Origin of the sequence: Streptomyces sp. NRRL F-5755 (assembly GCF_001279365.1) — a bacterium.
Classification (GTDB): Bacteria; Actinomycetota; Actinomycetes; order Streptomycetales; family Streptomycetaceae; genus Streptomyces; species Streptomyces rimosus.
Genome location: NZ_LGCW01000256.1, coordinates 1 through 55709 on the forward strand (window position 1 = coordinate 1; position 55709 = coordinate 55709).

The following is a 55709-nucleotide window of genomic DNA, read 5'->3' on the forward strand; positions in this document are numbered from 1 at the left end:
TGACCACAGCCATCTGGCACAACCGCACCGCCACAGCCCCCGTCACCAGGTCACTGATCGCCTACGACCACTGACCGGAAATCGGAACTACTCATCTAGCCGTCGAGAGCGGCGAGGGCCCGTGTGACCAGGGCCCGCGCGGCAGCGCCGAAAACCGCGTTGCCGGAAAGCTGCTGGAAGGCGCGGACGTACAGGCCGACCTGGCTCGGTTGCGTGAGCGTCGCGGCGGCGTCGAGGGAATCGGCGTGCACCCGGGCGTCGTCGAAGACGGTGAAGGTCGCCATCGGCCAGATGGTCCGCTCGACGGCGAAGGGAATCACGCCCAGGGAGACCGACGGCAGCGCCATCGCGGAGAGCAGGTGCCCGAGCTGGGCCGCCATGGTGTCGGCGTCGCCCATCCGGTGGCGCAGGACGGATTCCTCCAGCACCATCGCGAATCGGTGATCGCCCTCGCGGAGCACGGAGTTACGGCACATCCGCGCGTCCACGGCGTCGCTGACGTCATCCGGCGTCTCCCGGAAGGCCGCGATCGTCCCCAGCAGGGCCGCCGCGTATCCCGGCGTCTGGAGAAAACCGGGGACGACGTCCGAACAGTAGACACGGAACCGCCGGGTGCGCCGGTACAGGGGCGCACCGGACGCCTGAAGGCGGCGCAGACCGGTCCGCTGGAGACGCCGCCACTCGACGTACATCTCCGACGACGCCCGGTTGGCGGCGATCAGATCCGGTGCCCGTCCGGCCGCGCCGCACGCCTCGCACCAGGCGCGGACATCGGCGTCGGACGGCGGTGTCCGCGCATTCTCGATGCGACTGCTCTTCGATTCGTGCCAGCCACAGCGCACGGCCAGCTCACGCTTGCTCAGCCCGGCATCCTTCCGCACGTCCGCCAGCCGCGCGGCGAGCGCCTCGCGAGCCTGCTGGACGCCGGACGACGGGTGGGTGGACATGAGCGCCCGCGCCGGTCAGACGGCGAAGCGGCTGTGCGGGACGGCCCGCTCCCAGACCGATTCGAACGCGGCCGAGAGGTGTTTGAGCAGGTCCGGGTCGTCGATGAACTCGTCCTCGATCACGGCGCCGTCGCCGTCGAAGTGATGCACACGGGCCAGTCGGGCGTCGAAGAGCCAGTAGTCGTTGCCGGGCAGGGAGAGTTCTGTCGTCCGGCGGCGAGGCAGCCAGCGGACATTCTCCCCTGCCTCTATCAGTTCTCGCGTGACGTAGTGCTCCCAGCGGATGTACTCGGAGACAGGTTCCGAGACAATGCGCGCCCGGCGGACGACGACGCCCCGGCCGACCGCGTCCGCGATCGTCTGGAGATAGGGGTCCCACCAGGAGCCCCGGTCGTCCCAGTCGATCCGCTCACCGCGCCGCCACGCTGCGAAGCGTTCTGTCGGAGCGTAGGTGTCGCGCAGCTCCAGGTGAACGGCCGAGTGGACACAGCCGGCGAGAAGGTCAGCAAACGCGGGCGCGCTCGATGACATCACACGCCTCCCTGATCATCGGAATCAACCGGGCCGGAACCCGGACGATGGCTTCGGTGCCCGGCACCGGCCCGTGCGCCGGGGAGGTCGATTCGCAGGCGGTCTGCGTCGCGGCGTCCGGCTTCCAGCCTTGCAGGAGGAGCTCCTGCGCGTCGGCGTCAGCCCACACCGTAGGGCAGTGATCCCGGTCGGTGTGTGGGTCGATCCCGATGAACTCTACGGCCATCGCGGTCTCTCCTGATCTTCTGTGGTCAGGTGCTTGCGCATGCTTGCATCAGCGTGACGACCTGGTCCGACGGCGTCAACGGCGCCTGCAACATGGCGAATTGGCATGCAAGCACATGCAAGTTCGTAGCCGAACGATCCGCGCCCCTCCTAGCGTCGCGGCATGAACGCCAGGACGACCATGACGGAGCCCGTTCACGTGGGTCTGCCCGCCGCCGAACCGGCGCCCGTCGCGGAATGCGACGTGTGCGGGGCGCTGGCCCGGGAGCGGGAGGCGGCGCGCCGGAGCGGGAATCTGAGCAGGATCTCGGACATCAACGTGGAAATGCGCAGCCATCGGGCGGCGGGACGATGAGTGAGCCCACCGTGGGCACGGAGACGCTGTCAGCCGAATGCACGCTGGCGAAGCAGCGCGGATACGAAGACCTGCACGGCGAGTGCAGGCAGACCGGGGGCGACGTGCCGCTTCCGCACTCGTACGGTCTGTTGTTGGCCCGCCGTTGCGGATGTGCGTGCCACCGCGAAGGTGGCGTCACACAGCCCCAGAAACGGTTCGCTCCGCCCCACGCGCACCCCCTACCGTCCGAACCGTGACGCCCCCACCCGACCCTGAAACCCCCGCCCCCGAGCCACCCATCCCCGAGCCCCCAGCCCCCAAAGCCCTGGTTCGTCGTGGCTATGACGTCGTTTCCTATGCCTATCGTGCCGATGACGCCGAGGACGGCGCTTACGCGCCCTGGATTGCTGGTCTGTTGGGGCGGTTGCCCGGTGGGGCCGATGTGCTTGATCTCGGGTGTGGGTGTGGTGTGCCTGTTGCGCGGGCGTTGAGTGGTGCCGGGCATGCCGTTACGGGGGTGGACCTGAGTGAGGTGCAGGTCGGGCGGGCTCGTGGGCTTGTGCCGCGTGGCACCTTTCTGCGCGCCGATGCTCTGGACATCGGGTTTCCCGCCGCTTCCTTCGATGCCGTCGTCTGCCTCTACATGCTGATCCACCTGCCCCTCGCCGAGCAGCCGGTTCTGCTGTCCCGCATCGCCGGATGGCTGCGGCCCGGAGGCACCCTGCTCGTGGTCGCCGGGCACGGGGCCTGGACCGGGACCGAGGATGACTGGCTCGGGGCGGGGGCCGCGATGTGGTGGAGCCATCCCGGTATGGAGACCTACCGGGAGTGGATCACTGCGGCCGGGCTCTGCGTGGAGGGGGAGGAGTTTGTGCCGGAGGGGGATGGTGGGCATGTGTTGTTCTGGGCGCGGAAGTTCGGGGAGGGTGATGGGCTGGGGTGAGGCATGTCATCGGCCCGTGCCCCAGTCCTCCGGGTCCAGGACGGCTGCCATGCGGTCCAGGGTTCGGTCGGACATGGTGGGGCGCAGGGGGAGGCAGACGGCGTGTCGTATGAGGTGGGCTGCGGTTCGGGCGCCTTGTGGGCGGTCGGGTGGGGCGGGGACGGCGCCGAGGGAAGTGGGGCGTGCCGCGTCGAAGCCCGCGGAGCGTAGCCGGGCGGTGGTCGCGTCGGGGTCGGGGGTGGGGACGGCGCAGAGCCAGTACGTGTGTACGGGGGCGGCCGCGCCGTAGACCAGGGACGGGTCGGGCAGGCGGGTCACCAGGCGTCGTGCCACCTCAGCCCGCTCGGCCACCGCCCGTGCGGTGTCCTGGGCGCTGAGCCGCCGGTCCAGGAGGTCCAGCAGTGCGGGGCCGGGGCGTTGCCGGATCGCCGGCATGAGATCCGTACCGGCGAAGGCGCCGACCGTGTTCTGGAGGCCGCTTGCGGTGTCGTGTCCGAGTAAGCCGGCGGCGCTGACCAGGCCGGTGTAGACCGGCCGTGTGGTGAGCAGCGCGAGCAGGGCGTACTTGGCGACCCGGCGGGCCTGCGCGTCCCGCCCCTGCACCGGCCACTCGCGGTGCAGCGCGCGCATCGCCGCCAGCAGGTCCGGCTTCCGTACGACGGCCACCGCGCCGCCCAGCGCCGTGGCGGTCTTGAGCGGGCCGAAGCTGAACAGTGACACGTCGGCGTCCGGGCTGCCCCGGAAGCCCGGGCCGCTGTACGCCTGGGCGCAGTCCTCGATCAGCAGCCAGCCGCGCTGGGCGGCCAGCTCCGCCAGCGGGCCCAGCGGGGCCTGCGTACCGAAGAGGTGGGCGACGACGACGGCGCGCGTGCGCTCGGTGGCGGCTGCCGCCCACTGCTCGGCGGTGGGCAGGAGGGTGCCCGCGTCGAGGTCCACCGGTACCGGCACCAGACCGTGTTCCGTGACGATGCGCCACATGTCGGGGATCGTCACGGCGGACATCAGCACCTCACTGCCACGTGGCAGCGAGGCGGCGGTCAGGGCCAGATCCAGCGCGCTGCGTACGGAGAGGGTGGTCAGGCAGGGGTGGGGACAACCGGGGAAGGGGCTGCCTTCGTCAGCTGGGTGGGCGGCGTCCTCTGGCGCCCGTACGTCTCCCTCTGTCGCACCTGCCCCTCCCTCCGCGAACCGCCGTTCCACAGTCGCCGCCCACCGGTCCGCGTCGCCCTCGCGCCCGCAGGCCGCCATCCCGTACGCGAGATCCGGCCACCCGATGTCGAAGTTCTTCGGTGGATACACCGCACACCTCCTCAGGGGGAGAGACGCACGGCGACGCCCTGTACCTGACCCACAGCGCCCCGTATTGGGCATCTGTTCGGGCGCGGACGGGTAGGGAGGCCGCTGTGACTACTCAGGACAGTGCTCTTCCCGGGAACGGCGCGCCGGCGGCCGGCCCCGCGGCCGGGGATTCTCCGGCGACCGATGCCATGATCCGCGCCAATCAGGCGAACTGGGACGCCCGTACTCCGGTGCACGTGGCCAGCGCTTTCTACGGTCTGGACGGTACGCGTACCGCCGACGACTGGTTCGCCCCGTTCGAGTGGGACGACCTCGGGCCCCTGGCGGGCCGGGACGTCCTGCACCTCCAGTGCCATCTGGGCACCGAGACGCAGGCGTTCGCCGAGCGGGGCGCCGCGCGCACCGTCGGCCTGGACTTCTCCGGCGCGGCCCTGGAGCAGGCGCGGCGGCTGGCGGCGGACAGCGGGCAGGACATCGAGTTCGTCCAGGCCGATGTGCACCGGGCCGCCGAGGCCCTGGAGGGCCGCCGCTTCGACGTGGTGTACACGGGTAAGGGCGCGCTCTGCTATCTGCCCGATCTCTCGCGGTGGGCTCAGGTGATCGCCGGGCTGCTGCGGCCGGGCGGCATGCTGTACGTGGTGGAGTTCCATCCGCTGCTCAACTCCCTGGGGCCCGCTCCGGACCCGGGGCGCGCGCCCGGCGACGAGCAACTGGTGCTCGCCCACGACTACCTGGAGGGCCGGGGCGCCATCCGCAGCGACACGCCGTACACGTACACCGACGGGCCGCCCGTCGAGGGCGCGACGACCAGTTACGAGTGGCGGCACGGCCTCGGGGAGACGGTCGGCGCGCTGGTCGGCGCGGGGCTGACGGTGGATCTGCTGCGCGAGACGGACCTGCTGCCCTGGAAGCGCTTCGAGGCGATGGAGCAGGCGGAGAACGGCTGGTGGCGGCTGCCGCCGGAGAAGCCGCGCATCCCGCTGCTGTTCGCGTTGCGTGCGATGAAGGGCTGAGGGGCTGAGGCGTACGGCTCGGGGCGGCGTACGGTTCGGGGGCGTACGGCCCGGGGCGTCGTAAGGGGCGGTGCCGTACGCGGGTGTGAACGCCCGGCGGAAGCGGAATACATGGGGGCGGGCGCCGTGGGTCCGCATTCCGCGCGTTCAGCAGCGGGGATACGGTTCCGGCCAGCCCCCGCGCGCTTCAAGCCGGAATGCCCGGGGCCGCATTGCGCCGACAAACATCCCATGATCCGGTGGATTGGGTTCGCCGAGTGTCGCCCACCACCCGGCGGTCGGCCGCAAAGCCAGTACAAACCAGCAGAAAGGTGACCCAGCATGCGCGACGTGGACGCCGTACTCGGCACGCCCTGGCACGAACTGCCCTCCGCCGAAGCCGTCGTGGCGGCGGCCATGGAGTGGCACTTCGACCCCGCCACCGGCTCCCGGTTCTGGGTGGAGCGCGCCGCCTCGCTGCCCTTCGACCCGCGCAAGGACATCACCACCGTCGCCGACCTGAACCGCTTCCCCGACGTCAGCGACGAGTGGCGGGACGTACCGGTCGAGGATCTGCTGCCCGCCGGCCTGCGCGGCCTCGGCCGGCCGCCCGTCGTCTGGGAGAGCGGCGGCACCACCGGCGCTCCCAAGCGCACCGTCGACCTCGGCCAGTGGGCCCGTAACACCCGCTGGTGGTCGGAGGTCCTGGACCAGCGCGGTTTCCCCTCGCACGACGGCAATCTGCTCTTCCTCGGCCCCACCGGGCCGCATGTCGTCGCCGAGGTGCTGCGCGACATCGCCCGGCTGCGCGGCGCGGTGTTCTTCCCGGTCGACTTCGACCCGCGCTGGGTGCGCCGGTGCCTGCGGGACGGCCACACCGACCTCGCCCGGCACTACGTCGACCACCTCCTCGACCAGGCCGAGCGGGTGCTCGCCTCGCAGCACGTCTCCCTGCTGTACGCGACACCGCCCCTCCTGGAGGCGATCGCCGAACGCCCGCGCCTGGCGGGGCTCGTCCGCGACCAGGTGCGCGGGATCATGTGGGGCGGCACCTCGATGGACCCCGAGACGCTCCGGCTGCTGTCCGAGGAGGTCTTCCCCGACGCGGCCTTCGGCGGCCTGTACGGCAACACGATGATGGGCGGGGCACCGCAGCGGCCCGCCGTCCCGGGCGACACCCATGCGTGCGTCTTCCAGCCCTTCCACCCGTATGTGCACCTGTCCCTGCTCGACCCGGACGACCTGTCGCGCGAGGTGGCGTACGGCGAGCACGGCCGGGTGTGCATGCGCCAGCTGAGCCCGGAGGTGCTGCTGCCGTACGTCCTCGAACGGGACATCGCGGTCCGGGTCGCGCCGGTGGCGGGCTACGCGGGCGACGGCGTGGCCGATGTGCGGCCCTTCACCGACGGCGGCGCGAAGGTCATCGAGGGGGTATACTGAGATGGCGGACGAGGCGGCGGCCACTGCGGACGGCACCGGCTGCGACATCGGCGTCGAGCGGCCCTCGGGACCGTACCGCTCCGCCAACCGCACCACCCTCACCGACGTCACCGGCCGCCCGGTCGGCGAACTCTCCCTCGCGCCGCCCCTGCTGATCCGCCAGGTGATCAAAGAGATGCGCGCCGCGCCGGGCCAGGCCGCGGACGAGCGCCTCGCTGCTCTCGCGCGGGCGGGGGAGCTGTTCGCGACGGCGACCCTGGACGGCGAGACCCCCGACACGTACTGCCGCCGCCAGGCACTGGTCTCCGGGCTGCCCGCCTCCGTCGTCCGCCGCACCCTGGACCGCGTGGCGCGGGCCGGGCGGGCCGCGGCGGACACCCTCAACGCGCAGCGCCCCTCCGGGGCCGTACCGTTCGAGGACCTGTCCTTCGGCGATCTGGCCGCCGCGGGGCGGACGAGCGCCGGCGCGGCGGCAGTGTGGGTGCGCAAGGGCGATGTCCTCGGCGTCCTGGCGCCCGGCAACCACCCGGCCACCCATGTGGAGTGGCTGGGCGCCCTCGCCCTGGGATACCGGGTGGCCGTACGCCCCTCCCAACGCGACCCGTTCACCCCGCGGCGACTCGTCCGGGCCCTGCGGGAGGCCGGTCTCGCGCCCGGGTACGTGGCGCTGCTGCCGACCACCCACGAGCACGCGGAGGCCCTCGTGGCCGGGGCCGACCTCGGTCTGGTCTACGGCGGTGACTCCGTCGTCGCCCGGTACGCCGGCAGCCGGCGGGTGCTGGCGCAGGGCCCCGGCCGTTCGAAGATCCTGATCACCCGGGACGTGCCCTGGCGGTCCCACCTGGACACCGTCGCCGACTCGGTCGCCGCCGACGCCGGGGTGCAGTGCCTCAACGCGAGCGCCGTCCTGAGCGAGGACGACGCGCCGGGCCTCGCGCACGCCCTGGCCGAACGGCTCGCCCGCCTGCCGCTGCTGCCGCCGGACCACCCCGACGCGGCCCTGCCCGTACGGCCGCTGGACGAGGCACGGCGCCTCGCGGAGCAGTTGCACGAGACGGTCGGCCCACGCCCGGCGGGACCGGACGCGGACCCCGCCGAACGGTTCCTCGCCGACCTGGGCGACGGCAGCGCCGTCCTGCGGCCGGTCGTGGTCCCGCTCGACAGCGCGCAGGACCCGCGGTTCGGCGTCGAACTGCCCTTCCCGTACGCGGCCGTGGCGCCCTGGGAACCGGAGCTGCGCCCCGCCGCGTTCGGCCGGACCCTGGCCCTCACGGTGCTGAGCGAGGACGCCGACCTCGTACGCGAGTGCGTGGCGAGCCCGCTGATCCGCAACACCCACTGGGGCTCCGTGCCCACCCACTGGTCCCGCCCGGGACTGCCGCACGACGGGGCCCTGGCCGAATTCCTGATGGAGTCCAAGACCTTCGCCGGGGAGGCGGCGCTTCGCGGGCCGGTGAGGTGACGGGCCGTTACGGGTATGCGGAACACCGCGCCGGAAAGCGGGCGGCCGGGCGGCCTCTTCGTCTTTGTCCGGAGACCAACCCGCTTTCGTCGAGGTCACCTTCGGCGTTCCACGCGGAAGTTCCGGTGGGTAGGGTTCCGGTATGGTCCTTTCCGGGTTTCCGCGGCTTCCGCTTCGTTCCGTGCTCTTCGCCGACGGAGTTTTCGGCCTTCTCGAAGGCAAGACGGCACAGGGCGTGCTGCGGCACAGCACCGTTCTCGAAGCGGTGGCGGTCGTCGACCGCCTGCACACCTCCGGCAGCACCGCTTCCGTGGTGCCCGGCACCGACGTCCCGGTCGTCTCCTCCCTGGAGGAGGCCCTGCGTTTCCAGCCGGAAGCGCTGGTCATCGCGATGACCGAGTCCGACCACGTCGAGGTGGTGGACGGCGAGGTGAAGCACGCGCCGCGGCAGCCCGGGGACCTCCCGGAATTCTGGTGGGAGCAGATCGCCACCGCCGTGCGCAACGGCCTGCACGTCATTTCCTGCCTCCACCTCCAGCTGCGCCACACGGAATTCGCCGATAAGACGGCGGAGGGCCAGCAGCTGGTCGATGTCCGCCGCCCGTACGACGAGTTGCCAAAGTATTCCGGCCGTCTCCAGCGGTCCCGCGCCAAACTGGTGCACGTGGCGGGCAGCGACTGTGTCGTGGGAAAGCGGACCGTCGCCCTCCAATTGCACCGGGAGGCACAGGCGCGCGGTATCGACTCCGGATACGTCGGCACCGGACAGACCTGCCTGCTGGCCGGCTGCACGGAAGGCGCGATCATCGACCGTACGCCCGTCTTCCAGGCGGCCGGACTCGTCGAGCACCTGGTGCAGCGCGCCGACCCCCGGCACGACCTGCTGATCATCAAGGGCCAGGCGTCCGTGCTGCACCCGGCCTTCGGCGGCCTGGCCACCGCGATCCTCCAGGGCTCGCAGCCCGACGCCGTGGTCTTCGTGCACGACCCGCGCCGCTCCCGGCGCTACCACTGGGAGCACCTGCCCGTGCACGACCCGCGCAGCGAGATCCGCATCGTGGAGGAGCTGGGCGGCGCCCCGGTCGTCGCCGTCGCCACCCGCGGCCGGGAGAATGTCGACAGCCTGCGCTCCCTGGGCCTGCCGGTCGTCGACGTGCTCGACGGGGACGGCACGGCGGTGCTGATGGACGCGCTCGGCCCCGTACTGTCCGGATGAACCGGGCCGCTCCCGGGCCGGTCCCGGGAGCGGCACCCGGCCCGTGATCCCCGTTCCCGAGGAGAATGTGCACCGTGAGTGTTGAAGTCGCCCTGGCCGTACGGGCGCACTTTGCCGAATGCCCGGCCTGGGACGCCGCCGACGGCACGCTGCTGTGGGTGGACATGAACAACGGCGGGATCCACCGCTACCGCCCCGCCGACGGCGCCGACACCGTCACCGAGGTCGACCAGCCGGTGGCGGCGGCGCTGCCCCGGGCGGACGGCGGCCTCGTCCTGAGCCTGCGCGACGGCGTCGCGGTCATCGGGCAGGACGGCACCCGCCGCTGGCTGACCGAGTGGCCGGAGCAGGGCGTACGCGGCAACGACGCGAGCATCGACGGCCGCGGCCGTCTGTGGGTGGGCACCATCGCGGGGGAGACCGCGCCCGGCTGGCTGGCGCGCGTCGACGCCGACGGCACGACGCACACCGCGGCCACCGGCGTACGGCTCAGCAACGGCATCACCTGGAGCCCGGACGCGACCCGTATGTACTACGTCGACACCCCGACCCGCCGCATCGACGTCTTCGACTACGACCTCGACACCGGCAAGGCCGCCAACCGCCGGGTGTTCGCCGAGGTCACCGGCACCGACGGCGTGCCGGACGGCATGTGCGCCGATACCGACGGCGGCGTGTGGGTGGCGCTCTTCCGCGGGGGAGCGGTCCGCCGCTACGCCCCGGACGGCCGGCTGGACCGCGAGATCACCTTCCCCGCCTCGCTGACCACCGCCTGCGGCTTCGGCGGCCCCGACCTGACCGACCTCTACGTCACCTCGGCCCGCCGCGACCTGGGCGACGCCGAGCCGGAGGCGGGCAATCTGTTCGTGGTGCCCGGGGTGGGCCAGGGGCTCCCGGGGGTGGCGTTCGCGGGATAGCGGGCGGATGGGGCCGGGGACGGCCGTACGGCGATCACCCGGCCCGTACGCGTACGGTCACTGCCCGGCCCGTGCCACCGCGGGCCGGACCCGGGCGAACGCGCGGGACACCTCGACCAGCCACGCCACGTCGGCGGAGAAGTCCGGACCGCCCGCCGCGGTGGGCGGCGGCACCCCGTCCGGGCCCGACGGCCCCTCCGCGCCGCCCGGATCGTCCTCGGGCCCCGGCGGCCGCGGCCCGGCCGCCAGCGCCGCCGCGATGTGCGCCGCCTCTACCTCCGCGTGCCGCTCCGCCGCGGCCCCCAGCCCCGGCATCAGCACCGCGCCCGGATCACCGTGGTGCCCGCGCAGCGCCAGACAGCCGTCCCGGATCTCGATCACCCGGCGGTGGAGGTGGAAACGCAGGTCGTACAGGGCCGACAGATCGCTGCCGGTGCTGGACGGCAGGGAGATCTCCGGATGCGCCTGGTGCAGCGCCTGCCACAGCGGGCGCAGCAGCCGGTAACTGCGGTAGTCGGCCAGCCAGCTGCGGGCGGCGGAGACCCGCGGCCCCCACAGCGGGGCGGTCCAGCCGACGATGTTCAGGACCATGCCGATGGTCAGCGTCGTACGGGACACATCGGACCAGCGCATCGGGTTCCAGCCGTACTGCGCGAGGAAGACGTCGGCGTACCGCCCGGCCGGGTAGACCAGCTCGACGACGGCGCCGACCGCCGCGATGCGCAGCCCGCGGCGCACCCAGCGGTGGTCGGTGAGCTTGGCGAAGTGCCAGCAGGCGCGGGCCACCAGGACCTTGCCGACCACGAACGCGGTGAGGTACGCGGCCTGGTAGGCGACGAAGAACGGCTGGTCGCCGGGGTGGGTGAAGACGTTGCGGGGCGGCCCCTGGAGGGTCGCCAGGAAGAACAGCACCACCATCGTCACCGGCACCGCCGAGAGGAGCAGCAGCCGCCGCCGGGCCCGCACGCGTGCCTCGGCCCGCGGGTGTATCCAGTGGATGAGGAGGATCTGCTGACAGGCCAGCACGGCGATGATCCACAGCTGGACCGAGACGTTGTACCAGGTGATGGTGCCGAACAGGGTGCCCGTCCAGCGGACCGGCGTGGACATGGACAGGTACATGCCCTGGCACCCGAACGAGGCGCACAGCGCGATCAGACCGGCGTTGCGGCGCTGCCCGCGCAGCAGGGGTACGAGGGTGTAGGCGAACGCGATCCAGCAGGCGAGCGCGGCGATCGGGTAACGGATGTGGGTGATGCCGGTCATGAACCGTCCTCGCGGCGCCAGTTCAGCGACCCGTGGATACGGCCCAGCACGCTGTTGGGGTCCGGCGCGTCCGCGCCCCCGCGGCGGGTTCCGGCCCGCAGCCGCTCCCCGAGGAGAAAGGCCATGACCTCGGCTTCCTGTTCCTGGGCGTCCGAGTAGTTCTCGCGGTACAGCAGGTCCTGTACGAGGGAGGGGTCGAGGTCCGGAAAGAGCTGGGTCCCGTGGTCCTCGCCGGGCACGCCCACGCCGTGGTGGCCGCAGATCATATGGGCCAGTTCGTGGGCGATGATGTGCTCCTGGTGGTGCCGGCTGGTGTGCGCCTCGTAGACGACGTAGTCCGTGCCCGGGAAGGACAGCCACAGTCCGCACGGTCCCGAGGTGCCCATCGGCATGGCCACGAGCTGGATCTCCCGGTCCCGCACCCGGGCCAGGTGGTCGCACAGCAGCGGAAGGTCGTAGGCGGGCGGGAGCCCGTACGAAGCCAGCTTTTCCCGGCACTGCCGGCGCAGGGCCTTCATCCCGGAAGAAGACCCTCTGCCGTGGCGGCCACGCCAGGGGAAAGGCATCCGGAGCACTACTCCTCGCTGTCGGCCGGCTCGTTCGGCTGCCGGCCGCGCGCCGCGGCCGTGGTGGCGTGCATCTTGCTGACCTCGCGGATGATGCGGGCCAGGGACTTGCGGCCGGAGTCGTCCATGCTCATGGCGCGCAGCGCGATGTCACGGACCTCGGCGTTGCCCATCGCCGAGGCGAGGGCGAGCTGGGAGTCGACCCGGTCGGCGGTGTCGTCGTCGAAGAAGTACGCCACCGGCACCCGGAAGAACGCCGCGAGGGCCTCCAGGTGGCGCTTGGTGGGGTTGGTGCGCTGGCCGGTGCGCAGCTGCCAGACGTACGTCTTGGAGAACGTACCGCCGCTCAACTCACTGCATCCGCGCGCGACTTCCTCGTAGGTGTACTCGCGGCCGTTCGCGCGGATCGTGGTGAACAGTTTGTCGACCTTCCCGGCCAGTGACGACATCGGGGCTCCTTCTCATGCGCCGGGGTGAGCTGCCTCGGAGTGCCAACTCATCCTAGTTGACAGGGCCCTGGCTTGCACTTAACGTCGGGATCGCGTTAGCAGAGATGAACAGAGTGGTTTCCATGTCCACTCACGCGGACGACGGGGGTGTCCGCATGAGGGAGAGCTCGTCGCGGCGGCGGCCGGTCGCCACGGTCGCACGGCGCCGGCGCGATGAGCCGCAGAACGTACGATTCCGGCGTGCGGTCCTTGCGTGTGTACGCAGTTGTCCGCCCAGCCACTCTTTCTCCCCCCTTCTCCGTCTTTCTTACGGAACATGGCCGGCTCATGCGCGGGCCAGGCGCGCCCGCCACCAGTCCACCGTCGCCGCGAGCTGATGGTCGAGCGGTGTCGCGTCCGCGCCGAACGCCTCGCGGTACGCGGACGAGTCCACCACGAACGGCCGGTCGAACTGGTAGCGGACCTCCTGGAGCTCCCGCAGCAGCGGCGATACGAGCGATGCCACGCGCAGCACCGCCGACGGCAGCCGCCGTACCGGAACCGGCCGCACCCGCGCCTGTCCCGCGAGCCTGCCGGTCATCTCCCGCACGGACAGCGGCGGCACGGTCGGCACGTGCCAGGCCCGGCCCCAGGCGCTCTCCCGTTCCGCGACCTCGATCAGCGTCCTCGCCACGTCGGGGAGGTAGGTCCAGCTGTGCGGCGCGTCCGGATCGCCGAGGACGGAAACCGGCTTGCCCTCCAGAAGGCGCGGGACGACCCGGGAGGCCAGATGACCGCCATCGGTCACACCCGGACCGAAGAAGTCCGACGCGCGCACCTCGGCGACCCGGATACGGCCCTTTTCGTGCAGGCTCAGCGCCTGCTCCCAGATGTCGGCCCGGATCCGGCCCTTGGTCCCCGTCGCGGCCAGCGGCAGGTCCTCGGTCAGCTCACCCCGGACCGGTCCGTACCCGTACAGATTGCTCAGCAGGACGAGGACCGCGCCGGTCTGCTCGGCCGCGTGGTTCACCGACGCGGCGAGCGGCGGCCAGTCACGCGCCCAGTGGTGGTACGGCGGCGAGGCGCAGTTGTAGAGCGCGGTCGCATCCCGCGCGGCCTCCGCCAGCCGCTCCGGAACCGCCGCGTCCAGCGCTACCTGCTCGATCCCCGGCTCGTCGGGCCTGCCCGACCGCGTGACGACCCTTACAGAACGCCCCTTTTCGACCAGCAGCCGAGCCGTGGCCGCCCCGGCGGGGCCGAAACCTATGACGACGTGAACACCCATGCGCGAAGGCTAGCGAGCGGACCGGGCGCCCAACGGCGATCTCGGTCACGTTCGGGGAACAAGCCGGGGCCGGGCCGGAAAACGCGGAAGACCCCAGGTGAACTGGGGTCTTCTGGCTGGTGTCCGAGGGGGGACTTGAACCCCCACGCCCGATAAAGGGCACTAGCACCTCAAGCTAGCGCGTCTGCCATTCCGCCACCCGGACCAGGTGTCTGCCGGTCCGGCCCTCGGCCGTTCCGACATGGAAAACAATAGCAAACGTTCAGGGGTGGTCGATCACGGGCGGGCGGCGCCAGGGGCGCGCCCGTGACCAGCGGATGTCGGGAGTATTGCGGCCTTGGGCGCAGCGCCGCCGAGGGGGAGGATGGCGGAGGACCCCCGCCGCGGTCCGGGCCCCCTTCGGGAGGACGGCGCGGCCGTGAACCATGAGGAGGCAGTGTGAGCGAGTCGCAGCCGGCCCGTACGGTCACCGGCGAGGACGAGGTCGTCGACCTGTGCCGGGACCTGATCAGGATCGATACGAGCAACTACGGCGACCACTCCGGGCCGGGTGAGCGGGCCGCCGCCGAGTACGTGGCGGAGAAGCTCGCCGAGGTCGGGCTGGAGCCGCAGATCATCGAGTCGCACAAGGGCCGCGCCTCCACCGTGGCCCGCATCGAGGGCGCGGACCCGTCGCGGCCCGCGCTGCTCATCCACGGCCACACCGACGTGGTGCCCGCCAACGCGGCGGACTGGACCCACCACCCCTTCTCCGGGGAGATCGCGGACGGGTGTGTGTGGGGCCGCGGCGCGGTCGACATGAAGGACATGGACGCGATGACGCTCGCGGTCGTCCGCGACCGGCTGCGCTCCGGCCGCAAGCCGCCGCGCGACATCGTGCTGGCCTTCCTCGCCGACGAGGAGGCCGGCGGCGTCTACGGCGCCCGCCACCTCGTCGACAAGCACCCCGGGATCTTCGAGGGGGTGACGGAGGCCATCGGCGAGGTCGGCGGCTTCTCCTTCACCGTCAACGAGAACCTGCGGCTGTACCTGATCGAGACGGCCCAGAAGGGCATGCACTGGATGCGGCTCACCGTGGACGGCACCGCCGGTCACGGCTCGATGACCAACAGCGACAACGCGATCACCGAGCTGTGCGAGGCGGTCGGCCGGCTCGGGCGGCACAAGTTCCCGGTGCGGGTGACCAAGACCGTACGGTCCTTCCTGGACGAGCTGTCGGACGCCCTGGGCACCGAGCTGGACCCGGAGGACATGGAGGAGACCCTCGCCAAGCTGGGCGGCATCGCCAAGATCATCGGTGCCACGCTGCAGAACACCGCGGCGCCGACCCAACTGGGCGCCGGTTACAAGGTCAATGTCATCCCGGGCCAGGCGACCGCGGCCGTCGACGGCCGGTTCCTGCCCGGCCACGAGGAGGAATTCCTCGCCGATCTGGACCGAATTCTCGGCCCGCGGGTCAAGCGCGAGGACATTCATGCCGACAAGGCACTGGAAACCGGTTTCGACGGCCCCCTGGTGGCCGCCATGCAGTCGGCACTGAAGGCCGAGGACCCGATCGCGCGGGCCGTTCCGTACATGCTCTCCGGCGGTACGGACGCGAAGTCGTTCGACGACCTCGGAATCCGGTGCTTCGGTTTCGCGCCGCTGCGGCTGCCGCCGGAGCTGGACTTCGCCGGAATGTTCCACGGCGTGGACGAGCGGGTACCGGTGGACGGACTGAAGTTCGGGACGCGCGTGCTCGACCGGTTCATCGAGCAGAGCTGAGGTGAATTCCCGTGCCGGCGCACGGGACTTCCCCCGCCCGGCCTCGCACGCAGTCCGGGCAATCGCCCAGGCGTGCGTATTTAGCCGGAACGAGTGAATGCCGTCATAGGCTCGTAGCTTCATCACCTTCTCCTCGTTGCAGAGGGTGCGGTCCGCGGCTGGGACCGCATTGCCAACAAGGAGGAATAATGATCAAGAAGGTCGTCGCCGCCGCGGCTGCCACCGGTGGTCTGGTGCTCGCCGGCGCGGGCATCGCCGTCGCCGACGCGGGGACGCAGGGCGCCGCCCTGAACTCCCCGGGCGTCATTTCGGGCAACGCCGTCCAGATCCCGATCCACGTGCCGATCAACCTGTGCGGCAACACGATTGACATCATCGGGCTGCTGAACCCTGCCTTTGGCAACACCTGCGTCAACGACTGACGCGGTGCCTGAACCCGTAAGGCTGTAATCCCGGTCGGCTCCGGAGTGCGCGCCATGCACTCCGGAGCCGACGGTTGTTCCGGCGCGCGGACGCCCGGCGTTCCGCGGGTCATTCGGCAGGTCAATGGCAGGGGAGAGCGAACCTATGCGACAGGTCGGGAAAAAGGGCCTGATCACGATGGCGGCAGCGAGCGGCGTACTGGCCGTCGCGAGCGGCTACGCGCACGCGGATGCCGGTGCGCAGGGGAATGCGGCGCATTCCCCGGGGGTGTTGGCAGGAAATGCCGGCCAACTCCCCGTGGACATTCCGGTGCAAGCCTGCGGCAATTCCGCGAACGTCGTCGGACTGCTGAATCCCGCCATGGGAAACGGGTGCGGCAGCGTCGGCGGTTCCCATGGCGGCGCGCACGGCGACCGGCGTCACGGCGGCAGCGGCCAGGGCGGTGCCGGCGCGCAGGGCTCGGCGCAGGGCTCGCCGGGCGTCGCCTCGGGCAACCACGTACAGGCGCCGGTCCACGCGCCGGTCAACGCCTGCGGGAATTCCGTCAACGTCGTCGGACTCGGCAACCCCGTCAACGCCAACGGCTGCGCCGCCGACGGCAGCAGCACCGGCGACGGCACCGGAACCGGCACCGACCACCAGGCGCCGCATCGCCCGGGCCCGCGGGACCCGCGGCCGTCCGGCGACGGCCCGCGTCAGCCGGGCGGCCCCGCCGCCCCGGCCGATGACCGCGCGGGCGAACCGGCGACCCCGGCGGAACGGCAGGCGCCGCACACGACGGACACGGCGGGCGCCGTACAGGAACGGGGGCCGCGCGCCCAGCTGGAGGAGTCCGCTCCGCATACGCAGATCGTCACCCCGCCCAAGCGGGACAAGGCGGCGGGCGAGGAGGAGGGGAACCTCGCCCAGACCGGCGCGGGTGCGCTCGGCCTCGCGCTGCCCGCGAGCGCGGGCCTGCTGATCGGCGGTGCGGTGCTCTACCGCCGCGCGCGTTCCGCACGCGGCTGAAGGGGCCGGCGGGCGGGCCCTACGGACCCGCTCGCGTACGGCACTTGCAGGACCGGCCACCGGCGCGCTGTGTGGCGGTCGGTCCTCCACCGGCCCGGCCCCGGCGTCGGACCGGTACGGCGGAGCGGGCCCCGCGTCGGCGGGGCCCGCTCCGCCGTGTCCGGGTGGGGGCCGCGGAGGCGGCGGTCACCTCGAACGGCGTGTGCCGCGGCGGCCGTGGCCGCTCACCAGGTCGCGCGGATCTGGCGGATGATCCGGCGGCGCAGCCGCACCCGGCGGCTGCCGTCGGGATTGAGGCGCAGGCGGTCCAACTCCCAGTGTCCGTACTCGGCATGGTCGGTCAGCAGGCGTGTGGCGGCCTTGCGGGAGACCCCTCGCGGCACATACACATCGCAGAATTCGTATTCCGGCATCGCATCTATTGTGCGGGACCGGCCCCGGTACGGATAGCGTCTGCACTATGTCTGATGCTGCGCAGCCTTCCGCTGCCGAGGTACGTGCCGCCGCCGAGGCGGTCAAAGCCGCGCTGGACCGTCACCTCGACGCGGTCGAACACCGCTCGGGCCAGGACGACCCCGCCGTCTACGCCGCGTTCGACGAACTCGCCGCGGCGGCTGAGGCGTACGACGAGCTGCTGTACGACACCTATGACGAGGTCACTCCCTTCGAGATCCCCGGCAACGACACGCTGCCCGCCTACGCGGGGCCGGAGGAACCCAGCGCGCTGAGCGTGCTGATCCGGCGGGACTACGCGGTGGCCGAACCGCAGCGGCTGCTGTCGCAGGCCCAGCGGATCGCCGACCTCGACCCCGAATCGGCCGCCGACGCCGCGGCCGAGGCCAGGGCGGTCAACGGCGGTACGGGATCGGTGGCCGGCGTGGTCGGCAGCAGTGTGCACGCGGCGCTGGGTGTGCTCTTCGGGGAGTTCGAACCGGACGAGATCGCCACCCGGCACAAGGAGTTCGGTCTGGAGGAGGGCGACTCCACGCTGTGGGTGGTCGCCGCCGACGAGATGCCCGAGCCCGGGGAATGGCTCTCCGCACCGTTCGACCAGACCGACCCGCAGCGGGTGGTGTGCCGCTTCGACGTCAGCTCCGTCTTCGACGAGGACCTGGAAACCGACGCGGACGACGACGATGTGCTGGAGCGGCTCGACGGGGAAAGGTGAGGGGCGGGCCTCCCCAGGGACCGGCCGCGCGCTCGCCGAGTGCCGGGAGGCCGGGGGCGGTCTTCGGCCGATTCCCGGGTGGTCTTTGGTCGGATCCGGTGCGGCCGGGGCGGACGGTGACGTAGCTCGGGCTGTGACGGCGGGGCCGGGCGGCGCGTCTCCGTGGGGAGGCGCCGCCCGGCTTCGTACGGAAGCGCCGCCCGGCCCCGTACGGGGGCGGGTGTCGACCGGTCCCGTACGGGCGCGCCGCCCGGCCCCTGCCGGGTGATCAGCCGGCCAGGGCGTCCGCCGTGGCCTGGACGGTGTGCAGCTGGAGCAGCGTCCGCAGGCGGGTGGTGCGCTCCTTCGCCGGGATCTCGGCGACCGCGCGCGGCAGCGCCTGGTCCACGCCCTGCACGACCGACAGGTGGCGCTCGGCGCGGCCGAAAGCCGTGTAGACCCAGGCGCGGGTGAGGCCCTGGGCGGCGTCGCCCGGCAGGACCACCACGGCGGCCGGCCAGCGGGTCCCGACCGCCTGGTGGGCGGTGATCGCCCAGCCGTGCCGGACCGTGTCGGCGCCGACCCGCTCGCGCGGGACGACCACGGGGGCACCGGCGCACTCCAGGTGCAGACCGGCCGCGTCGGCGCCGGTGACCGTCCCGGGGACGGTGCGGCCGGGGACGGGGGAGTAGGCCACGCGGTCGCCCGGGTCGAAGCCGCCGAACCGGCCGGGGCCGGGGTTCAGCCGCTCCTTGAGGGCCGCGTTCAGCGCGCGGGTGCCCGCGGCGCCGCCGTGGCCGACGGTGATGACCTGGGTCTGCTCGGCGGGGACGCCGATCGCGCGGGGCACCGAGTCGGCGACGAGCTGCACCGTACGGTGCACCGCCTCGCCCGGGTCGCGGGCCGGGACGATCACCACCTCCTTGCCGGGCGCCTCGACCTGGTTCAGCTCGCCGATGCCGATGCCGGAGACCAGCTCGCCGACCGGGCCGAAGTCGGGGGTGCGGGAGGCGACCTGGGGGCAGCAGCGGGCGGCGAGCACATCGGCGAACAGCCGTCCGGGACCCGCCGACCACAGCACGCCGGGGTCGCCGCTGAGGACCAGCCGGGTGCCGTCGGTCAGCGACTCGACGAGCATCGCGGCGGTTTCCAGGTCGAGCTGGGGCGCGTCCAGCACGACCAGGACGTCGAGCGCGAGGGCGCCGTCCGCGTCCCGGCCGGGCCCTTCGCGGCCGGCCAGCAGCCCGGAGAGCGTGACGGCGGCCTTGGCGGCGTCCTCGGGGGCGCCCGGCGCCGCGGCCAGGTCCGCGAACGCCTCGGTGGCCTCGGCGATCTGCCGGGACAGCCGGGCGCGGCCGTCGGCCGTGTGGGTGGCGCCGCAGGCGCGCAGACCGAGGGCGCGGGCCGCGGCGATCAGCGCGGCGGGCTCGGCGCGGGCGGCCTCGGCACCGGTGTGCGCGACCAGGCCGCTGCGGGCCGCGGCGCGGATCAGTTCGGCGGCGGAGGGGGAAGGGGCGGCCGTCGCGGCGGCCTCCCACCGGGCCGGGCCCGGCTGCCGTACGGGCCGTACGGGGGAGTCGGTGTCCGGCTGCGGCGCGCCGGTGTCGGGCTCCGGTGCGTCGGCGTCGGGCCGGTCACCGCCGTCTTCGTCGGCTCCGGCGTCGCCCTCGTCGTCTGCGGTCCCTTCATCGCCTTCGGAGGCGGCACCGTCCGCGTCGGAAGGCTCCTCGAAGGTGTTGAGCAGCCGGGCCAGGCCGTCCGCGACGCTCTCCTCGGCCATGGCGAACCGGTCGAGCCCGAGCAGGATGCGGACCGGCTGCTCCTCGTCCTCGTCGTCCGCCGCCGGACGCGCCCCGGGGGTCTCGATGGCGTCCTGGAAGACCAGCACGGCGCCCTCGGCGATGGCCGTTTGCAGCGCCTCGTCCGGGTCCGGTACGGAGCGCTGGGCGAGCGCTGCGCGCAGCGCGGACGCCTCCAGCGCGGAGTGCCCGGCCAGGGCCGCCTGCTCCAGCAGCCAGCCGACCAGGGCCTGCGCGCGCCGCTCGTCGTCCGGTCCGCAGGCCGGGCCGAGCAGCGCCCGCGCGAAGCCGTCGGCCTGCTCGGGGCGGACGCCCGGCACGGAGAGCAGCTGCCAGGGGTCCTCGCGCAGCGCCTCCGCCGCGCGCTCGCCGAGCGTTTCGGCGATCTTCCCGGCCAGCGCCTCGGGGGCGCCGCCCGCCGTCAGCACCTGCCGTACGCCGTCGAGCCCGGGGGCCAGGTCGGCCGTCGTGGCCGGGTGCGGGGCGGCGTGCTCGGCGGGGGCGGGGCGGTTCGGGCCGTCGCCGTTCGGGGCCGGGTGGGTGTGGGCTTGGGGACCGTTCTGGGGGCTGCTGGGAGCGCTGGTTCGGGCATCGCTCTGGGCGGGCCGGGCCGCGCTTTCCGGCGCGGAGCCCGCCGGCCCGCCCGCCGGCCCACCCTGACCGGCACGTTCCTGGGAACCGGCCGCCGGAGCCGGAACGCCGCCGTTCTTACGGGCCCCCGCTGCCGCGCCCGTACCGCCCGCCCGAGGAGAGCGCGCGGTGAAGAACGAGTCCGCCGACCGCTCACCGCTCTCCACGGCCCGCACCGCCGCCGCCAGCGCCGCGGCGGTCGGCACACCACCCTGCCCGGCGGCACTGGCCCCACCGGCAGCACCCGCGCCGCCCGAACCGGCCCCAGCCCCGGCCGCACCCGGGTCCGCACCGCCCGCACCCGTCTCCGGACCGCCCGCACCGGCTGCCCCAGGGACATCCGCCCCGGGAGCATCCACCCCAGGAGCCCCCTGACCCCCCGCCCCGGAAGCGCCCGCCGTGGCGGTCTCCCCCTCGGTGGTCTCCGGGCCGGGCGCGGTGGGCTCGGGCGCGGCCTCGTCGGAGAGGCGGTCGGTACTCACAGCGTGCTCCAGTCGTGGTCGGGGTAGTGGTGCACCGGGGCCGAGATGTCGTCCAGGGCCCGGCAGATCTCGTCAGGAAGACTAAGGGTCTCCACTGACAATGCCGCTCTGAGCTGCTGCGCCGTGCGTGCGCCGACGACCGGGGCGGCGACTCCGGGGCGGTCGCGCACCCATGCGAGAGCCACTTGCAGCGCGGTGACGGCGAGGCCGTCGGCGGCCGTGGTGACCGCTTCGACGATCCGGCTCGCGGTGTCGTCCAGATACGGGGCGACGAACGGCGCGAGCTGTTCCGAGGCGCCGCGGGAGTCGGCCGGGGTGGCGTGGCGGTACTTGCCGGTGAGCACCCCGCGCCCCAGCGGCGACGAGGGCAGCAGGCCGACGCCCAGGTCGCGCGCCGCGGGCAGCAGCTCCCGCTCGATGCCGCGCTGGAGGAGGGAGTACTCCATCTGGGTGCCGGCCAGGCGCGTCCGTATGGTCGGCGCGGACAGCTGCCAGGTCGCCGCCTTGGCCAGCTGCCAGCCGGAGAAGTTCGAGACGCCCACATAGCGCGCGCGGCCGGTGGCCACCGCGATGTCGAGCGCCTGAAGGGTCTCCTCCAGCGGGGTGTGCGGGTCGAAGGCGTGCAGCTGCCACAGGTCGACGTAGTCCGTGCCGAGACGTTCCAGCGAGGCGTCGAGCGCGTCCAGCAGGTGGCGGCGGGAGCCGTCGACGCGGCGGTCCGCGGCCAGGACGCTGCCCGCCTTCGTCGCGATCACCAGGTCCCGGCGCGGCACCAGCTGCTCGCAGAGGCGGCCGAGGAGGTACTCGGCGCCGCCGTCCGCGTACACGTCCGCCGTGTCCACGAGGGTGCCGCCGGCCTCCCAGAACGCCTTGAGCTGTTCGGCGGCGTCGTGCTCGTCGGTGTCCCGGGCCCAGGTCAGTGTGCCGAGGCCGAGACGGGACACGCGCAGGCCCGTACGGCCGAGGTGCCTTTGCTCCATGAACCTTGAGATTACTGGCCCGTCGGCCTGGCCAGGGGACCCTGTGGACAACCGCCGGCCGGTGCGCCGCCGGCCTGTGGACAACCCGGCGGCCCGCCCCGGCACCGCGCCGTCCGGGGCCGGCCGGTGACGCCCGGCACCACCCCGCGCTAGAGTCCCCGGAACACCGACGTTACTGATCAGTAAGGGGAGCGCGATGAAGCTCGGGATCAACCTCGGCTACTGGGGCGCCGGGATGGACGCGGACAATCTGGCCGTGGCGCAGGAGGCGGACCGGCTCGGCTACGCGGTCTGCTGGGCCGCCGAGGCGTACGGCTCCGACGCGCCCACCGTGCTCTCCTGGGTCGCCGCCCAGACCGAGCGCATCGACGTCGGCTCGGCGATCTTCCAGATCCCGGCGCGTACGCCCGCGATGACCGCGATGACCGCCGCCACCCTCGACTCCCTGTCCGGCGGCCGCTTCCGGCTGGGCCTGGGCGTCTCCGGGCCGCAGGTCTCCGAGGGCTGGTACGGCGTGAAGTTCGACAAGCCGCTGGCCCGGACCCGCGAGTACGTGGAGATCGTCCGCAAGGCGATGACGCGCGAGCGGCTGTCCTACGAGGGGCAGCACTGGACGCTGCCGCTGCCCGGCGGCCCCGGCAAGCCGCTGAAGCTGACCGTGCACCCGCAGCGCACCCACATCCCGCTCTACATCGCCGCGATCGGCCCCAAGAACCTCACCCAGACCGGCGAGATCGCCGACGGCGCGCTGTTGATCTTCCCCTCCGCCGACCACCTGGAGGAGACGGCCGTCGCGCACATCCGGGCGGGCCGCGAGAAGGCCGGCAAGACGCTGGAGGGCTTCGACATCTGCCCGACGCTGCCGCTGGCCGTCGGCGCCGACAAGGACGTCAGCGCGCTCGCCGACACCTTCCGCCCGTACACCGCGCTCTACGTGGGCGGCATGGGCAGCCGCAAGCAGAACTTCTACAACCAGCTCGCGCGGCGCATGGGCTACGAGAAGGAGGCGACCGAGATCCAGGACAAGTACCTGGCCGGCGACAAGGAGGGCGCGGCGGCGGCGATTCCGCACCAGCTGATCGACCAGACCACGCTGCTGGGCTCCGTCGAGCGCATCGCGGACCGGATGCAGGCGTACGCGGCGGCCGGGGTGACCACGCTGACGCTCGCGCCCGCGGGCTTCACGCTGGAGGAGCGGATCGCCTCGCTGCGGGCGGGCTCCGAGGCCCTGGAGCGCGCGGGGCTGGCGTAGCGCCGTCGGCTGCGGCCGTGGTGGGGGCTCGGGGGTCTTCCCCGCCACGGCCGTCACCCGGCACAACGCCGGTACGGCCCGCGTGGTTACGCGGCGGCGCCCCGCACCGCCGCCGCTCCGCCTTCCGGCCGCCCCGCCGGTCATCCGAATGCACGAGATGGCCGACGCATCGGTTGCCACTCCCTACGTACCGCTCTTTACTTTTCTTTTGCGGATGTGGCGTAGGGGAGGTGCCCGATGCTCTCGGCGCGAAGCGTGTTCCAGGAGATTGTCGACCACGACGAGTCCTACCGGCTCTTCTGCTCCATCGCGGCCAGCGGCGAGGCGCAGGGCGGCTGGGAGAACGGCCGGATCGCCGCGCTGGTCCCCGCATCCCAGCGTGCCCTGGCCCCCAAGGTCGCCCGGCACGGCGCCGACGAGGACAAGCACGGCCGCCTGTTCAACGCGCTGCTGCGCAAGCGCGGCCTGGACCCGGTGCCGGTCCCCGAGGCCACCGACTACACCGCCCTCCTGGAGCGCCGGGGGATCGGTCTGGCCCACGACAAGCTGCGCCGTGACGAGCCGCTCACCGAGCGGGACATCATCGTCTACCTCGCGCACAGCCGGGTCACCGAGCAGCGCGCCGCCGAGCAGATGGACCTGCTGAAGAAGTACTTCGGCGAGCACCCGGAGCTCGGCCGGGCGATCCGGATGATCGCGCAGGACGAGGAGAACCACCTCGCCTACTGCCACGAGGAACTGCTGCGCCTGGCGGAGCAGGGCCACGGCCCGGTGATCCGGCGCACGCTGAGGGACTGTGCGCGTGTCGAGATCGAGGTCCACCGGGACGTGAGCCTGGCGGTGATGGCCCACATGGGCCGCATTCTGGGCTGGTCGCGGGCCAGGTCCGCGGTCCTCGCCGCCGGCATCCGCGCGGTGTACGCCTACGAACGGTTCGGCGGCCGGCGCCGGATGGTCACGCTGCGGTTCCCCGAGCGGCGCGACGCGCTGGGCGGTCCGGCCGCCTCGGCGCCGGAGTTCGTCTGAAGGCGTACGGGGGCGCGTGACCCGGGCGGCAGCGGTCCGTACGCCCGCGTGCGCGCCGTCGCTCACAGCCAGCCGCGGCGCTTGAAGGTCCGGTACAGCAGCAGCTCGATGATCACCATCAGCAGCAGGATGCCGTAGTAGCCCCAGGACCACTTCAGCTCCGGCATGTGCTCGAAGTTCATGCCGTACACACCGGCGATCAGCGTCGGTACGGCCGCCAGCGCCGCCCACGCGGAGATCTTGCGCATGTCGTCGTTCTGGCGCACGCCCATCTGTGCCAGATGGGCGCTGAGGATGTCCGACAGCAGCCGGTCCAGGCCCTCGACGGACTCGTTGGCGCGGGTGAGGTGGTCGCCGACGTCCCGGAAGAACGGGCGGGCCTCGTCGTGCACGAAGGGCACCCCCGGATTCTGCAGGCGCAGCATCGGCTCCACCAGCGGGTTGGCGGCCCGCCGGAACCCCAGCACCTCGCGCTTGAACGCGTAGATCGCCGCCGCCGTGTTGTTGCTGTCCCCGCCGCGGGACGGGGCGAACACCTCCGCCTCCAACTCCTCCAGGTCCACCTGGAGTTCCGCGGCCACCTCGATGTAGTGGTCGACCACGGCGTCGCCGACCGCGTACAGCACCGCGGTGGGGCCGTGCCGCAGGACGTCCGGCTCGTGCTCCAGGCGGCGGCGCACCGCGGCGAGCGGGCTCGCCTCGCCGTGCCGGACGGTGACCACGAAGGAGTCCCCGAGGAAGATCATCAGCTCGCTGGCGGAGACGGAACCCGCCGCGTCGTCGTACGCGATTGGCTTGAGCACCATGAACAGCGAGTCGTCGTACACCTCCAGCTTCGGCCGCTGGTGCGCCTTGAGCGCGTCCTCCACGGCGAGCGGGTGCAGCCCGAACTCGCTGCTGACCCGGTCGAACTCCTCCTCGGTGGGCTCGTGCAGCCCGAGCCACAGGAAGGAGTGCCCTTCGGCGCGCGCCGCTTCGAGGGCGTCGGAGAAGTCCTCCGGCCCTTCGGTGCGGCGGCCGTCCTGGTAGATGGCGCAGTCGACGATCACACTGGGCATTGTCACTCGCGCTCCCGGACCATGCCAGGAACGCAGGGCAGGGCGGGGGGCGCGGGGTGTACGGGTACGGACCCGAACCGCCTTCGAGGACTTGCTGTACGGACTCTACGGACCTCCGTCCGGTGCCGCGCCGCCAAGAACGTAGGCTGGCTGCCATGCCCACGCTGATCCTGGTACGGCACGGCCGCTCCACCGCCAACACGTCCGGCCTGCTCGCCGGACGGACGCCCGGAGTGGCCCTCGACGAGCGCGGCGCCGCCCAGGCCGCGGCCCTGCCCGGCCGCCTGGCGGACCTGCCGCTCGCCGCCGCCGTGAGCAGCCCGCTGCAACGCTGCCTGGAAACCTTGCAGCCCCTGCTCGACGCCCGCCCCGGCCTGCCGCTGCACACCGAGGACCGCATCACCGAATGCGACTACGGCGACTGGTCGGGCCGCAAGCTGGCCGAGCTGAACGACGAGCCGCTGATGGAGGTCGTCCAGCAGCACCCGTCCGCCGCCGCCTTCCCCGGCGGCGAGTCGATGCGCGGCATGCAGGCGCGCGCCGTGGACGCGGTCCGCGACTGGAACGCCCGGATCGAGGCCGCGCACGGCCCCGAGGCCGTCTATGCGATGTGCTCGCACGGCGACATCATCAAGTCGCTGGTCGCCGACGCCCTCGGGCTGCACTTCGACCTGTTCCAGCGGATCTCGGTCGAACCCTGTTCGCTGACCGCGATCCGCTACACGCGGCTGCGCCCGTATGTCGTACGCCTCGGCGACACCGGTGACTTCGGCACACTGGCACCGAGGGAGGACGGCAGCTCGGCGGCGGACGACCGGGACGCGGCCGTCGGCGGCGGCGCGGGCGGACCGTGATCAGCGGGCGCAGTAGGGTGGTGCGACGACGCTGCCGGCCACACCTTCCGCGCACCATAGCCGCACGCATCACCCACAGGAACCGCAGCGACCACCACCCCGCAGTCGAGCAAACGGAGCAGGACGTTGTCCCGTCAGGTGTTCTTCTACGACGCGCCGGACCGCTTCGTGGCCGGTACGGTCGGGCTGCCTGGCCGCCGTAGCTTCTTCCTCCAGGCGTCGGCCGCCGGCCGCACCACCAGTGTCGCCCTGGAGAAGACCCAGGTCGCCGCGCTCGCCGAGCGCATCGACGAGCTGCTGGACGAGGTGGTGCGCCGCAGCGGCGGCAACGCCCCCGTCCCCGCGGTCGCTCCCGCCGAACCGGCCGACACCGCGCCGCTGGAGTCGCCGGTGGAGGAGGAGTTCCGGGTCGGCACCATGGCGCTGGCCTGGGACGGCGACGAGCAGCGCATGATCATCGAGGCCCAGGCGCTGGTCGAGCTGGACGCCGACACGGACGAGGACCTGGCCGAGGCCGAGGAGCGGCTGCTCCAGGACGACGAGAACGGTCCGCCGATGCTGCGGGTCCGCCTCACCGGCTCGATGGCCCGCTCGTTCGCCAAGCGGGCCCTGGAGGTCGTCAACGCGGGCCGCCCGCCGTGCCCGCTGTGCAGCCTGCCGCTCGACCCGGAAGGACATGTGTGCCCGCGCCAGAACGGGTACCGGCGGGACGCGTGATGCCGGGGGAGGAGACGGTGGCGGCCGACGGCGCCGGTGCGGCCGACCGGGTGGCGGACCGCCGGACGGGTGGGAGCCGGGACGGCGGGACGCGCGGCGGAGCCGACGGCGGCATATCCGCCCGGGCCGCCGCCGAGCGCCCCGTACGGCTGTCCGCCGACGCGCTGGCCCGCGGCGAGCTGACCGTACGCGGACAGGTCCGGGAGGCGTCCAACGCCGTCCTGTACTGCACGATCACCTATGAGGGCGCCACCGGCTCTTGCGTCTACAAGCCCGTCGCCGGTGAGCGCCCGCTGTGGGACTTCCCCGACGGCACGCTCGCCCAGCGCGAGGTCGCCGCCTACGAGCTGTCCCGGGCCACCGGCTGGGACCTGATCCCCACCACGGTGCTGCGCGACGGCCCGTACGGCCAGGGCATGGTCCAGGAGTGGATCGAGGCCGCGCCGGAGGACGCCGAGCTGCTGGCCCTGGTCGAGCGGGACGAACCGGGGCCCGGCTGGAAACCGGTGGGTTTCGCCGAGGTCGGCGAAGGACGCACCGCGCTTCTGGTACACGCCGACGACGAGCGGCTGCGCCGCCTCGCCGTCCTGGACGCCGTGATCAACAACGGCGACCGCAAGGGCGGCCACCTGCTGCCCGCCGCCGACGGCCGGCTCTACGCCATCGACCACGGCGTGACCTTCAACGCCGACGACAAGCTGCGCACGCTGCTGTGGGGCTGGGCGGGCGAGCCGCTGACCGCGGAGGCCCGTACGGTGCTGGAGCGGCTCGCCACGGCGCTGGCCGAGGGCGCCCCGCTCGCCACCCGACTGGCCGCGCTGATCACCGGCGCCGAGCTGGCGGCGCTGCGCGCACGCGTCGCGGACCTGCTGCGCACCGGGGTGCACCCGCGGCCCGGCGGCGACTGGCCACCGATTCCCTGGCCACCGGTCTGACCGGCGGCCGGGGGCCGGCGAGGGCCCTTCTGGGCGCACTGCACACTTGGCCGCCCGGCACAAGAGTCCGCATTCGGCCAAGATCCGTGGTCCGGTTCGTATGCGGAACATGCGTCCGGTTACGCTCAAGGCATGCATGCATGGCCCGCTTCTGAGGTCCCCGCCCTGCCCGGTCAGGGCCGCGACCTGAGGATCCACGACACCGCGACCGGCGGACGGGTGACCCTCGACCCCGGTCCCGTCGCCCGTATCTATGTCTGCGGCATCACGCCGTACGACGCCACCCACATGGGGCACGCGGCGACCTACAACGCGTTCGACCTGGTCCAGCGCGTGTGGCTCGACACGAAGCGCCAGGTGCACTACGTGCAGAACGTCACCGACGTCGACGACCCCCTCTTGGAGCGGGCGCTGGCCACCGGCGACGACTGGACCGCGCTGGCGGAGCGCGAGACCGCCCTCTTCCGTGAGGACATGACCGCCCTGCGGATGCTCCCGCCGCGCGAGTACGTCGGCGCCGTCGAGGCCATACCGTGGATCGTGCCGATGGTCGAGCGGCTGCGCGACAACGGCGCCGCCTATGAGCTCGAAGGCGACATCTACTTCTCCGTCGAGGCCGACCGGCACTTCGGCGAGGTCTCCCGGCTCGACGCCGAGGCGATGCGGGTGCTGTCCGCCGAGCGCGGCGGCGACCCGGAGCGCCCCGGCAAGAAGAACCCGCTCGACCCGATGCTGTGGATGGCCGCCCGCGAGGGCGAGCCCAGCTGGGACGGCGGCTCGCTGGGCCGCGGCCGGCCGGGCTGGCACATCGAGTGTGTCGCCATCGCCCTGCAGTACCTCGGCATGGGCTTCGACGTGCAGGGCGGCGGCTCCGACCTCGCCTTCCCGCACCACGAGATGGGCGCCTCGCACGCCCAGGCGCTGACCGGCGAGCACCCCTTCGCCCAGGCGTATGTGCACGCCGGCATGGTCGCCCTGAACGGCGAGAAGATGTCCAAGTCCAAGGGCAATCTCGTCTTCGTCTCCAAGGTGCGCCGCGACGGCACCGACCCGGCGGCCATCCGCCTGGCCCTGCTCGCGCACCACTACCGGGCCGACTGGGAGTGGACCGACGCGGTCCTGGAAGAGGCCGTGGAGCGGCTGGCGCGCTGGCGTGCCGCGGTCTCCCGCCCGGACGGCCCGCCCGCCGAGGCGCTGCTGGAGGAGATCCGTACGGCGCTCGCCGACGACCTGGACTCGCCGGCCGCGCTCGCCGCGGTCGACCGCTGGGCCGCCGCGCAGCAGGCGGACGGCGGCAGCGACGAGGGCGCGCCCGGCCTGGTCTCGCGCGCTGTGGACGCGCTGCTCGGCGTCGCGCTGTAGCCGTACGGCGGGCTTGGCTTCCCACCCACCCACCGGGGCGTTCCCTCTCGTGAGGGAGCGCCCCGATTCGCTTGTGAAGACCGGCCGTTGTGGCGGGCGGTGGGCGGCGGAGTGTGCTGGGCTGGCGTCACAGGACCCTCGCAGGAAGGACGTGCACCATGCACCGCTCCCTGTCCCGCCGAAGACTCCTCGCCACCGGTACGGCCCTGGGCGCCGGAGCCGCCCTGGCACCGCTCGGCCCCCTCGCCCCGCCCGCGCACGCGGCCGGCGACTGGCCCATCACCTTCTCCCTGCCCGACGGATTCCGGCCGGAAGGCATCGCCATCGGCCGCGGCCCGTACGCGTATTTCGGCTCCATCGGCGACGGTTCGGTCTACCGCGCCGACCTGGCCACCGGCCGGGGACGGCTGATCACCGGCAGCCTCGGTACGGACCGGCAGTCCGTCGGCCTCAAGCTCGACGCCAGGGGGCGGCTGTTCATCGCGGGCGGCCTGGGCAGGGTGCGCGTCGTGGACGCGCGCAGCGGCGCCGTCCTGGCCTCGTACGAGGTCGGCGGCGGCGTGCCGGCGCTCGTCAACGACGTCGTCCTCACCCCGGACGCCGCCTACTTCACCGACTCCTACCAGGCCCGGCTGTTCGTGCTGCCCCTCGGCCGGCACGGCGAGCTGCCCGGCCCCGACGGGATCCGCACCCTGCCGCTGACCGGGGAGTGGGTCCAGAGCTCCTTCACGGCGAACGGCATCGAACGTACCCCGGACGGTGCCGCGCTGCTCGTGGTCAACGTCGTGGCCGGGGCGCTCTTCCGCGTCGATCCGCGCACCGGGGACGCCCGCAAGGTGCCGCACACCGGCCCGCCGCTCGTGAACGGGGACGGACTGCTGCTCCTGGGGCGCCAGTTGTACGTGGTGCAGCAGTTCCAGAACGCCGTGGACGTGCTGCGCCTGAACGGCAGCGGCACCCGCGGCCGGGCCGTCGCCCGGATCACCGACCCGCGCTTCGACATCCCGACCACCGCCGCCGTCTGCGGCGACCGCATCTATCTGCCCAACGCCCGCCTGAGCGTCGACCCGCCGCTGCCGACCACGACGTACACCGTGGTCGCGGTGGAGCGCGTATGACCCGCCGCATGCGAGGACGCCCGGCCGGGCCGCGCTCCCTGACCCGCCGGAAACTGCTCGCCACGGGCGCCGCCCTGGGAGCGGGCGCGGCACTCGGCTCCGTTGCGCCCGCCGCGGCCCGCGCCCGTACGGCCGCCGAACCCGGCCGTACGGTCTTCCGGCTGCCCGACGGCTTCCGGCCGGGCTGCGTCGGCGACGGGCGGTTCAACCTCCTCTACTTCGGCTCGCTCCACGACGGTTCGGTCCACCGGATCGACCCGGCCACCGGGGAGGGCGCCCCCGTCCACCGGGGCACCGGCGGCCCGGCGGTCGCCCTCCAGGTCAACTGGCAGACCTCCCTGTTCATCGCGGGCGGCGCGAGCGGCGAACTGCGCGTGATCGAGGGCGGTACGGGCGCGGTACGCGGCATCTATCCGCTCGGCGGCGCGGGGGCGTACGCGAGCGATCTGATCGGGCTCGGCGCCGGGCACTACGTGACCGACGCCGCCCGGCCCTCCGTCCACCTGCTGCCGTACGGCCCTTTCGGCTCTCTCCCGCCCCCGCCGGGCGGCATCGTCACCCTGCCGCTGACGGGGGAGTGGGTGCAGGGCGACGGGCCCACGGCCACCGGTATCACCTACGCGGACGACGGCGGCCTGATCATCCTCAACTCCGCGGCGGGAGCCCTGTACCGGGTCGATCCGAAGACCGGGAACGCCGTACGCATCCCCCACCACGGCCCGTCGCTGTGCGGCGCCGACGGACTGCGCACCCTGGGCGGCCGCCTCTACGTCGTCCGGCCGGAGCGGAACGCGGTGGACGTGCTGCGCCTCGACCCGGCCACCGGCAGCACGACCGTCGGCCGCCTCACCGACCCGGGCCTCGACGTGCCGGGCAAACCGGCGGTGGACTGGTCGCGTACGCAACTGTGCGTCCCCAACACCCGCCGGGGGACGCCGCCGACCCCCACGACCCCGTACACCGCGCTGTCCCTGCCGGTAGGAGATCAGAACGGCCCCGGCCCCAGCCCCGGAGGGGGAACGATGCCGGCCTCGTGAGCCACCACCGCGGCGGCGGCCCGGTTCCCCACGCCCAGGCGCGCCAGGATGGAACGGACATGGGCCTCGACCGTGCCCTCCACCACCTGCAACTGCCGGGCGATCTGCCCGTTGGACAGGCCGCCGCCGAGGAAGGCCGGCACGTCCCGCTCCCGGCCGGTGAGGGACCGGACCCGGTCGCGGGCGGCGGCCCGCCGGGCGGCCCGAGATGCTCCACCGCGGCCGCCGCCCGGCTCCCGGTCTCGCCCGCGGCGCGCCGGTGGTGCTCCGCGAGCCCGGGTGCGAGCTTCAGCGTGCCGGCGCACAGGGCGATCAGACCGAGGGCGTGGCCGAGCACGTCGTGCATGTCCCGGGCGATCCGGGCCCGCTCGGCCAGCCGGGCACGCTCGACGAGCCGCCGCTATTCGCGTTGCAGCTGCTCGGCCCGCTTCCAGCCCGCCTGAGTCCGCCGCCGGAACCGGCCCGCCCACCAGGCGCACGGCGTGGCGGCCGGCGTCACGGCCACCACGGCCGGCACACCTGAACCGTCTGTCATCGCCGCGTCCCCTTCCCCCGCTCAAGAGCGGCACCGGCCGCCCCGGCCACACCAGGAGCCGGACCGGCCGCTCTGATCGTTACGGATCTCAGCGTTCGCCCGGCGCGAAGGCGGCCCGTACGACGCGGGCGGCGACCGGATTCATCGTCTCGCCCTTGGCGTCCACCGCGTTGACGGAGTACACCAGCGTCCGCGACAGGTCCCGGGTGGCCGCGATGAGCGTGTTATAGCCGGGCCGGGCGCCGCTCTTGCCCCAGACGATCCGCCCGTGACCGAGGTCGTAGCGCTGGAGGCCCGCGCTCATCGTCGCGCCCTCGACGTCCGGCAGCGTGAACATCTCCTTCTCCAGCAGCGGTTGCGGCACGATCTTCCCCCGGAACAGCGCGACCAGGAACTTCTCCAGATCGGCGGTGGTGGAGATCATGTCGCCCACCGCCCAGCGGTCCGACATGTTCCACTTGGTCGCGTCCACCACCGCGCCGCTCGTCAGCCGCTGGTAGCCCCGGTGGTGCGGGCCGTGGATCCGCGGGTCGGGCCCGCCGGGGAACGAGGTGTGCGCCATGCCGGCCGGCCGGAAGACCCGGATCTTCGCCTGGTGCTCGTACGTGTCGTGGGTGACCTTCTCGATCAGCATGCCGAGCACGGTGTAGTCGATGTTGCTGTAACGCTGCTTCCTGCCCGGCCCCTCACCGGGCCCGCGGTAGGGCCCCTTGGCGACGGACGCCGCGACCACGTCCCGCGGGGAGAGGGTGCAAAAACGGTTCTCGTAGCCCTCGGCGTCCGCCGGGCCCAGCGACGCGCCCGGCTGCAGCCCGCTGGTGAAGGTGAGCAACTGCCGTACGGTGATGGGCTCGAAGGCATCCGGCAGCAGGCCGGGCAGATAGTGCTGGACGGTGCCGTCCAGGTCGATCCGCTTCTCCGCCGCGAGCTGGAGGACGAGCGCCGAGGTGACCACCTTGGTGGTCGAGCCCGCGCGGAACCGCGCGTTCTCCAGGGGCCCGCGGCCGGTGGACAGGTCGCGCACCCCGGCGCTCCCGTGCCAGCTGCCGTGCCCGCCCACCCGTACCAGCGCGGCGGTCGTGTCCCGGTCCGGCAGCCCGCCGAGCGCCTCCCGGAGCGCTGCGGCGTCCGGGCCGTCGGACCGCTGGGAAGCCGCCGGGTGCGCCCCGGCCGGTGTGGGGGCCGCGGCCGCCGGGCTCACGGCGGACCCGATGACAAGTGCGGCGATCAAGGTGGCGGTGGCGGCGCGGGTACGCAAGGGGACTCCAAGGGTGGGCGGATCACGGCTCTTCGTACGAAGACCAAGAGCAGCTTTCCGGACCCGCGCCCGCGAGGGATCACCGGTGAGGAGGAGCACGTGCCCGCACCGCCTTAGGGGACGACCCGGAGCCGCCCCGGTGGCAGCCCCTGGTGGGGTCAGCCCTCGGAGCCGTCCGCCGGGCCGTCCTTCGGGCTGTCCGTCGGGCTGTCCTCCGGGGCCTCGGCGTCCGGCTTGCGGGAGTCCGGGCCGCTGCCTGCCGAGTCCGGTCCCTTGGCCTCCGGTCCCCTGGTCTCCTGGCCCTTGGGGTCCGTCGGGCCGCCCGGTTCGCGGCCCGGGTCCTTGGACTCCTTCGCCTCCTTCGGAGCGGGCTTCGGCGGGCGGGTGCGGCCGCTGGCCGTGTCGCGCAGGTACGAGCCGTCCCGGCCGTCGGCGACGCCGCCCTCGGTGGCCAGGCCGGGGCCGGCCTGCGGGTCCCGGCGGCGCAGATAGCGTTCGAACTCGCGGGCGATGGCCTCGCCGGACGCCTCCGGCAGATCGGCGGTGTCCCGCGCCTCCTCCAGCGACTGGACGTACTCGGCGACCTCGCTGTCCTCGGCCGCCAGCTGGTCCACGCCCAGCTGCCAGGCGCGCGCGTCCTCGCTCAGCTCGCCCAGCGGGATGCGCAGGTCGAGCAGGTCCTCCAGGCGGTTCAGGAGCGCCAGGGTGGCCTTCGGGTTCGGCGGCTGGGAGACGTAGTGCGGCACCGCGGCCCACAGGCTGACGGCCGGGACGCCCGCGTGGGTGCACGCCTCCTGGAGGATGCCGACGATGCCCGTCGGGCCTTCGTACCGGGTCTCCTCCAGGTCCAGCCGGCGCGCCAGGTCCGGGTCGGAGGTGACGCCGCTGACCGGCACCGGCCGGGTGTGCGGGGTGTCACCGAGCAGCGCGCCCAGCACCACCAGCATCTCCACGCCCAACTCGTGCGCGAAGCCCAGGATCTCGTTGCAGAACGAGCGCCAGCGCATGCTGGGCTCGATGCCCCGTACCAGCACCAGGTCGCGGGGCTTGCCCTTGCCGTTCGCGTCGGCGATCCGGACGACGGAGAGCCGGGTCGTGGGCCATGTGATCTTGCGGACGCCGCCGTCCAGCCAGACGGTCGGGCGGTTGACCTGGAAGTCGTAGTAGTCCTCCGCGTCCAGCGCGGCGAACACCTCGCCCTTCCATTCCCGGTCCAGATGCGCGACCGCGGCGGAGGCGGCGTCGCCGGCGTCGTTCCAGCCCTCGAACGCGGCCACCATGACCGGGTCGATCAGCTCGGGAACCCCCTCGAGCTCGATCACCCAGCGCCTCCTTCCGACCGGCGCCGCCTCCTCGGGGCGGCCACCGGCAGCAGTTCCTTTGCGTGCGCCCCCAGCCTACGGCGTCCGTGGTACCCCCACGCAGCCCCTGTGCACGAACGAGTGTGCATACATCCGACGTGTTCGGATTGCGTCCGCCCCTGCCCCCGTACCGGCCCCGCGCCCGGCCCGACACCGCCCGGCGTCCGAAAACCGACGCCGGTCCGTACCGTCCGCACGCCCCCTGGACGCTGCCACGGAGCGGCGCTATACATCGGGGGTCCGGGAAAGGTCCGATGTTCCTCCGCGCCCGTCCCTGGAGGCGTACGCATGGCCGTCACCGACACCGTCACGGAGGTGGAGGTCCACGACGTCCGCTTCCCCACCTCCCGGGAACTCACCGGCTCGGACGCGATGCACCCGGACCCGGACTACTCCGCCGCCTACGTCGTGCTGCGTACCGCGGCGGGCGGCCGGGGCCACGGCCTGTGCTTCACCATCGGCCGCGGCAACGATGTCGTCTGCGCCGCGGTCCGCGCCCTCGCCCCGTACGTGACCGGCCGCCCGGCCCCCGCCACCGCCGCCGATCTGGCCGCCCTGCACCGCGACCTGACGCACGACTCGCAGCTGCGCTGGCTCGGCCCCGAGAAGGGCGTGGCGCACATGGCGGCCGGGGCGCTGGTCAACGCCGCCTGGGACCTGGCCGCCACCCGCGCCGGCCTGCCGGTCTGGGCGTTCCTGGCCGCCATGTCCCCCGAGGACCTGGTCTCCCTCGTCGACTTCCGCTACCTGTCCGACGCGCTGACCCCGGACGACGCGCTGGCGATCCTGCGCGCCGCGGAACCGGGCCGGGCCGCCCGCACCGCCCGTCTGAAGGCCGAGGGCTACCCCGCCTACACCACCTCGCCCGGCTGGCTCGGCCACGACGACGCCACCCTCGTCCGGCTGGCCCGGCAGGCGGTGGCCGACGGCTTCCGGCAGATCAAGCTCAAGGTGGGCGCCGACCTGGACGACGATCTGCGGCGGCTGCGGCTGGTGCGGGAGGCCGTCGGGCCCGGGGTGCGGATCGCGGTCGACGCCAACCAGCGCTGGGACGTGGCGGACGCGGTCCACTGGATGACCGCGCTCGCGCCATTTGAGCCGTACTGGATCGAGGAGCCGACCAGCCCCGACGACGTCCTCGGGCACGCCGCCGTGCGCTCCGGCCAGCCGGTCAGGGTCGCCACCGGCGAACACGCCGCCAACCGCGTGGTGTTCAAACAGCTGCTCCAGGCGGGCGCGGTGGACTTCGTGCAGATCGACGCGGCCCGGGTGGCGGGCGTGAACGAGAACGTGGCGATCCTGCTGCTGGCCGCCAAGTTCGGTGTGCCGGTGTGTCCGCACGCGGGCGGTGTCGGGCTGTGCGAGCTGGTGCAGCACCTGGCGATGTTCGACTATGTGGCGGTGTCCGGCACCCGGCGGGACCGGGTGATCGAGTACGTCGGCCACCTCCACGAGCACTTCACCGACCCGGCCGTCGTCACCGGCGGCCGCTACCGCGCGCCCGCCGCCCCGGGCTTCTCCGCCCGTATGAAGCCGCTGTCGGTCGCCGCGTACCGCTTCCCGGACGGGCCCGTGTGGCGGGCGGGGCCGGACGGCGATCCGGACCTGGACCCCGACTTGGACCCGACGGGTGGTCAGGAGGGCCCGGAATGAGCACCGCCTTGGAAGGGCGCGACTTCGCGGGCATGGCGGCGCTCGTCACCGGCGGCGCCTCCGGCATCGGCGCCGCCACCGCCGCCCTGCTGCTGCGCCGCGGCGCCCGGGTCGCCGTACTGGACCGCGACCCGGCCGGGGCGCCGCCCGGCACGGTGCCCGTGACGGCCGACGTGACCGACGCGGACGCCGTACAGACCGCGGTCGCCACCGCCGTGGACGTGCTCGGCGGGCTGGACGTCCTCGTGGGCAACGCGGGCATCGGCGCCGTCGGCACGGTCGAGGACAACGCCGACGCGGAGTGGCGGCACGTTCTGGACGTCAACGTCCTGGGGCTGGTGCGCACCGCGCGGGCCGCCCTGCCGCATCTGCGGCGCAGCGCCGCCGACCGCCCCGGCCGCGCCTCGATCACCCACACCTGCTCCATCGCCGCCACCGCCGGACTGCCGCAGCGCGCCCTCTACAGCGCCAGCAAGGGCGCCGTGCTCTCCCTCACCCTCGCCATGGCCGCCGACCACGTCCGCGAGGGCATCCGCGTCAACTGCGTCAACCCCGGCACGGCCGACACCCCGTGGGTCGGGCGGCTGCTGGACCGGGCGCCGGACCCGGCGGCCGAGCGGGCCGCGCTCAACGCCCGGCAGCCGATGGGCCGGATGGTCACCGCCGACGAGGTCGCCGCCGCCATCGCCCACCTGGCGTCCCCGGCCGCCTCCGGCATCACCGGCACCGCGCTCGCGGTCGACGGCGGCATGCAGGGGCTGCGGCTGCGCCCCGTCACCTGAGGTACGGCGGGGCCACCGCGGACCGTACGGGACGGGCGGCGCAGCACCGTCGTACACCTCGACCTAGGACGGGACCATGGGACTGCGTACGACCGGCGCGGCGGCGTGTGCCCTGCTGCTCGCCGCGGCGCTCGCCGGCTGCAACCGGGGCAGCGACGCCCGCGGGAAGATCGGCATCGATCTGCCGCGGGCCGACACCGACTTCTGGAGCTCCTACCAGGACCACATGGAAAAGGAGCTGGCCGCGAGCCGGACCAGGGCGCTGCCGCTGTCCAACTCGCAGAACGACGTGGCCAAGGTCGTCTCCAACGTGCAGGCGCTCACCGCCCAGGGCGCCGGAGCGGTGGTGATCGCCCCGCAGGACACCGGCGCGATCACCGCCGAGCTGCGCCGGCTCGCGGACCGGAAGATCCCCGTGATCAGCGTGGACACCCGGCCCGACGCGGGCCCGGTCACCATGGTCGTGCGGGCCGACAACCGCGCGTTCGGCGAGAAGTCCTGCGACTACCTGGGCCGCAAACTGGGCGGCCGAGGGCGGGTCGCGGAGCTCCAGGGGGACCTCAGCTCCGTCAACGGCCGGGACCGCTCCGAGGCGTTCGCCGCCTGCATGCGGAAGAAGTACCCGGGAATCACCGTGCACGAGCTGCCCACCGACTGGAAGGGCGAGGTCGCCTCCGCCAAACTCCAGAGCCTGCTGGGCCGGTACCCGGGCACCGACGGCATCTACATGCAGGCGGGCGGTGCGTTCCTCCGGCCCGTCCTGGCCCTCCTCGAACAGCGGGGCCTGCTCAAGTCGGCCGGTACCGCCGGGCACATCACGGTCGTCTCCAACGACGGCATCCCCGAGGAGCTCGCCGCCATCCGCGCCGGAACGATCGACGCCACGCTGTCCCAGCCGGCCGACCTGTACGCGAAGTACGCGCTGTACTACGCCCGCGCGGCGCTCGCGGGCCGCACGTTCACGCCCGGCCCGACGGGCCACGGTTCGAAAATCGTGAAGATCCCGAACGGGCTGGAGGACCAGCTGCCGGCCCCGCTCGTCACCCGGGCCAACGTGGACGATCCGCGACTGTGGGCCAACCGGCCCGCGGGGGAATAGAGGTGGCGACCGTGAGGGACGACACGGACGAGGGCAGGGCGGGCCCGCCCGCCGTACAGGCCGAGGGCATCGTCAAGCGCTACGGGCCGACCGTGGCCCTGGACGGCGCCGGGCTGACCGTACGGCGCGGCGAAGCGCACGCCCTCGTCGGCCGCAACGGCGCCGGGAAATCCACCCTGGTGTCCGTGCTCACCGGCCTGACCCGGCCGGACGCCGGACGGGTCGCCTTCGACGGCGCACCGGCACCCCGCTGGGGCGACACCGCCGCCTGGCGGCACCGGGTCGCCTGCGTCCACCAGAAACCGATGACGGTCCCCGAACTGACCGTCGCGGAGAACCTCCACCTGAACCGGTTCCCGGACGGGCGGTTGATCCGGTGGCGGGCGCTGCGCGCGCGGGCCGCGGCCCTGCTGGCCGAGTACGGCGTCGACGTCGACCCCGCGGCCCGGATCAAGGACCTCGGCGTCGAGCAGCGGCAGTGCGTCGAGATCGCCCGCGCGTTGTCCGGCGGCGCCCGGCTGATCATCCTGGACGAGCCCACCGCCCGGCTCGACGCGGGCGGCATCGCCCGCCTCTTCGCCAAGCTGCGCGCCCTGCGCGCGACCGGCGCCGCGTTCCTGTTCATCTCGCACCATCTGCACGAGGTGTACGACCTGTGCGACACCGTCACCGTCCTGCGCGACGCCCGTCCGGTGCTGACCGCGCCGGTGGCAGGGTTGGCCGAGGACGACCTCGTGGCGGCGATGACGGGGGAGCGGGCGGCCCGCTCCGGCCCGGGAAGCGCCACCAGGGGGCCCGCGGGCGACGTGGTGCTGCGCACCGAACGACTGACGCTGCGCGGGGCGTTCGCGCCGCTGGACCTGACCGTACGGGCGGGCGAGGTGGTGGGCCTGGCCGGGGCGGCGGCCGGCGGGAACACCGCCGTCGGCGAGACGCTGGCCGGCGTACGCGCTCCGGACGGCGGGCGGATCGAGGTGCGCGGGCGGCCCGTACGGACCGGCAGCGTGCGGCACGCGATCGAGGCGGGCATCGGCTACATACCGGAGGACCGGCACCGCGACGGGCTGGTCCCCGGCCGCAGCGTCGCCGAGAACGCCACGCTGGCCGTCACCGACCGGCTCGGCCCGCTGGGCACGGTGCTGCCCTCCCGTACCCGCGCGTTCGCCCGGCGCATGATCACCGCCCTGGACATCCGCACCACCGGCCCCGGCCAGCCGGTGTCCGGGCTCTCCGGCGGCAACCAGCAGAAGGTCGTCGTCGCCCGGGCCCTGGCCCGCGAGCCCGCCGTGCTGATCGCGGTCCGGCCCACCAACGGGGTGGACGTGAAGTCCAAGGACGCGCTGCTGGGCGTCGTACGGGACGTGGCGGCGGCCGCCAGCGGCGTCCTTCTCGTCTCCGACGAACCGGACGACCTGCGGATCTGCGACCGGGTCCTGGCGATGTTCCACGGCCGGGTCGTCGCCCGGTTCGGACGGGGGTGGCGGGAGGGGGAGTTGGTGGGGGCGATGGAAGGGGTGGAGGGGGCGGGGGAGAAGGGCTCGGAGGGGCCGGACGGTGTGATCGATCCGTACGGTACGGGCGGCCCTTCCGGCACTCCCGACCCACGCGGCGCCCCCGATTCTCTCGGCACTCTCGATCCGCCCGTCACTCCCGGCTCGAACGCCATCCCCAGCCCGAACGCCATCCCCAGCCCGAACGCCACCTCCGGCCCGGACGCCACCCCCGGCTCGAACGCCGCTACCGGCCCGCCCGGCACCCCAGGCCCCAACGGCCCCCAAGGAGGCGACCCGCCATGACCGACACTGCACGGCAGCAGGCGCCCGGCCTGGCGGACGCGCCGGCGCGCAACCGGGCGCGTCCCGCGCTCGCCCGCTGGCGCGACGTGTCCCTGGTGCCGGTGATCCTCGTCCTCGGCGTCACCGGCTTCATCGTCTCGCCCGCCTTCCTGACCCGGGACAATCTGGTCGGCGTCGTGCAGCAGTCCACCGAACTCGGCCTGCTGGTGCTCGGCGAGGCGCTGATCCTGATCAGCGGGCGGATGGACCTGTCGCTGGAGTCCACCATCGGCCTGGCGCCGGTGCTCGCCCTGTGGCTGGTGATGCCCGCGCACGGCGGGCGGTTCGCCGGCCTGGAACTGCTGCCGCAGTGGACGGCCGTACCCCTGTGCCTGGCCCTGGGCGCCGCGGTCGGCGCGGCCAACGGATTCCTGATGCTCAAGCTGCGCGTCAACGGCTTCATCGCCACCCTCGGCATGCTGACCATGCTGCGCGGCCTGCAACTCGGCATCTCCGAGGGCCGGTCGATCGGCGATGTGCCGGAGTCCTTCGCCTACCTGGGGCGGGCCGCCTGGCTCGGTGTCCCGGCCGCCGTCTGGATCTGCCTGGCGCTGTTCGCGCTCGGCGGCGCGGCCCTCGGGTATCTGCGGCACGGCCGGGCGCTGTACGCGATCGGCGGCAACCCGGAGGCCGCCCGTACGGCCGGTATCCGGGTGGACCGGATCACCTGGGCCGTGCTCGCCGCCGGCGGTCTGCTGGCCGCCTTCGCGGGCATCCTCTACACCGGCCACTACGGTGCCGTCTCCGCGAGCCAGGGCAACGGCTGGATCTTCCAGGTCTTCGCCGCCGCCGTCATCGGCGGCATCAGCCTCAAGGGCGGCCGCGGCACGCTCTTCGGCGCGCTCACCGGCGTCCTGACCCTCCAGCTGGTCATCAACGTCATGACGCTGGGCGGGGTGCCGCCGCTGTGGACCCAGTTCCTCAACGGCCTGATCATCATCGTCGCGCTGGTCATCTCCCGGTTCGCGGGCGGCGAGCAGCAGGACTGAGCAGGAGGATGCGATGCCGTACATACCGCGCCGGGCACGGCGGCTGGGCCGTACGCGCGTGACCGTGCCGCCCCTCGGCCTGGGCTGCGCGCCCCTCGGCAACCTGTACCGGCCGCTCTCCGAGGACTGCGCCCGGCAGACCGTGCACGCCGCCTTCGCCACCGGCGCCCGCCACTTCGACACCGCGCCGCACTACGGACTCGGCCTCTCCGAGGCACGGCTGGGGCGGGCGCTGGCCGGGCGCGACCGCGCCGCGTACACGCTGTCCACCAAGGTCGGGCGGCGGCTGCGGCCCCTCGCGCCCGGCGAGACGGTGGACGGCCAGGGCTACACCGCGACCCCGGCGCGCGCCCGCGTGTGGGACCTGTCCCGCGACGGCATCCGCCGCACGCTCGCCGCGTCCCTGGAGCGCCTGGGCGTCTCCGCCGTGGACATCGTCTACCTGCACGACGTCGAGGAGCACATCCCCGAGGTGTACGGGACCGGCTTCGCCGCCCTCGCCGAACTGCGCGCGGAAGGCGTGGTGGGCGCCATCGGCTTCGGGCTGAACCGCAGCGACGCGGCGGCCCGGTACGTCGCCGACCTCGACGTGGACGTGGTGCTGTGCGCCGGGCGCTGGACCCTGCTCGACCGCGGCGCCTTCGACGACCTGCTGCCGGTCTGCGCCCGTCGCGGTACGTCGGTCGTCGTCGGCGGCGTCTACAACTCCGGGCTGCTGGCCGACCCGTCGCCCGGCGCCCCGTACGACTACGCGCCGGCGCCCGCCGCGCTGGTGGAGCGGGCACGGCGGCTCGCGTCCGTGTGCGCGGAGTTCGGCGTGCCGCTCAAGGCCGCCGCGCTGCGCTTTCCGTTCGGCCACCCGTCCGTGGCCGGGATTCTGGCGGGCGCCGCGTCGCCGGAGGAGGCCCGGGAGAACGCCGCCCTGTTCACGTACGACATTCCGGACGCCCTGTGGCACGCCCTCACCGACCGCGGGCTCCTCGACCCCGACCTGCCGCTTCCCACCGCCGACCCGGGGGTCCGCCCGTGACCGGCCGTATCGACGCCCACCACCACCTCTGGGACCTGTCCCGGCGTCCGCAGCCCTGGATGGACGGCGCCTGGGCCGACCCGATCCGCCGTACGTACACCCTCGACGACCTGGCGCCGCACCTCGACGCGCACGGCATCCACGGCACCGTCCTCGTCCAGTCCTCGGCCTCCCGCGCCGAGACCGCCGAACTGCTCGCGGTCGCGGCCCGCTCGCCCGTCGTCCGGGGCGTCGTCGGCTGGGCCGACCTGACCGACCCCGGGCTGCCCGGCGTCCTGGACACGATGCCGCCGCTCCTGGTGGGCCTGCGCCACCAGGTCCAGGACGAACCCGACCCGCACTGGCTCGCCCGCCCCGCCGTACGGCGCGGCCTGGCCGCCGTCGCGGACGCCGGTCTCGTCTACGACCTCCTGGTCACCCCGCGCCAACTGCCCGCTGCGCTCGCCGCCGCCCGCGCGCTCCCCGCCCTCACGTTCGTTGTCGACCACGCCGCCAAACCCGCCATCGCGGCCCGCGCCTGGCAGCCGTGGGCCGACGGCCTGGCCGCCCTCGCCCGCCTCCCCAACACCGTCTGCAAACTCTCCGGCCTGGTCACCGAGGCCGACTGGCCGACCTGGCGCCCCGCCGACATCCACCCGTACGCCCGCCACGCCCTGGACACCTTCGGCCCCCACCGCACCCTGTTCGGCTCCGACTGGCCGGTCTGCACCCTGGCCGCCTCGTACGAGGACGTCGTCACCCTGGCCGAAGAGGCGACCGCCCATCTCACGGCGGATGAGCGGGCGGCGGTGTTCGGGGGGAATGCGGTGGGGGTTTATGGGGTGTAGGGGTGAGGTGGGAGGTGCGCCGCACGAGGTGGGGGAGTTCGCCGCGGAGTGCGCTGCACCGGGTGGCCGTCGCCCGATCCATACGCCGGTGATTCCCCGTCCGGTTTCCGCCAGCGGCGCCGCTCTCCGGCCACGAGTATCGAGGTGTGCCGCCTAGGGCGACACATCACAAGAACTCGGCACATAGCGCGACAAGCGCAGGCAACACGGAGGGGCGGACATGACTACCGCGCAGCTCGACGGCAAGGTGGCGCTGGTGACCGGCGGGAGCCGGGGGATCGGGGAGGCCGTTGCGGTGCGGCTCGCCGAGGACGGGGCCGATGTGGCGTTCACGTACCGCGGCGAGGAGGCGCGGGCGGTGCTCGTGGCGGAGCGCATCGAGAAGCTGGGGCGGCGGGCCTGGGCGGTGCGGGCGGACAGCGCGGACACCGCGGCGGTACGGGCGTCCGTGGACAGCACCGTGGAGCGCTTCGGGCGGCTGGACATCCTCGTCAACAATGCCGGGCTCGGCGTTCTCGGACCCATCGAGGGGATCTCCGAGGAGGACGTGGACCGCGTCCTGGCCGTCAACGTCCGCGCGCCCTTCATCGCGGCGCAGGCCGCCGCCGGACGGATGACCGAGGGCGGGCGCATCATCAGCATCGGCAGCTGCATGGCCGAGCGCGTCGCCTTCCCCGGCGGCTCGCTGTACGCCACGAGCAAGGCCGCGCTCACCGGCCTGACCAGGACCCTCGCCAGGGAACTGGGCCCGCGCGGCATCACCGCGAACCTGATCCACCCGGGGCCGATCGACACCGACATGAACCCGGCCGACGGCGAGAGCGCGCCGATGCAGGCCCAGTTGACGTCGCTCGGGTCCTACGGGCGCCCGGCGGATGTCGCCGCGACCGTGGCGCACCTCGCGGGTGAGGGCGGCCGGTATGTGACGGGCGCGTCGATCGCGGTGGACGGCGGGTTCGCCGTCTGACGCAGGGGGGAGGGGCGCCGCCGCGCCCCTCCTCACAGCGTCGAGCGCAGCCACTGCTCCACGCTGGCGATGTGCACCGTCGCCCAGGACCGTGCCGCCTCCGCGTCCCGGTCGCGGAGGGCGCCGAGGATCGCCCGGTGCTCGGTGAGGGTGCGGCTCACCGCGTCCTTCTGGGTCAGGCCGCGCCAGACGCGGGCCCGGGTCGTCGGCCCGGACAGGCCGTCGAGCAGGGAGCACAGCACCGTGTTGCCGGCCGCGGCCACGATCCGGCGGTGGAACTCCAGGTCGCGGGCGACCAGTTCCTCCACCGCCGGGTGCGGGCCGAGTGCGTCCAACTGGCGTGCCAGTTCGTCCAGTTCGGACGTCGCGATCCGGCCGGTGGCCATCGCGGTGGCGGCCGGTTCCAGGATGCGGCGTACGGCCAGGAACTCCAGGACCGTGTCGTCGCGGTGGAAGTCCACCACGAAGCTCAGCGCCTCCAGGAGGAGTTTCGGGTCCAGGCTGGTGACGTAGGTGCCGTCGCCCTGCCGTACGTCCAGGATGCGGATCAGCGACAGGGCGCGCACCGCCTCGCGCAGCGAGTTGCGGGACAGCCCCAGGTCGGCGGCGAGTTCGCTCTCCTTGGGCAGCCGGTCGCCGGGCCGCAGCGCGCCGGAGACGATCATCGACTTGATCTTCTCTATGGCCTCGTCCGTGACCGCCATGCCCGGCCTCCCCGCTCGCGCCCGCCCGCCGGATCCCCGCAGACATCCGATGTCTGCGCCATTATGGCCACGGAAGCCTGGGGGCGGGGAGGGAGAGCGGGGAGTTGCCCGCCGTCCTCAGACGGACCGGACGACCGCCTCCGCCGCACCGGCAACGGCCGCCTCGTCCAGCGTCGTCAGCCGGCGGTCGCGCATCAGGACCCGGCCGTCGACGACCGTGTCCCGGACGTCGCCGGCCCGCGCCGAGTACGCCAGCGTCGACCACGGGTCGTGCCGCGGCACCAGATGCGGACCGCCCAGGTCCAGTACCGCCAGGTCCGCCCGCTTGCCCACCTCCAGCGAACCGAGGTGCCCGCCCAGGCCCAGCGCCCGCGCGCCCTCGATCGTCGCCATCCGTACGGCCTGCTCGGCGCCGACCGCCGTGGGGTCGCCGCCCGCCTTGTGGATCAGCGCCGCCATGCCCAGCGCCCCCACCATGTCCAGGGAGTTGGAGCTGACCGCGCCGTCTGTGCCCAGCCCGACCCGTACGCCCTGGCGCAGCAGCTCCGGGACCTGGGCGATGCCGCAGCCCAGCTTGAGGTTGGAGACCGGGCAGTGCGCGACGCCCGTACCGGTACGGGCCAGCGCCGCGATCTCGGTGTCGGTCAGCTCGACCGCGTGCGCCAGCAGCGTGTCCGGGCCCAGCAGGCCCAGCGACTCCAGCAGCTCCACCGGCCGCTTGCCGTACCGCTCGCGCACCGTGGCCACCTCGGCGGCGTTCTCCGCCGCGTGCAGGTGCAGCAGAGCGCCGTATTCCTTCGCCAGCGCCGCGATGTCCGTCAGCTGCCCGGCGTCCAGGGTGTAGGCGCTGTGCGCGAAGACCACCGGCCGGGTGCCGGGGGAGGGGCGGAGGCCGTCGAGGTGGCGGCGCGCCCAGTCCATCCGGTTCCCGTACGGCATCCGGTCGGGCGGCCCGGGTACGTCCATGAACGTCGGGCCGGACAGCAGCCGCCAGCCCGCGTCCCGCGCGGCCCGCTCGGCCGCCTCGTGGAACCAGTACATGTCCAGCGCGGTGGTCACCCCGCCCCGCACGCTCTCCGCGACGGCCAGCCGCAGGCCCGCGGTCACCGCCTCGGGGGACAGCAGCGCATTCTCGCGCGGCACCACCCTGCCCAGGAATTCCTGGAGGTCCACGTCGTCGGCGTGGCCGCGCAGCAGCGTCATCGCCAGGTGGGTGTGGGTGTTGACGAGGCCGGGGAGGACCAGGCAGCCGGTGGCGTCGATCTCCTCGGCCGCGCGGTGGGCGGCGCGCAGCGCGTCGGCCGGACCGACCGCGATGATCTCCCCGTCCCGTACGGCGACCGCGCCGTCGGGCACCACGGTGCCGGAGTCGTCGACGGTGAGGACCGTCCCGCCGTGCACCAGCAGGTCGGCGCCCACCGCTTCGGTGTTCCGTACGGTGCTCATCGGATCTCCTCCTCGGCCAGCGCCCGCAGCGCTTCCAGCGCGACGACGGCGCCGCGCGCCACGCCCTCCGCGACCACGTCCCGGTGCGGGTCGTAGCCGCCGGTGGCCGCCGCGTCGACCAGTTCGTCCGCGTTCGCCCCGTCGATCACCAGCACCGCGCCGGCCACCAGGCCGCGCAGCGAGGCCGTCACGAACAGCGCGGACGCCTCCATCTCGATCGCCGCCACGTCCGCCGCGGTGTACGCCGCGACCGGCAGCGGCAGCAGGCCCGGCTGGAACGCGGCGCGCGTCCACACCACCCCGCGGTGGTACGGCGCCCCGGCCTCCGCCGCCGCGCGCTGGAGCGCCAGCACCGCTTCCGGCGCGGCCACGGCCGGATACTCCGGCGGCACCAGCTGCTGCGTCACTCCGTCGTCACGCACCGCCGCCTCGGCGATCACCAGGTCACCGTCACCGACCCCGGCCCGTATCGCCCCCGCCGTACCGAAGCGCACGAAGGTCCGCACGCCCGCGTCCGCCAGCTCCTGAAACAGCAGCACCGCCCCGGGCGCGCCCACCCCGTGCGACGCGACGACCACCGGCACGCCCTTCCAGCTGCCGGTGAACGTCCGGTACTCGCGGTGGTACGAGATCTCCGCCGCCCCGTCGAGCAACTCGGCGACGGCCGCCGCCCGGGCCGGATCACCGACCACGACGGCCTGCGGCGGCAGCCCGCCGCGGGGGAGGCGGGCGATGGGGGACAGGTCTGGGGTCACGGGGCGGCTCCAGTGGCTCGCGCGGATGGCCCGGAAGACGGGCCAACGCGGACGGGACGGCGGTCCGTCCCAACCTACGGGCCGGGTGAGGCGTGCTTGCAATGTGGTCGGGGTGGTCCGCCGCAGTGGCCCGGTGTGCCCGTCGCCGGGAGCGGGAAGGGCCGCACCCCGTCCGGGGCACGGGCGCCCCCGGCCATCGGCGTTCAGACCCGTCCCGGCTCCATCGCCAGCGGACGGGGTGGCGATTCCGCCCCAACCTGCGGGCCGGGCTGCAATGTGGTCCGGGCGATCCGCCGCAGTGGCCGAGTGCGCCCATCGCCGCGAGCGGGAAAGCCGTCCCCGTTCGCGGCACGGGCGCCCGCCGCCAGGCCGCCGCCGTTCAGACCCGTCCCGGCTCCATCGCCAGCGGACGGGGTGGCGATTCCGCCCCAACCTGCGGGCCTGGCGGAGCGCGCCTGCAACGTGATCCGGGCGATCCGCCGCCGCGGCCCGGTGTGCCCGTCGCCGCGAGCGGGAAGGGCCGCCCCCGTCCAGGTCACGGGCCCCCGCCACTCACCCCCGCCCCGCCTCCATCTCCAACTCCAGCAACCATTGCACCACTTCGGCATGATGCCGAGCCTGGAGCAGGTCCGCTCCCCACACATACAGACCGTGTCCGGCGACGATCACGGCGGGCATCCGTGGATCCCGGGCCGCCTCCAGCCGGTCTCCGAGTACGGTCATGTCCTGGCTGTTGGTGAGGACCGGCAGGCGCGCCGCGGTCCCTTCCGCCGGCAGCCCCAGGCCCTTGAGCATCTCCAGATCGCGGAAGACGATTCCGCCCGGCCGGCGCCGTGCCATCGCCACCGCCGCGACCGTGTGGACGTGTACTACCGCGCCCGCGCCGGTCAGCCGTGCCACCCGCGCGTGCAGCCCGGCCTCCGCCGACGGCCGCCCGGCCGCCGTGCCCGGGACGGCGGCGCCAGCGCCGTCCACCAGCACCACGTCGTCGGCGGTCAGCTCGCCCTTGTCCCGTCCGCTCGCGGTCACCGCCAGCCGCAGCGGATCGCGGGTCAGCACGACCGACAGGTTGCCGGACGTGCCGCGCATCCAGCCGAACGACGCGAACCGCGCAGCCTCGGTCGCCAGCCGGGCCCCGGCCTGCCGTACCTCCTCGTCGCCTACGCCCGGCTCCGCGCCGCTCCCGGCACCGGCACCCGTCGTACCCGTCCCGATCTCCAGCTCCGCGAACGACGCCACCTCGGGATGGTCGCCCACCCCGCTCTCGTAGTACGGCTCGCCGGGCCGCCGCACCCCGGCCGTGCGCCACCCCGCCGCGCGCGCCGCGTCCAGTTCCCCGGGCCGGTCGGACAGGAACAGCACCCGGTCCGGCGCGGCCCCGAGGTCGGCGGCGATCGCCTCGTAGGAGGCGGTCACCAGCTTGGGGCCGGCGTTCTCCGTGTCGTAGAACCGGTCGGCCAGCATCCGCAGATCGCCCTCGGGGCTGTGCCCGAACCACGCCCGCTGCGCGGCCACCGAGCCCGACGAGTACACGTGCAGCCGGATGCCCGCCGCGTGCCATGCGCGCAGCCGGGGCACCGTGTCCGGGTAGAAGTGCGAGACCAGCTCCCCGTTCGCGAAGCCCTCGGCCCACACGATGCCCTGGAGTGTCTTCAGGGGCGTGACCTTGCGGTCCTCGTCCAGCCAGGCGCCGAGCGCCCGCTCGATCCGCGCGGCGTCGGCGCCCGGCTCGGCCAGCAGCTCCCGGATCTGCGCGACGGCCCGCCGTACCGCCGGCTCCTCGGCCCGCTCGGCCAGCAGCCGCCCGAACCGCTTGCGGGAGTACGGGTACAGCTCGTCCACCACGAAGCCGGTCGCGCTCGTGGTGCCCTCGATGTCGAGCACCACGTGGTCCACGTCGAAGGTGTGGTTCACGCCGTGCCCCGTTCCGCCCGCCCGGCCATGAGCGTGTCGAAGTCCGGGAACCGCAGCGCGATGTCGTCCCCGGTGAACGTGCCGACCCAGCCGTCCTCCTCGTGGAAGAAGCGGATGGCGGTGAACGACGGCCGGGTGCCCATGTCGAACCAGTGGGTGGTGCCCCGCGGCACGCCCAGCAGATCGCCCTCCTCGCACAGCACGGCGTGCACCTCGCCGCCCGTGTGCAGGTAGAACACCCCGGCCCCGGCGACGAAGAACCGCACCTCGTCGTCGTCCTCGTGGGTGTGCTCGGCGAGGAACTTCTGCCGCGCCGCGCGCGCCGTCTCCGCCCAGCCGGGGGCCTCGCTCGGGTGCAGGGCCGCCACATCCACCGTCACGAACCCCTCCTCGGCGGTCAGCCGGTCGATCTCCGGCCGGTACGCCGCGAGGACGGCCGCGGGCTCCGCGTCCGGCGCCACGTCCGCGCGCAGCGGCCACTGCTCGTACCGCACCCCGGCGGGCGCCAGCGCCGCGGCGATCTCCGCGGGCTCGGACGTGCGCCGCAGCACGGTCCCGGGGCCGCTCTCCGGCCAGGTGGTCAGCAAGGTCATGGGAATCTCCAAGGTCGGTGACGGGTCGGGTCGGTGACGGGGATGGAGACACACGGGGGAGGCCACACGGGGCGGCCAGGCCCCTGTCCGGATGCTAGTCCGGCCGGGCCCGGGGGCCAGGGGGCCGTCCGGGGGACGTGTGTGATCCGCGCGCCGCGGGTACCTCAGGCAGCCGGAACTGTGAGCCGTACCAAGAGGGAGGCGAAAGCCCAGGTCATGGACGCATGGGATGTGATCGTCGTCGGCGCGGGCTCGGCCGGCGGCGTACTGGCCGACCGGCTGACCGAGGACCCCGCACGCTCCGTCCTGCTGCTGGAGGCCGGACCCGACTACGGCAGCTCGCCCGACGGGCTGCCCGACGACGTGGCCACCAGCCCCGCCGCTACCCACAGCCACGACTGGGGGTACGCCAGTGAGCCGGGCGCCCTCGGCCGGTCCGTGGGGCTGCCGCGCGGCAAGCTGGTGGGCGGCTCTTCGGCGATCAACTCCGCGATCGCGCTGCGCGGCCACCCGCAGGACTACGACGACTGGGCCGCCCAGGGCAACGAGGGCTGGTCGTTCGCCGGCTTCCTGCCCAGCCTGCGCCGCGTCGAACGGGACCTGGACCTCGCCACGCGCTGGCACGGCACGGACGGCCCGGTTCCCGTGGGGCGGTACGGGCCGGACGAGACCAACCGGTGGCAGCGCGCCTTCCACGACGCCTGCACCGCCCTCGGCCACCCGCCGGTCGAGGACCACAACGCCCCCGGCGCGTGCGGCGTGGGCCCGGTCCCGGTCAACCGGGTCGGCGGCGTCCGGCAGAGCACCGCGCTGACCTACCTCGCACGGGCCCGCGAGCGCGCCAACCTCACCGTGCGCGGCGATGTCCTCGTGGACCGGGTCGTCCTGCGCGACGGCCGCGCGGTGGGCGTCCAGCTGGCCGATCCGGCGCGTACGGTCCTGCCCGCCCGCCGCGTCGTGCTCGCCGCCGGCGCCTACGGCAGCCCGCCGATCCTGCTGCGCTCCGGCCTCGGCCCGGCCGCCCACCTGCGCGACCTCGGCATCCCGGTGGTGGCCGACCTGCCCGGCGTGGGGGAGAACCTGCGGGACCACCCCGCCGTCACCCTCACCTACGCCACGGACGCGCCGCCGCCCGGCCCCCGCGACCCGGTGCTGCAAACCTTTCTGACCTGCGACCTCAACTGCGGGGACGGCCCGGTCGACCTCCAGGTCTTCCCGTCGGGGCCGGAGGCCGGCGAGGACGGCAGCACGGTACTCACCTTCTGGGTCGCCCTGCTGAGGCCGTCCTCCTGCGGCCGGCTGTGGCTGCGCTCGGCGGACCCCCGGGACGCGCCGCGCATCGACGTCGGGTTCCTGAGCGATCCGGAGGACGGGCGGCGCATGGTGGCGGGCATGCGGCTGGCGCGTTCCCTCGCCCGTACGGCTCCGCTGTCCGGCCTGCTGGGCGAGGAGCGCGCGCCGGGCCCCGCCGTCACCACGGACGAACAGCTGGCTGAGGCGCTACGACAGGGGGTCAGTGGATATCAGCACGCCGCCGGAACCTGCCGGATGGGGCCGGCGGAGGACCCCGGCGCCGTGGTCTCCGCCACCGGCGCCGTCCACGGCGTCGAGGCCCTGGACGTCATCGACGCCTCCGTCATGCCGACGCTGCCCGCCGCCAACACCAACCTCACCACCATGGCCCTCGCCGAGCACTGCCTGCGGCTGCTCTGACAGCCGCGGACACGCCGGAGGGCGGCTCCCCGGGAAGGGGAGCCGCCCTCGTGACGGCAACGGGTGACGGAACGTCAGCCGCGCTGCTCCAGTATCGCCTTGGCCCGCGCCCGGACGTCCTCCGTGTCCAGGCCGCGGATGGTCAGCGTGGTGCGGCGGCGCAGCACGTCGTCCACCGTCTCCGCCCACTCGTGGTCCCGGGCGTAGACGACCTGGGCCCAGATCTCCGGCGCGTCCGGGTGGATGCGCTCGGCGAGGGCCGGGTCCTCGTTGGCCAGGCGCGCGATGTCGAAGGACAGCGAGCCGTAGTGGGTGGCCAGGTGACGGGCGGTCTCCGGCGCCATGCGCGGGCCGGGGGCCGAGCCGTCGACCAGCAGCCGGTGGGCCACCGCGTTCGGGTTGGCGATGCCCGGCAGCGGCAGCTTCTTCGGCAGCCGCGAGATCGGCTCCATGTCCTCGGCCAGCGGGTGGCCGGGCAGCGCCGCCAGCTTGTTCATGACCGTACGGCCGATGTGGCGGAACGTCGTCCACTTGCCGCCCGCGACGGACAGCATGCCGCCCGCGCCCTCGGTGACGACGGTCTCCCGCTTGGCCTTGGAGGTGTCGCCGGGGCCGCCCGGCAGCACCCGCAGGCCCGCGAAGGAGTACGTGATCAGGTCACGGGACAGCTGCTGGTCGCGGACGGAGAACGCCGCCTCGTCCAGGATCTGCGCGGTGTCCTTCTCGGTGACGCGGACGTCCGCCGGGTCGCCCTCGTACTCCTCGTCGGTCGTACCGAGCAGCAGCATGTCCTCCCAGGGGAGGGCGAAGGTGATGCGGTACTTGTCGATCGGGGTGGCCAGCGCCGCCTTCCAGGGGGAGGTGCGCTTGAGGACCAGGTGCGCGCCCTTGGACAGGCGGATGGAGGGCGCCGCGTTGGGGTTCTCCATCTTGCGCAGGTGGTCGACCCACGGGCCGGTCGCGTTCAGGACCAGGCGCGCGTTGACGCCGAACTCGGTGCCGTCGGTGCCGTCCTTCAGCTCCGCACCGGTGACCCGGCCCTGGGTGAAGCGCAGGCCGGTGACCTCGGCGTGGTTCAGCACGGTGGCGCCCGCGGCGACCGCCGCGCGGACCGTCATCAGGGCCATCCGCGCGTCGTTCATCTGGTCGTCGCCGTAGACGGCCACGGCCTTCAGGTTGTCCGTACGCAGCTCCGGCACGTCCCGCTGGGCCTTGGCCGGGCTGATGACGTGGCCGACGCCGTCACCGAAGGCGGACAGCGCCGAGTACGCGAAGACGCCCGCGCCCAGCTTGGCCGCGCCGTGCGGGCCGCCCTTGTAGACCGGCAGGTAGAAGGTCAGCGGGTTGGCGAGGTGGGGGGCCACCTCGCGCGAGACCGCGCGGCGCTCGAAGTGGTTCTCCGCCACCAGCTTGACCGCACCGGTCTGCAGGTAGCGCAGGCCGCCGTGCAGCAGCTTGGAGGAGGCGGAGGAGGTGGCGCCGGCGAAGTCGCCGGCGTCCACCAGCGCAACCCGCAGCCCCGACTGCGCGGCGTGCCAGGCGGTGGAGATGCCCAGGATGCCGCCGCCGATCACCAGGAGGTCGTACGTCGCCTTGGAAAGCCGCTCCCGAGTCTCGGCGCGGCTCGGGTTCGAACCGTCGGCCGGGTGCGTCCCGAGGGCCGGGACGCTCTGCAGGGTGCTCATGATTACTCCTCGTCAGCTCTCGTCGTCGATCCAGCCCATGGTCCGCTCGACGGCCTTGAGCCAGTTCTTGTACTCGCGGTCGCGGGTCTCCGCGTCCATGCGGGGGGTCCACTCGGCGGCCCGGCGCCAGTTGGCGCGCAGCGCGTCGGTGTCCGGCCAGAAGCCGACGGCCAGACCGGCGGCGTAGGCGGCGCCGAGGCAGGTCGTCTCGGCGACCATCGGGCGCACCACGGGCGCGTCCAGGAAGTCCGAGATGGTCTGCATCAGCAGGTTGTTGGAGGTCATGCCGCCGTCGACCTTCAGGGAGGTCAGGTCGACGCCGGAGTCCTTGGTCATGGCGTCGGTGATCTCGCGGGTCTGCCAGGCGGTGGCCTCAAGCACGGCGCGGGCGATGTGCGCCTTGGTGACGTAGCGGGTCAGGCCCGCGATGACACCGCGCGCGTCGGAGCGCCAGTAGGGGGCGAACAGGCCGGAGAAGGCCGGGACGAAGTACGCGCCGCCGTTGTCCTCGACGGTGGACGCCAGCGTCTCGATCTCCGCGGCCGAGTTGATCAGGCCCATCTGGTCGCGCATCCACTGCACCAGCGAACCGGTGACGGCGATCGAGCCCTCCAGCGCGTAGACCGGGGCCTGGTCGCCGATGCGGTAGCCGACCGTGGTCAGCAGCCCGTTGTAGGAGTTGACGGGCTCGTCACCGGTGTTCATCAGCATGAAGGTGCCGGTGCCGTACGTGGACTTGGCCTCGCCCTTGTCGTAACAGGTCTGGCCGAACAGCGCGGCCTGCTGGTCGCCCAGTGCCGAGGCGACCGGCACGCCGGCCAGCGCGCCGCCGGCGGCGGTGCCGTACACCTCGGCCGACGAGCGGATCTCCGGCAGCACCGCCGCCGGGATGTCGATGGAGTGCAGGATCTTCTCGTCCCACTCCAGCTTGCGCAGGTTCATCAGCAGGGTGCGCGAGGCGTTGGTGACGTCGGTGACGTGCACACCGCCCTCGGTGCCGCCGGTCAGGTTCCAGATGACCCAGGAGTCCATGGTGCCGAAGAGGATGTCGCCGGCCTCGGCGCGCTCGCGCAGGCCCTCGACGTTGTCCAGCAGCCAGCGGATCTTCGGGCCGGCGAAGTAGGAGGCCAGCGGCAGGCCGGTCTCGCGGCGGAAGCGGTCCTTGCCGACGTTGCGGCCCAGCTCGCGGCAGAGTGCGTCGGTACGGGTGTCCTGCCAGACGATGGCGTTGTGGACCGGCTCACCGGTGTGCTTGTCCCACATCAGCGTGGTCTCGCGCTGATTGGTGATGCCGATGGCCTTGACGTCCTTGGCGGTGATGCCGGCCTTCTCGACGGCGCCGGCCACGACCTGCTGGACGTTCTCCCAGATCTCCTTGGCGTCGTGCTCGACCCAGCCCGGCTTGGGGAAGATCTGTTCGTGCTCCTTCTGGTCGACCGACACGATGCGGCCGTCCTTGTCGAACACGATGCAGCGGCTGGACGTGGTGCCCTGGTCGATGGCCGCGATGAACGGGCCGTGGCCGTGCGAGGCGGTGCTGTGGTTGTCGCTCATGGGTGTCTGTGCTCCAAAAGTCTTCGGTGCGGGCGGCGCGGCTCAGGCGAACGCGAGGTTGTAGATACCACCGGCGATCGCGCCGCCGATCAGCGGACCGGCGACCGGGATCCAGGCGTATCCCCAGTCCGATCCGCCCTTGTTCGGCAGCGGAAGCAGCGAGTGGACGATACGCGGACCGAGGTCGCGGACCGGGTTGATCGCGTAGCCGGTCGGGCCGCCCAGCGACAGACCGATGCCGACGACCACGAAAGCGGTCAGCAGTGCTCCGACGACGCCGACGCCCTTGCCGTTGTCGCTGAGGCCCTGCGTGAGGATCGCCAGCACGAGCACGATGGTGGCGATGATCTCCGTGGTCAGGTTCTGCACCGCGTTGCGGATCTCGGGTCCGGTGGAGAAGATCCCGAGAACCGGGCCGGCCTTGGGGGCCGCCGCCTTGTCGACCATGCCTTCCTGGCCGCTCTGCTCGCCCACGATCTCGGGGTCGGTCAGATGGGCCTTGAAGTGGCCGTAGTACGCGAGCCACACGAGCACCGCACCGATCATGGCGCCGAAGAGCTCACCGGCGAAGTACACCGGCACGTCGCTCCACGGCGTACCGCCCTTGATCGCCAGGCCGACGGTGACCGCCGGGTTCAGATGGGCGCCGGACTTGGTCGCGATGTACGCGCCGGTCAGTACGGCGAAGCCCCACCCGAAGGTGATGGCCACCCAACCCGAGTTGAACGCCTTTGAGCGCTTGAGCGTGACGGCGGCGCAGACGCCACCGCCCAGCAGGATCAGAACAGCGGTACCGATGGTCTCGCTGATGAAGATGTCGGAGCTGGACACCCGCGACTCCTTTGTCCTTCGTCCAGGGGAAGGCGGACCCCGGGTCCCTCCGGTGGTCCGCGCCCTCCGAGAGGGCGTTGGTCGGCCTCCGGCACTGCCCACCATAACCAATATTGTCGTTAGGTGTTCGACAATGCCGACCGACGAACGGCAGTTTTCTTCACACCCAGCACCCCGTCAAGGGTCCTGTGACTGAAAACTTAGGTGAAGATATGGGACAAAAGCGGTCAGAATCGCCCTGCGCCCAGGTCACGGGAGACCGCACGTGCGCAATCCCTCACAGCCGCGACGATTTCCGGCCGCAGCTCACCCGGCTCACCGTCCCGGCAGACCCGCTCCACCGCGCCCGTCACACCCACCGCGCCCACCGGCATCCGCCGCCGGTCGTGGATGGGCGCGGCCACCGATGCCACGCCCTCCCAGGTCTCCTCCACATCGGCCGCCCAGCCCCGCGCCCTGGTCAGGTCCAGTACGCCTTCCAGCTCGTCCAGGGCGGTCACCGTGCGCGGCGTGAACGCCTGCCGCTCCGCCTCCGCCGCCTCGCTGTGCGCCACCGGGTCGTAGGCGGTCAGCACCTTGCCCAGCGCCGTGCTGTGCAGCGGGTGCATCGCGCCGACCTCCAGCACCTGGCGGCTGTCGTCGGGCCGGAAGACGTGGTGCACGATCAGCACGCCCTGCTGGTGCAGCACGCCCAGATAGACGCTCTCACCGCTGGAGCGCGCCAGGTCGTCC

At 73.3% G+C, this 55709-nt stretch carries 53 protein-coding genes, 1 tRNA gene and 1 pseudogene (1 of these 55 running past the window's edge); 28 read left to right on the forward strand and 27 right to left on the reverse strand.

All coding sequences use genetic code 11. The features are described 5' to 3' along the window. Positions 1 to 95: 95 nt before the first annotated feature. Genes ADK86_RS20180 through ADK86_RS20190 form a run of 3 tightly spaced genes read right to left on the reverse strand, consistent with a single transcriptional unit; the run spans position 96 to position 1704 of the window. Positions 96 to 947 (reverse strand): helix-turn-helix domain-containing protein, encoded by an 852-nt coding sequence (locus tag ADK86_RS20180; RefSeq protein WP_053697817.1) that lies wholly within the window; start codon positions 945 to 947, stop codon positions 96 to 98. A 15-nt stretch (positions 948 to 962) separates the two neighbouring features. Then, a complete protein-coding gene (locus ADK86_RS20185; RefSeq protein ID WP_053697818.1) occupies positions 963 to 1478 on the reverse strand; it encodes a DUF6879 family protein in 516 nt (171 codons plus the stop codon). Next, positions 1450 to 1704 (reverse strand): hypothetical protein, encoded by a 255-nt coding sequence (locus ADK86_RS20190; protein WP_053697819.1) that lies wholly within the window; start codon positions 1702 to 1704, stop codon positions 1450 to 1452. Before ADK86_RS20190 ends, ADK86_RS20185 begins: the two co-directional genes overlap by 29 nt. 162 nt (positions 1705 to 1866) lie before the next feature. On the opposite strand from ADK86_RS20190, the gene ADK86_RS20195 reads away from it, so the two are divergent. Together ADK86_RS20195 and ADK86_RS20200 are read left to right on the forward strand one after the other, a co-directional pair. Continuing rightward, positions 1867 to 2058 (forward strand): hypothetical protein, encoded by a 192-nt coding sequence (locus tag ADK86_RS20195; protein ID WP_053697820.1) that lies wholly within the window; start codon positions 1867 to 1869, stop codon positions 2056 to 2058. 235 nt (positions 2059 to 2293) lie between these two features. Beyond that, positions 2294 to 2983: a class I SAM-dependent methyltransferase gene (locus tag ADK86_RS20200; protein ID WP_234345945.1), complete on the forward strand. Its 690-nt coding sequence runs from the start codon at positions 2294 to 2296 to the stop codon at positions 2981 to 2983. A gap of 6 nt (positions 2984 to 2989) precedes the next feature. Here ADK86_RS20200 and ADK86_RS20205 read toward each other — a convergent pair whose 3' ends face one another. Then, positions 2990 to 4282, reverse strand: a complete 1293-nt coding sequence (locus ADK86_RS20205; RefSeq protein WP_053697821.1) for a DegT/DnrJ/EryC1/StrS family aminotransferase — start codon at positions 4280 to 4282, stop codon at positions 2990 to 2992. Positions 4283 to 4470: 188 nt separating this feature from the next. Here ADK86_RS20205 and ADK86_RS20210 point away from each other — a divergent pair, with 188 nt between their 5' ends. The 5 genes from ADK86_RS20210 to ADK86_RS20230 all read left to right on the forward strand — a co-directional run bounded on the left by ADK86_RS20210 (position 4471) and on the right by ADK86_RS20230 (position 10309). Next, entirely contained in the window at positions 4471 to 5295 is an 825-nt protein-coding gene (locus tag ADK86_RS20210) for a class I SAM-dependent methyltransferase (RefSeq protein ID WP_053697822.1), read from the forward strand. A gap of 321 nt (positions 5296 to 5616) precedes the next feature. Next, the gene (locus ADK86_RS20215) at positions 5617 to 6714 is read left to right on the forward strand and encodes a phenazine biosynthesis protein (RefSeq protein ID WP_078952136.1); all 1098 of its coding nucleotides are present in this window, start codon (positions 5617 to 5619) and stop codon (positions 6712 to 6714) included. A 1-nt stretch (position 6715) separates the two neighbouring features. Then, positions 6716 to 8176: an aldehyde dehydrogenase family protein gene (locus tag ADK86_RS20220; RefSeq protein ID WP_107088517.1), complete on the forward strand. Its 1461-nt coding sequence runs from the start codon at positions 6716 to 6718 to the stop codon at positions 8174 to 8176. 181 nt (positions 8177 to 8357) lie between these two features. Beyond that, positions 8358 to 9392 (forward strand): DUF1611 domain-containing protein, encoded by a 1035-nt coding sequence (locus ADK86_RS20225; protein WP_158710692.1) that lies wholly within the window; start codon positions 8358 to 8360, stop codon positions 9390 to 9392. A 65-nt stretch (positions 9393 to 9457) separates the two neighbouring features. Continuing rightward, entirely contained in the window at positions 9458 to 10309 is an 852-nt protein-coding gene (locus ADK86_RS20230; protein WP_053697823.1) for an SMP-30/gluconolactonase/LRE family protein, read from the forward strand. A gap of 57 nt (positions 10310 to 10366) precedes the next feature. On the opposite strand, the gene ADK86_RS20235 is transcribed toward ADK86_RS20230, so the two are convergent. The 5 genes from ADK86_RS20235 to ADK86_RS20255 all read right to left on the reverse strand — a co-directional run bounded on the left by ADK86_RS20235 (position 10367) and on the right by ADK86_RS20255 (position 14059). Beyond that, on the reverse strand, positions 10367 to 11575 hold the full coding sequence (locus ADK86_RS20235) for an MAB_1171c family putative transporter (protein WP_053697824.1): 1209 nt from the start codon (positions 11573 to 11575) through the stop codon (positions 10367 to 10369). Then, the gene (locus ADK86_RS20240) at positions 11572 to 12093 is read right to left on the reverse strand and encodes an ImmA/IrrE family metallo-endopeptidase (protein WP_031017769.1); all 522 of its coding nucleotides are present in this window, start codon (positions 12091 to 12093) and stop codon (positions 11572 to 11574) included. Before ADK86_RS20240 ends, ADK86_RS20235 begins: the two co-directional genes overlap by 4 nt. Before the next feature lie 56 nt (positions 12094 to 12149). Beyond that, positions 12150 to 12590, reverse strand: coding sequence for a helix-turn-helix transcriptional regulator (locus ADK86_RS20245; RefSeq protein WP_030596014.1), 441 nt, complete (start codon positions 12588 to 12590; stop codon positions 12150 to 12152). A 325-nt stretch (positions 12591 to 12915) separates the two neighbouring features. Then, positions 12916 to 13854 carry an NAD-dependent epimerase/dehydratase family protein gene (locus tag ADK86_RS20250; RefSeq protein WP_053697825.1) on the reverse strand — a complete coding sequence of 313 codons (939 nt, stop codon included), beginning with the start codon at positions 13852 to 13854 and terminating at the stop codon, positions 12916 to 12918. Between the two features lie 117 nt (positions 13855 to 13971). Then, positions 13972 to 14059, reverse strand: a tRNA-Leu gene (locus ADK86_RS20255). A 233-nt stretch (positions 14060 to 14292) separates the two neighbouring features. On the opposite strand from ADK86_RS20255, the gene ADK86_RS20260 reads away from it, so the two are divergent. The 3 genes from ADK86_RS20260 (at position 14293) to ADK86_RS20270 (ending at position 17049) form a co-directional block, all read left to right on the forward strand. Then, complete coding sequence (locus tag ADK86_RS20260; protein WP_003986765.1) at positions 14293 to 15618, forward strand: M20/M25/M40 family metallo-hydrolase; 1326 nt, start codon at positions 14293 to 14295, stop codon at positions 15616 to 15618. A 188-nt stretch (positions 15619 to 15806) separates the two neighbouring features. Then, positions 15807 to 16040, forward strand: a complete 234-nt coding sequence (locus ADK86_RS20265; RefSeq protein ID WP_003986764.1) for a chaplin — start codon at positions 15807 to 15809, stop codon at positions 16038 to 16040. Between the two features lie 145 nt (positions 16041 to 16185). Then, a complete protein-coding gene (locus tag ADK86_RS20270) occupies positions 16186 to 17049 on the forward strand; it encodes a chaplin (RefSeq protein WP_053697826.1) in 864 nt (287 codons plus the stop codon). Between the two features lie 224 nt (positions 17050 to 17273). On the opposite strand, the gene ADK86_RS20275 is transcribed toward ADK86_RS20270, so the two are convergent. Beyond that, positions 17274 to 17462: a DUF5703 family protein gene (locus tag ADK86_RS20275; RefSeq protein ID WP_003986762.1), complete on the reverse strand. Its 189-nt coding sequence runs from the start codon at positions 17460 to 17462 to the stop codon at positions 17274 to 17276. Between the two features lie 47 nt (positions 17463 to 17509). Between ADK86_RS20275 and ADK86_RS20280 the strand changes: the two genes are divergently transcribed. Then, positions 17510 to 18217 (forward strand): hypothetical protein, encoded by a 708-nt coding sequence (locus ADK86_RS20280; RefSeq protein ID WP_053697827.1) that lies wholly within the window; start codon positions 17510 to 17512, stop codon positions 18215 to 18217. Between the two features lie 268 nt (positions 18218 to 18485). Here ADK86_RS20280 and ADK86_RS20285 read toward each other — a convergent pair whose 3' ends face one another. Both ADK86_RS20285 and ADK86_RS20290 read right to left on the reverse strand, forming a co-directional pair. Continuing rightward, on the reverse strand, positions 18486 to 21107 hold the full coding sequence (locus tag ADK86_RS20285) for a helix-hairpin-helix domain-containing protein (protein ID WP_053697828.1): 2622 nt from the start codon (positions 21105 to 21107) through the stop codon (positions 18486 to 18488). Next, on the reverse strand, positions 21104 to 22087 hold the full coding sequence (locus tag ADK86_RS20290; RefSeq protein WP_003986310.1) for an aldo/keto reductase: 984 nt from the start codon (positions 22085 to 22087) through the stop codon (positions 21104 to 21106). The genes ADK86_RS20285 and ADK86_RS20290 overlap by 4 nt, the downstream gene beginning before the upstream one ends. 196 nt (positions 22088 to 22283) lie before the next feature. Between ADK86_RS20290 and ADK86_RS20295 the strand changes: the two genes are divergently transcribed. Continuing rightward, positions 22284 to 23339, forward strand: coding sequence for an LLM class F420-dependent oxidoreductase (locus ADK86_RS20295; protein WP_030596000.1), 1056 nt, complete (start codon positions 22284 to 22286; stop codon positions 23337 to 23339). Between the two features lie 237 nt (positions 23340 to 23576). Further along, entirely contained in the window at positions 23577 to 24365 is a 789-nt protein-coding gene (locus tag ADK86_RS20300) for a hypothetical protein (protein WP_053697829.1), read from the forward strand. A gap of 62 nt (positions 24366 to 24427) precedes the next feature. On the opposite strand, the gene corA is transcribed toward ADK86_RS20300, so the two are convergent. Next, positions 24428 to 25423: a magnesium/cobalt transporter CorA gene (corA, locus tag ADK86_RS20305; RefSeq protein ID WP_030595997.1), complete on the reverse strand. Its 996-nt coding sequence runs from the start codon at positions 25421 to 25423 to the stop codon at positions 24428 to 24430. Between the two features lie 155 nt (positions 25424 to 25578). Between corA and ADK86_RS20310 the strand changes: the two genes are divergently transcribed. The 6 genes from ADK86_RS20310 to ADK86_RS20335 all read left to right on the forward strand — a co-directional run bounded on the left by ADK86_RS20310 (position 25579) and on the right by ADK86_RS20335 (position 31446). Continuing rightward, positions 25579 to 26277: a histidine phosphatase family protein gene (locus ADK86_RS20310; protein ID WP_030661700.1), complete on the forward strand. Its 699-nt coding sequence runs from the start codon at positions 25579 to 25581 to the stop codon at positions 26275 to 26277. 126 nt (positions 26278 to 26403) lie between these two features. Beyond that, the gene (locus ADK86_RS20315) at positions 26404 to 26994 is read left to right on the forward strand and encodes a DUF3090 domain-containing protein (RefSeq protein WP_078886956.1); all 591 of its coding nucleotides are present in this window, start codon (positions 26404 to 26406) and stop codon (positions 26992 to 26994) included. Then, positions 26994 to 27929, forward strand: coding sequence for an SCO1664 family protein (locus ADK86_RS20320; RefSeq protein WP_234345946.1), 936 nt, complete (start codon positions 26994 to 26996; stop codon positions 27927 to 27929). Before ADK86_RS20315 ends, ADK86_RS20320 begins: the two co-directional genes overlap by 1 nt. A gap of 132 nt (positions 27930 to 28061) precedes the next feature. Next, positions 28062 to 29291, forward strand: coding sequence for a cysteine--1-D-myo-inosityl 2-amino-2-deoxy-alpha-D-glucopyranoside ligase (gene mshC, locus ADK86_RS20325; protein ID WP_030634931.1), 1230 nt, complete (start codon positions 28062 to 28064; stop codon positions 29289 to 29291). A 158-nt stretch (positions 29292 to 29449) separates the two neighbouring features. Beyond that, the gene (locus tag ADK86_RS20330; protein WP_053697830.1) at positions 29450 to 30409 is read left to right on the forward strand and encodes an SMP-30/gluconolactonase/LRE family protein; all 960 of its coding nucleotides are present in this window, start codon (positions 29450 to 29452) and stop codon (positions 30407 to 30409) included. Between the two features lie 8 nt (positions 30410 to 30417). Further along, the gene (locus tag ADK86_RS20335) at positions 30418 to 31446 is read left to right on the forward strand and encodes a superoxide dismutase (protein WP_159393901.1); all 1029 of its coding nucleotides are present in this window, start codon (positions 30418 to 30420) and stop codon (positions 31444 to 31446) included. Here the strand turns inward: ADK86_RS20335 and ADK86_RS44590 are convergent. The 5 genes and pseudogenes from ADK86_RS44590 to ADK86_RS20350 all read right to left on the reverse strand — a co-directional run bounded on the left by ADK86_RS44590 (position 31395) and on the right by ADK86_RS20350 (position 34561). Further along, the gene (locus tag ADK86_RS44590; RefSeq protein ID WP_420718866.1) at positions 31395 to 31589 is read right to left on the reverse strand and encodes a helix-turn-helix domain-containing protein; all 195 of its coding nucleotides are present in this window, start codon (positions 31587 to 31589) and stop codon (positions 31395 to 31397) included. The genes ADK86_RS20335 and ADK86_RS44590 overlap by 52 nt on opposite strands. Positions 31590 to 31720: 131 nt before the next feature. After that, positions 31721 to 31792 (reverse strand): annotated as a pseudogene (locus ADK86_RS45680) (hypothetical protein); the annotation flags it as partial. Positions 31793 to 31846: 54 nt separating this feature from the next. Further along, positions 31847 to 31981: a hypothetical protein gene (locus tag ADK86_RS45685; RefSeq protein ID WP_420718867.1), complete on the reverse strand. Its 135-nt coding sequence runs from the start codon at positions 31979 to 31981 to the stop codon at positions 31847 to 31849. 88 nt (positions 31982 to 32069) lie between these two features. Continuing rightward, the gene (locus ADK86_RS20345) at positions 32070 to 33239 is read right to left on the reverse strand and encodes a serine hydrolase domain-containing protein (RefSeq protein ID WP_053697832.1); all 1170 of its coding nucleotides are present in this window, start codon (positions 33237 to 33239) and stop codon (positions 32070 to 32072) included. A gap of 158 nt (positions 33240 to 33397) precedes the next feature. Continuing rightward, positions 33398 to 34561 (reverse strand): PAC2 family protein, encoded by a 1164-nt coding sequence (locus ADK86_RS20350; RefSeq protein ID WP_078952137.1) that lies wholly within the window; start codon positions 34559 to 34561, stop codon positions 33398 to 33400. A 327-nt stretch (positions 34562 to 34888) separates the two neighbouring features. Between ADK86_RS20350 and ADK86_RS20355 the strand changes: the two genes are divergently transcribed. The 8 genes from ADK86_RS20355 to ADK86_RS20390 all read left to right on the forward strand — a co-directional run bounded on the left by ADK86_RS20355 (position 34889) and on the right by ADK86_RS20390 (position 43782). Further along, positions 34889 to 36253: an enolase C-terminal domain-like protein gene (locus tag ADK86_RS20355; protein WP_053697833.1), complete on the forward strand. Its 1365-nt coding sequence runs from the start codon at positions 34889 to 34891 to the stop codon at positions 36251 to 36253. Then, positions 36250 to 37035 (forward strand): SDR family NAD(P)-dependent oxidoreductase, encoded by a 786-nt coding sequence (locus ADK86_RS20360; protein ID WP_199834438.1) that lies wholly within the window; start codon positions 36250 to 36252, stop codon positions 37033 to 37035. The genes ADK86_RS20355 and ADK86_RS20360 overlap by 4 nt, the downstream gene beginning before the upstream one ends. A 76-nt stretch (positions 37036 to 37111) precedes the next feature. Continuing rightward, positions 37112 to 38134: a sugar ABC transporter substrate-binding protein gene (locus ADK86_RS20365; protein WP_053697834.1), complete on the forward strand. Its 1023-nt coding sequence runs from the start codon at positions 37112 to 37114 to the stop codon at positions 38132 to 38134. An 11-nt stretch (positions 38135 to 38145) separates the two neighbouring features. After that, the gene (locus tag ADK86_RS20370) at positions 38146 to 39930 is read left to right on the forward strand and encodes a sugar ABC transporter ATP-binding protein (RefSeq protein ID WP_234345947.1); all 1785 of its coding nucleotides are present in this window, start codon (positions 38146 to 38148) and stop codon (positions 39928 to 39930) included. Next, positions 39927 to 40958 carry an ABC transporter permease gene (locus tag ADK86_RS20375; RefSeq protein WP_053697835.1) on the forward strand — a complete coding sequence of 344 codons (1032 nt, stop codon included), beginning with the start codon at positions 39927 to 39929 and terminating at the stop codon, positions 40956 to 40958. The genes ADK86_RS20370 and ADK86_RS20375 overlap by 4 nt, the downstream gene beginning before the upstream one ends. 13 nt (positions 40959 to 40971) lie before the next feature. After that, positions 40972 to 41988 carry an aldo/keto reductase gene (locus ADK86_RS20380; protein ID WP_053697836.1) on the forward strand — a complete coding sequence of 339 codons (1017 nt, stop codon included), beginning with the start codon at positions 40972 to 40974 and terminating at the stop codon, positions 41986 to 41988. Continuing rightward, a complete protein-coding gene (locus ADK86_RS20385) occupies positions 41985 to 42815 on the forward strand; it encodes an amidohydrolase family protein (RefSeq protein ID WP_078952138.1) in 831 nt (276 codons plus the stop codon). Before ADK86_RS20380 ends, ADK86_RS20385 begins: the two co-directional genes overlap by 4 nt. Positions 42816 to 43035: 220 nt before the next feature. Beyond that, entirely contained in the window at positions 43036 to 43782 is a 747-nt protein-coding gene (locus ADK86_RS20390) for an SDR family NAD(P)-dependent oxidoreductase (protein ID WP_053697837.1), read from the forward strand. A 32-nt stretch (positions 43783 to 43814) separates the two neighbouring features. Here the strand turns inward: ADK86_RS20390 and ADK86_RS20395 are convergent, their stop codons facing one another. From ADK86_RS20395 to ADK86_RS20420, 5 genes are all read right to left on the reverse strand, one after another. Further along, entirely contained in the window at positions 43815 to 44486 is a 672-nt protein-coding gene (locus ADK86_RS20395) for a FadR/GntR family transcriptional regulator (RefSeq protein WP_053697838.1), read from the reverse strand. Positions 44487 to 44603: 117 nt separating this feature from the next. After that, the gene (locus ADK86_RS20400) at positions 44604 to 45932 is read right to left on the reverse strand and encodes an amidohydrolase (protein ID WP_053697839.1); all 1329 of its coding nucleotides are present in this window, start codon (positions 45930 to 45932) and stop codon (positions 44604 to 44606) included. Then, entirely contained in the window at positions 45929 to 46687 is a 759-nt protein-coding gene (locus ADK86_RS20405) for a nucleoside phosphorylase (protein WP_030376271.1), read from the reverse strand. Before ADK86_RS20405 ends, ADK86_RS20400 begins: the two co-directional genes overlap by 4 nt. A gap of 552 nt (positions 46688 to 47239) precedes the next feature. Further along, positions 47240 to 48601, reverse strand: coding sequence for an acireductone synthase (mtnC, locus tag ADK86_RS45225; protein WP_078952139.1), 1362 nt, complete (start codon positions 48599 to 48601; stop codon positions 47240 to 47242). Next, positions 48598 to 49194, reverse strand: a complete 597-nt coding sequence (locus ADK86_RS20420; protein WP_053697840.1) for a 1,2-dihydroxy-3-keto-5-methylthiopentene dioxygenase — start codon at positions 49192 to 49194, stop codon at positions 48598 to 48600. The genes mtnC and ADK86_RS20420 overlap by 4 nt, the downstream gene beginning before the upstream one ends. Before the next feature lie 216 nt (positions 49195 to 49410). Here ADK86_RS20420 and ADK86_RS20425 point away from each other — a divergent pair, with 216 nt between their 5' ends. After that, entirely contained in the window at positions 49411 to 50907 is a 1497-nt protein-coding gene (locus ADK86_RS20425) for a GMC family oxidoreductase (protein ID WP_053697841.1), read from the forward strand. 74 nt (positions 50908 to 50981) lie between these two features. On the opposite strand, the gene ADK86_RS20430 is transcribed toward ADK86_RS20425, so the two are convergent. The 4 genes from ADK86_RS20430 to ADK86_RS20445 all read right to left on the reverse strand — a co-directional run. After that, positions 50982 to 52592: a glycerol-3-phosphate dehydrogenase/oxidase gene (locus tag ADK86_RS20430; protein WP_003981589.1), complete on the reverse strand. Its 1611-nt coding sequence runs from the start codon at positions 52590 to 52592 to the stop codon at positions 50982 to 50984. A gap of 12 nt (positions 52593 to 52604) precedes the next feature. Then, a complete protein-coding gene (glpK, locus tag ADK86_RS20435; RefSeq protein WP_053697842.1) occupies positions 52605 to 54146 on the reverse strand; it encodes a glycerol kinase GlpK in 1542 nt (513 codons plus the stop codon). A gap of 42 nt (positions 54147 to 54188) precedes the next feature. Further along, positions 54189 to 54977 carry an MIP/aquaporin family protein gene (locus ADK86_RS20440; protein WP_030595946.1) on the reverse strand — a complete coding sequence of 263 codons (789 nt, stop codon included), beginning with the start codon at positions 54975 to 54977 and terminating at the stop codon, positions 54189 to 54191. 227 nt (positions 54978 to 55204) lie between these two features. Beyond that, positions 55205 to 55709, reverse strand: the 3' portion of a protein-coding gene (locus tag ADK86_RS20445; protein ID WP_003981592.1) for an IclR family transcriptional regulator. Its footprint extends 269 nt past the window's final position; 505 of the gene's 774 nt are visible here — the last part of the coding sequence; the start codon falls outside the window, past its right edge — the gene reads right to left on this strand; its stop codon occupies positions 55205 to 55207.

Bases quoted from the DNA above. Each gene is read 5' to 3' on its own strand.
- ADK86_RS20180 (WP_053697817.1), bottom strand. From the start codon at position 947: ATGTCCACCCACCCGTCGTCCGGCGTCCAGCAGGCTCGCGAGGCGCTC.
- ADK86_RS20185 (WP_053697818.1), bottom strand. From the start codon at position 1,478: ATGTCATCGAGCGCGCCCGCGTTTGCTGACCTTCTCGCCGGCTGTGTC.
- ADK86_RS20190 (WP_053697819.1), bottom strand. From the start codon at position 1,704: ATGGCCGTAGAGTTCATCGGGATCGACCCACACACCGACCGGGATCAC.
- ADK86_RS20195 (WP_053697820.1), top strand. From the start codon at position 1,867: ATGAACGCCAGGACGACCATGACGGAGCCCGTTCACGTGGGTCTGCCC.
- ADK86_RS20210 (WP_053697822.1), top strand. From the start codon at position 4,471: ATGATCCGCGCCAATCAGGCGAACTGGGACGCCCGTACTCCGGTGCAC.
- ADK86_RS20215 (WP_078952136.1), top strand. From the start codon at position 5,617: ATGCGCGACGTGGACGCCGTACTCGGCACGCCCTGGCACGAACTGCCC.
- ADK86_RS20220 (WP_107088517.1), top strand. From the start codon at position 6,716: ATGGCGGACGAGGCGGCGGCCACTGCGGACGGCACCGGCTGCGACATC.
- ADK86_RS20230 (WP_053697823.1), top strand. From the start codon at position 9,458: ATGTGCACCGTGAGTGTTGAAGTCGCCCTGGCCGTACGGGCGCACTTT.
- ADK86_RS20235 (WP_053697824.1), bottom strand. From the start codon at position 11,575: ATGACCGGCATCACCCACATCCGTTACCCGATCGCCGCGCTCGCCTGC.
- ADK86_RS20240 (WP_031017769.1), bottom strand. From the start codon at position 12,093: ATGAAGGCCCTGCGCCGGCAGTGCCGGGAAAAGCTGGCTTCGTACGGG.
- ADK86_RS20245 (WP_030596014.1), bottom strand. From the start codon at position 12,590: ATGTCGTCACTGGCCGGGAAGGTCGACAAACTGTTCACCACGATCCGC.
- ADK86_RS20250 (WP_053697825.1), bottom strand. From the start codon at position 13,854: ATGGGTGTTCACGTCGTCATAGGTTTCGGCCCCGCCGGGGCGGCCACG.
- ADK86_RS20265 (WP_003986764.1), top strand. From the start codon at position 15,807: ATGATCAAGAAGGTCGTCGCCGCCGCGGCTGCCACCGGTGGTCTGGTG.
- ADK86_RS20270 (WP_053697826.1), top strand. From the start codon at position 16,186: ATGCGACAGGTCGGGAAAAAGGGCCTGATCACGATGGCGGCAGCGAGC.
- ADK86_RS20275 (WP_003986762.1), bottom strand. From the start codon at position 17,462: ATGCCGGAATACGAATTCTGCGATGTGTATGTGCCGCGAGGGGTCTCC.
- ADK86_RS20280 (WP_053697827.1), top strand. From the start codon at position 17,510: ATGTCTGATGCTGCGCAGCCTTCCGCTGCCGAGGTACGTGCCGCCGCC.
- ADK86_RS20290 (WP_003986310.1), bottom strand. From the start codon at position 22,087: ATGGAGCAAAGGCACCTCGGCCGTACGGGCCTGCGCGTGTCCCGTCTC.
- ADK86_RS20295 (WP_030596000.1), top strand. From the start codon at position 22,284: ATGAAGCTCGGGATCAACCTCGGCTACTGGGGCGCCGGGATGGACGCG.
- ADK86_RS20300 (WP_053697829.1), top strand. From the start codon at position 23,577: ATGCTCTCGGCGCGAAGCGTGTTCCAGGAGATTGTCGACCACGACGAG.
- corA (WP_030595997.1), bottom strand. From the start codon at position 25,423: ATGCCCAGTGTGATCGTCGACTGCGCCATCTACCAGGACGGCCGCCGC.
- ADK86_RS20310 (WP_030661700.1), top strand. From the start codon at position 25,579: ATGCCCACGCTGATCCTGGTACGGCACGGCCGCTCCACCGCCAACACG.
- ADK86_RS20320 (WP_234345946.1), top strand. From the start codon at position 26,994: ATGCCGGGGGAGGAGACGGTGGCGGCCGACGGCGCCGGTGCGGCCGAC.
- mshC (WP_030634931.1), top strand. From the start codon at position 28,062: ATGCATGCATGGCCCGCTTCTGAGGTCCCCGCCCTGCCCGGTCAGGGC.
- ADK86_RS20330 (WP_053697830.1), top strand. From the start codon at position 29,450: ATGCACCGCTCCCTGTCCCGCCGAAGACTCCTCGCCACCGGTACGGCC.
- ADK86_RS20335 (WP_159393901.1), top strand. From the start codon at position 30,418: ATGCGAGGACGCCCGGCCGGGCCGCGCTCCCTGACCCGCCGGAAACTG.
- ADK86_RS45685 (WP_420718867.1), bottom strand. From the start codon at position 31,981: ATGACAGACGGTTCAGGTGTGCCGGCCGTGGTGGCCGTGACGCCGGCC.
- ADK86_RS20355 (WP_053697833.1), top strand. From the start codon at position 34,889: ATGGCCGTCACCGACACCGTCACGGAGGTGGAGGTCCACGACGTCCGC.
- ADK86_RS20360 (WP_199834438.1), top strand. From the start codon at position 36,250: ATGAGCACCGCCTTGGAAGGGCGCGACTTCGCGGGCATGGCGGCGCTC.
- ADK86_RS20365 (WP_053697834.1), top strand. From the start codon at position 37,112: ATGGGACTGCGTACGACCGGCGCGGCGGCGTGTGCCCTGCTGCTCGCC.
- ADK86_RS20375 (WP_053697835.1), top strand. From the start codon at position 39,927: ATGACCGACACTGCACGGCAGCAGGCGCCCGGCCTGGCGGACGCGCCG.
- ADK86_RS20380 (WP_053697836.1), top strand. From the start codon at position 40,972: ATGCCGTACATACCGCGCCGGGCACGGCGGCTGGGCCGTACGCGCGTG.
- ADK86_RS20390 (WP_053697837.1), top strand. From the start codon at position 43,036: ATGACTACCGCGCAGCTCGACGGCAAGGTGGCGCTGGTGACCGGCGGG.
- ADK86_RS20395 (WP_053697838.1), bottom strand. From the start codon at position 44,486: ATGGCGGTCACGGACGAGGCCATAGAGAAGATCAAGTCGATGATCGTC.
- ADK86_RS20400 (WP_053697839.1), bottom strand. From the start codon at position 45,932: ATGAGCACCGTACGGAACACCGAAGCGGTGGGCGCCGACCTGCTGGTG.
- ADK86_RS20420 (WP_053697840.1), bottom strand. From the start codon at position 49,194: ATGACCTTGCTGACCACCTGGCCGGAGAGCGGCCCCGGGACCGTGCTG.
- ADK86_RS20425 (WP_053697841.1), top strand. From the start codon at position 49,411: ATGGACGCATGGGATGTGATCGTCGTCGGCGCGGGCTCGGCCGGCGGC.
- ADK86_RS20430 (WP_003981589.1), bottom strand. From the start codon at position 52,592: ATGAGCACCCTGCAGAGCGTCCCGGCCCTCGGGACGCACCCGGCCGAC.
- glpK (WP_053697842.1), bottom strand. From the start codon at position 54,146: ATGAGCGACAACCACAGCACCGCCTCGCACGGCCACGGCCCGTTCATC.